Annotated in this window: 52 protein-coding genes (1 of these 52 only partly in view); 35 read left to right on the top strand and 17 right to left on the bottom strand. The window is 68.2% G+C overall.

The genetic code is table 11. The features are described 5' to 3' along the window. Positions 1–1,361, bottom strand: the 5' portion of a protein-coding gene (locus AB0O71_RS09750; RefSeq protein WP_363744739.1) for an amidohydrolase. 313 nt of this gene lie to the left of the window's left edge; the window shows 1,361 of its 1,674 coding nt (coding positions 1–1,361); the start codon lies at positions 1,359–1,361; its stop codon lies beyond the left edge, outside the window. A 166-nt stretch (positions 1,362–1,527) separates the two neighbouring features. On the opposite strand from AB0O71_RS09750, the gene AB0O71_RS09745 reads away from it, so the two are divergent. Then, on the top strand, positions 1,528–2,199 hold the full coding sequence (locus AB0O71_RS09745; RefSeq protein WP_363744737.1) for a helix-turn-helix domain-containing protein: 672 nt from the start codon (positions 1,528–1,530) through the stop codon (positions 2,197–2,199). A gap of 74 nt (positions 2,200–2,273) precedes the next feature. Beyond that, a complete protein-coding gene (locus AB0O71_RS09740) occupies positions 2,274–3,647 on the top strand; it encodes a M20/M25/M40 family metallo-hydrolase (protein ID WP_363744735.1) in 1,374 nt (457 codons plus the stop codon). A 6-nt stretch (positions 3,648–3,653) separates the two neighbouring features. On the opposite strand, the gene AB0O71_RS09735 is transcribed toward AB0O71_RS09740, so the two are convergent. After that, on the bottom strand, positions 3,654–4,826 hold the full coding sequence (locus AB0O71_RS09735; RefSeq protein WP_363744733.1) for a helix-turn-helix domain-containing protein: 1,173 nt from the start codon (positions 4,824–4,826) through the stop codon (positions 3,654–3,656). Positions 4,827–4,985: 159 nt separating this feature from the next. On the opposite strand from AB0O71_RS09735, the gene AB0O71_RS09730 reads away from it, so the two are divergent. The 4 genes from AB0O71_RS09730 to AB0O71_RS09715 all read left to right on the top strand — a co-directional run bounded on the left by AB0O71_RS09730 (position 4,986) and on the right by AB0O71_RS09715 (position 11,070). After that, the gene (locus tag AB0O71_RS09730; RefSeq protein ID WP_363744731.1) at positions 4,986–6,317 is read left to right on the top strand and encodes an MFS transporter; all 1,332 of its coding nucleotides are present in this window, start codon (positions 4,986–4,988) and stop codon (positions 6,315–6,317) included. 88 nt (positions 6,318–6,405) lie between these two features. After that, positions 6,406–8,088, top strand: a complete 1,683-nt coding sequence (locus AB0O71_RS09725; RefSeq protein ID WP_363744729.1) for a thiamine pyrophosphate-dependent enzyme — start codon at positions 6,406–6,408, stop codon at positions 8,086–8,088. 11 nt (positions 8,089–8,099) lie between these two features. Next, positions 8,100–9,749 carry an amidohydrolase gene (locus AB0O71_RS09720; protein WP_363744727.1) on the top strand — a complete coding sequence of 550 codons (1,650 nt, stop codon included), beginning with the start codon at positions 8,100–8,102 and terminating at the stop codon, positions 9,747–9,749. Between the two features lie 55 nt (positions 9,750–9,804). Beyond that, positions 9,805–11,070, top strand: coding sequence for a M20 family metallo-hydrolase (locus AB0O71_RS09715; protein ID WP_363744725.1), 1,266 nt, complete (start codon positions 9,805–9,807; stop codon positions 11,068–11,070). A 51-nt stretch (positions 11,071–11,121) separates the two neighbouring features. Here the strand turns inward: AB0O71_RS09715 and AB0O71_RS09710 are convergent, their stop codons facing one another. Further along, the gene (locus AB0O71_RS09710) at positions 11,122–12,396 is read right to left on the bottom strand and encodes a hypothetical protein (RefSeq protein WP_363744723.1); all 1,275 of its coding nucleotides are present in this window, start codon (positions 12,394–12,396) and stop codon (positions 11,122–11,124) included. 194 nt (positions 12,397–12,590) lie between these two features. Further along, positions 12,591–14,174: a DUF222 domain-containing protein gene (locus tag AB0O71_RS09705; protein WP_363744721.1), complete on the bottom strand. Its 1,584-nt coding sequence runs from the start codon at positions 14,172–14,174 to the stop codon at positions 12,591–12,593. 246 nt (positions 14,175–14,420) lie between these two features. On the opposite strand from AB0O71_RS09705, the gene AB0O71_RS09700 reads away from it, so the two are divergent. The 3 genes from AB0O71_RS09700 to AB0O71_RS09690 all read left to right on the top strand — a co-directional run bounded on the left by AB0O71_RS09700 (position 14,421) and on the right by AB0O71_RS09690 (position 17,620). Further along, positions 14,421–15,593 (top strand): acetyl-CoA C-acyltransferase, encoded by a 1,173-nt coding sequence (locus AB0O71_RS09700; RefSeq protein WP_363744719.1) that lies wholly within the window; start codon positions 14,421–14,423, stop codon positions 15,591–15,593. A gap of 34 nt (positions 15,594–15,627) precedes the next feature. Further along, a complete protein-coding gene (gene ppgK, locus AB0O71_RS09695) occupies positions 15,628–16,440 on the top strand; it encodes a polyphosphate--glucose phosphotransferase (RefSeq protein WP_363744717.1) in 813 nt (270 codons plus the stop codon). Between the two features lie 73 nt (positions 16,441–16,513). Next, positions 16,514–17,620 carry an FUSC family protein gene (locus tag AB0O71_RS09690; RefSeq protein WP_363744715.1) on the top strand — a complete coding sequence of 369 codons (1,107 nt, stop codon included), beginning with the start codon at positions 16,514–16,516 and terminating at the stop codon, positions 17,618–17,620. 25 nt (positions 17,621–17,645) lie between these two features. Here AB0O71_RS09690 and AB0O71_RS09685 read toward each other — a convergent pair whose 3' ends face one another. The 5 genes from AB0O71_RS09685 to AB0O71_RS09665 form a co-directional block, all read right to left on the bottom strand. Continuing rightward, entirely contained in the window at positions 17,646–18,137 is a 492-nt protein-coding gene (locus AB0O71_RS09685; RefSeq protein ID WP_363744713.1) for a DUF3237 domain-containing protein, read from the bottom strand. Beyond that, positions 18,134–18,622, bottom strand: a complete 489-nt coding sequence (locus AB0O71_RS09680; RefSeq protein WP_363744711.1) for a MarR family transcriptional regulator — start codon at positions 18,620–18,622, stop codon at positions 18,134–18,136. The genes AB0O71_RS09685 and AB0O71_RS09680 overlap by 4 nt, the downstream gene beginning before the upstream one ends. Before the next feature lie 15 nt (positions 18,623–18,637). Beyond that, positions 18,638–19,879, bottom strand: a complete 1,242-nt coding sequence (locus AB0O71_RS09675) for a flavin-dependent oxidoreductase (RefSeq protein ID WP_363744709.1) — start codon at positions 19,877–19,879, stop codon at positions 18,638–18,640. A 120-nt stretch (positions 19,880–19,999) separates the two neighbouring features. Beyond that, positions 20,000–21,013, bottom strand: a complete 1,014-nt coding sequence (locus tag AB0O71_RS09670; protein WP_363744706.1) for an aldo/keto reductase family protein — start codon at positions 21,011–21,013, stop codon at positions 20,000–20,002. Positions 21,014–21,096: 83 nt separating this feature from the next. Beyond that, positions 21,097–21,870, bottom strand: coding sequence for an SDR family oxidoreductase (locus tag AB0O71_RS09665; protein WP_363744704.1), 774 nt, complete (start codon positions 21,868–21,870; stop codon positions 21,097–21,099). A 112-nt stretch (positions 21,871–21,982) separates the two neighbouring features. Here AB0O71_RS09665 and AB0O71_RS09660 point away from each other — a divergent pair, with 112 nt between their 5' ends. Genes AB0O71_RS09660 through AB0O71_RS09645 form a run of 4 tightly spaced genes read left to right on the top strand, consistent with a single transcriptional unit; the run spans position 21,983 to position 25,384 of the window. Next, on the top strand, positions 21,983–22,729 hold the full coding sequence (locus tag AB0O71_RS09660) for a 3-oxoacid CoA-transferase subunit A (protein WP_363744882.1): 747 nt from the start codon (positions 21,983–21,985) through the stop codon (positions 22,727–22,729). Then, positions 22,726–23,385 carry a 3-oxoacid CoA-transferase subunit B gene (locus tag AB0O71_RS09655; protein WP_363744702.1) on the top strand — a complete coding sequence of 220 codons (660 nt, stop codon included), beginning with the start codon at positions 22,726–22,728 and terminating at the stop codon, positions 23,383–23,385. The genes AB0O71_RS09660 and AB0O71_RS09655 overlap by 4 nt, the downstream gene beginning before the upstream one ends. Next, positions 23,382–24,551 (top strand): thiolase family protein, encoded by a 1,170-nt coding sequence (locus tag AB0O71_RS09650; protein WP_363744700.1) that lies wholly within the window; start codon positions 23,382–23,384, stop codon positions 24,549–24,551. The genes AB0O71_RS09655 and AB0O71_RS09650 overlap by 4 nt, the downstream gene beginning before the upstream one ends. A gap of 41 nt (positions 24,552–24,592) precedes the next feature. Then, entirely contained in the window at positions 24,593–25,384 is a 792-nt protein-coding gene (locus AB0O71_RS09645) for an IclR family transcriptional regulator C-terminal domain-containing protein (RefSeq protein WP_363744698.1), read from the top strand. Positions 25,385–25,411: 27 nt separating this feature from the next. On the opposite strand, the gene AB0O71_RS09640 is transcribed toward AB0O71_RS09645, so the two are convergent. After that, a complete protein-coding gene (locus AB0O71_RS09640) occupies positions 25,412–25,849 on the bottom strand; it encodes a hypothetical protein (RefSeq protein WP_363744696.1) in 438 nt (145 codons plus the stop codon). A gap of 34 nt (positions 25,850–25,883) precedes the next feature. Continuing rightward, positions 25,884–26,654 (bottom strand): dimethylargininase, encoded by a 771-nt coding sequence (ddaH, locus tag AB0O71_RS09635; RefSeq protein ID WP_363744694.1) that lies wholly within the window; start codon positions 26,652–26,654, stop codon positions 25,884–25,886. 101 nt (positions 26,655–26,755) lie between these two features. Here ddaH and AB0O71_RS09630 point away from each other — a divergent pair, with 101 nt between their 5' ends. Both AB0O71_RS09630 and AB0O71_RS09625 read left to right on the top strand, forming a co-directional pair. Then, positions 26,756–27,397 carry a TMEM175 family protein gene (locus AB0O71_RS09630; protein WP_363744692.1) on the top strand — a complete coding sequence of 214 codons (642 nt, stop codon included), beginning with the start codon at positions 26,756–26,758 and terminating at the stop codon, positions 27,395–27,397. Between the two features lie 116 nt (positions 27,398–27,513). Further along, complete coding sequence (locus AB0O71_RS09625; RefSeq protein WP_363744690.1) at positions 27,514–29,685, top strand: AAA family ATPase; 2,172 nt, start codon at positions 27,514–27,516, stop codon at positions 29,683–29,685. A 24-nt stretch (positions 29,686–29,709) separates the two neighbouring features. On the opposite strand, the gene AB0O71_RS09620 is transcribed toward AB0O71_RS09625, so the two are convergent. Continuing rightward, positions 29,710–30,597, bottom strand: a complete 888-nt coding sequence (locus tag AB0O71_RS09620; protein ID WP_363744688.1) for a MurR/RpiR family transcriptional regulator — start codon at positions 30,595–30,597, stop codon at positions 29,710–29,712. A gap of 121 nt (positions 30,598–30,718) precedes the next feature. Between AB0O71_RS09620 and AB0O71_RS09615 the strand changes: the two genes are divergently transcribed. From AB0O71_RS09615 to AB0O71_RS09590, 6 genes are read left to right on the top strand one after another with little or no spacing between them, the layout of a single operon-like run. Continuing rightward, complete coding sequence (locus tag AB0O71_RS09615) at positions 30,719–31,933, top strand: C45 family peptidase (RefSeq protein ID WP_363744686.1); 1,215 nt, start codon at positions 30,719–30,721, stop codon at positions 31,931–31,933. Between the two features lie 21 nt (positions 31,934–31,954). Beyond that, positions 31,955–33,601, top strand: a complete 1,647-nt coding sequence (locus tag AB0O71_RS09610) for an ABC transporter substrate-binding protein (RefSeq protein ID WP_363744684.1) — start codon at positions 31,955–31,957, stop codon at positions 33,599–33,601. 5 nt (positions 33,602–33,606) lie between these two features. Next, complete coding sequence (locus AB0O71_RS09605) at positions 33,607–34,557, top strand: ABC transporter permease (RefSeq protein WP_363744682.1); 951 nt, start codon at positions 33,607–33,609, stop codon at positions 34,555–34,557. Continuing rightward, positions 34,554–35,402 (top strand): ABC transporter permease, encoded by an 849-nt coding sequence (locus AB0O71_RS09600; RefSeq protein WP_090146305.1) that lies wholly within the window; start codon positions 34,554–34,556, stop codon positions 35,400–35,402. Before AB0O71_RS09605 ends, AB0O71_RS09600 begins: the two co-directional genes overlap by 4 nt. Positions 35,403–35,407: 5 nt before the next feature. Continuing rightward, complete coding sequence (locus tag AB0O71_RS09595; protein WP_363744680.1) at positions 35,408–36,202, top strand: ABC transporter ATP-binding protein; 795 nt, start codon at positions 35,408–35,410, stop codon at positions 36,200–36,202. Further along, positions 36,199–37,047, top strand: coding sequence for an ATP-binding cassette domain-containing protein (locus AB0O71_RS09590; RefSeq protein ID WP_363744677.1), 849 nt, complete (start codon positions 36,199–36,201; stop codon positions 37,045–37,047). The genes AB0O71_RS09595 and AB0O71_RS09590 overlap by 4 nt, the downstream gene beginning before the upstream one ends. Positions 37,048–37,072: 25 nt before the next feature. On the opposite strand, the gene AB0O71_RS09585 is transcribed toward AB0O71_RS09590, so the two are convergent. Genes AB0O71_RS09585 through AB0O71_RS09575 form a run of 3 tightly spaced genes read right to left on the bottom strand, consistent with a single transcriptional unit; the run spans position 37,073 to position 39,311 of the window. Next, the gene (locus AB0O71_RS09585; RefSeq protein ID WP_363744675.1) at positions 37,073–37,645 is read right to left on the bottom strand and encodes a hypothetical protein; all 573 of its coding nucleotides are present in this window, start codon (positions 37,643–37,645) and stop codon (positions 37,073–37,075) included. After that, positions 37,642–38,514 (bottom strand): endonuclease/exonuclease/phosphatase family protein, encoded by an 873-nt coding sequence (locus AB0O71_RS09580; RefSeq protein ID WP_363744673.1) that lies wholly within the window; start codon positions 38,512–38,514, stop codon positions 37,642–37,644. Before AB0O71_RS09580 ends, AB0O71_RS09585 begins: the two co-directional genes overlap by 4 nt. Beyond that, on the bottom strand, positions 38,511–39,311 hold the full coding sequence (locus AB0O71_RS09575; protein ID WP_363744671.1) for a glycosyltransferase family 2 protein: 801 nt from the start codon (positions 39,309–39,311) through the stop codon (positions 38,511–38,513). Before AB0O71_RS09575 ends, AB0O71_RS09580 begins: the two co-directional genes overlap by 4 nt. A 119-nt stretch (positions 39,312–39,430) precedes the next feature. Here AB0O71_RS09575 and AB0O71_RS09570 point away from each other — a divergent pair, with 119 nt between their 5' ends. The 4 genes from AB0O71_RS09570 to AB0O71_RS09555 are packed head-to-tail and all read left to right on the top strand — an operon-like array spanning position 39,431 to position 43,080. Next, a complete protein-coding gene (locus tag AB0O71_RS09570; protein ID WP_363744669.1) occupies positions 39,431–40,354 on the top strand; it encodes a PfkB family carbohydrate kinase in 924 nt (307 codons plus the stop codon). After that, positions 40,347–41,570: a D-arabinono-1,4-lactone oxidase gene (locus AB0O71_RS09565; RefSeq protein WP_363744667.1), complete on the top strand. Its 1,224-nt coding sequence runs from the start codon at positions 40,347–40,349 to the stop codon at positions 41,568–41,570. The genes AB0O71_RS09570 and AB0O71_RS09565 overlap by 8 nt, the downstream gene beginning before the upstream one ends. Beyond that, positions 41,567–41,944, top strand: a complete 378-nt coding sequence (locus AB0O71_RS09560; RefSeq protein ID WP_363744665.1) for a sensory rhodopsin transducer — start codon at positions 41,567–41,569, stop codon at positions 41,942–41,944. The genes AB0O71_RS09565 and AB0O71_RS09560 overlap by 4 nt, the downstream gene beginning before the upstream one ends. A gap of 50 nt (positions 41,945–41,994) precedes the next feature. Next, positions 41,995–43,080: an FUSC family protein gene (locus tag AB0O71_RS09555; protein WP_363744663.1), complete on the top strand. Its 1,086-nt coding sequence runs from the start codon at positions 41,995–41,997 to the stop codon at positions 43,078–43,080. A gap of 44 nt (positions 43,081–43,124) precedes the next feature. On the opposite strand, the gene AB0O71_RS09550 is transcribed toward AB0O71_RS09555, so the two are convergent. Further along, the gene (locus tag AB0O71_RS09550; RefSeq protein ID WP_363744661.1) at positions 43,125–43,400 is read right to left on the bottom strand and encodes a hypothetical protein; all 276 of its coding nucleotides are present in this window, start codon (positions 43,398–43,400) and stop codon (positions 43,125–43,127) included. 318 nt (positions 43,401–43,718) lie between these two features. Here AB0O71_RS09550 and AB0O71_RS09545 point away from each other — a divergent pair, with 318 nt between their 5' ends. The 3 genes from AB0O71_RS09545 to AB0O71_RS09535 all read left to right on the top strand — a co-directional run bounded on the left by AB0O71_RS09545 (position 43,719) and on the right by AB0O71_RS09535 (position 46,367). Next, positions 43,719–44,324 carry an excalibur calcium-binding domain-containing protein gene (locus AB0O71_RS09545; protein ID WP_363744659.1) on the top strand — a complete coding sequence of 202 codons (606 nt, stop codon included), beginning with the start codon at positions 43,719–43,721 and terminating at the stop codon, positions 44,322–44,324. A gap of 97 nt (positions 44,325–44,421) precedes the next feature. Beyond that, positions 44,422–45,390 carry an aldo/keto reductase gene (locus tag AB0O71_RS09540; protein ID WP_363744657.1) on the top strand — a complete coding sequence of 323 codons (969 nt, stop codon included), beginning with the start codon at positions 44,422–44,424 and terminating at the stop codon, positions 45,388–45,390. 44 nt (positions 45,391–45,434) lie between these two features. Further along, a complete protein-coding gene (locus AB0O71_RS09535; RefSeq protein ID WP_363744655.1) occupies positions 45,435–46,367 on the top strand; it encodes an aldo/keto reductase in 933 nt (310 codons plus the stop codon). A gap of 9 nt (positions 46,368–46,376) precedes the next feature. Here AB0O71_RS09535 and AB0O71_RS09530 read toward each other — a convergent pair whose 3' ends face one another. Further along, a complete protein-coding gene (locus tag AB0O71_RS09530) occupies positions 46,377–47,558 on the bottom strand; it encodes an ROK family transcriptional regulator (RefSeq protein ID WP_363744653.1) in 1,182 nt (393 codons plus the stop codon). A gap of 101 nt (positions 47,559–47,659) precedes the next feature. Between AB0O71_RS09530 and AB0O71_RS09525 the strand changes: the two genes are divergently transcribed. The 7 genes from AB0O71_RS09525 to AB0O71_RS09495 all read left to right on the top strand — a co-directional run bounded on the left by AB0O71_RS09525 (position 47,660) and on the right by AB0O71_RS09495 (position 55,677). Further along, a complete protein-coding gene (locus AB0O71_RS09525; protein WP_363744651.1) occupies positions 47,660–48,760 on the top strand; it encodes a Gfo/Idh/MocA family oxidoreductase in 1,101 nt (366 codons plus the stop codon). Beyond that, complete coding sequence (locus tag AB0O71_RS09520; protein ID WP_363744649.1) at positions 48,757–50,262, top strand: sugar ABC transporter ATP-binding protein; 1,506 nt, start codon at positions 48,757–48,759, stop codon at positions 50,260–50,262. The genes AB0O71_RS09525 and AB0O71_RS09520 overlap by 4 nt, the downstream gene beginning before the upstream one ends. Continuing rightward, positions 50,259–51,302, top strand: coding sequence for an ABC transporter permease (locus tag AB0O71_RS09515; protein WP_363744647.1), 1,044 nt, complete (start codon positions 50,259–50,261; stop codon positions 51,300–51,302). Before AB0O71_RS09520 ends, AB0O71_RS09515 begins: the two co-directional genes overlap by 4 nt. Next, positions 51,299–52,495, top strand: coding sequence for an ABC transporter permease (locus AB0O71_RS09510; protein WP_363744645.1), 1,197 nt, complete (start codon positions 51,299–51,301; stop codon positions 52,493–52,495). Before AB0O71_RS09515 ends, AB0O71_RS09510 begins: the two co-directional genes overlap by 4 nt. After that, on the top strand, positions 52,492–53,709 hold the full coding sequence (locus AB0O71_RS09505; RefSeq protein ID WP_363744643.1) for a substrate-binding domain-containing protein: 1,218 nt from the start codon (positions 52,492–52,494) through the stop codon (positions 53,707–53,709). The genes AB0O71_RS09510 and AB0O71_RS09505 overlap by 4 nt, the downstream gene beginning before the upstream one ends. Before the next feature lie 79 nt (positions 53,710–53,788). Continuing rightward, entirely contained in the window at positions 53,789–54,664 is an 876-nt protein-coding gene (locus tag AB0O71_RS09500) for a sugar phosphate isomerase/epimerase (protein ID WP_363744641.1), read from the top strand. Then, a complete protein-coding gene (locus tag AB0O71_RS09495) occupies positions 54,661–55,677 on the top strand; it encodes a sugar phosphate isomerase/epimerase family protein (RefSeq protein ID WP_363744639.1) in 1,017 nt (338 codons plus the stop codon). The genes AB0O71_RS09500 and AB0O71_RS09495 overlap by 4 nt, the downstream gene beginning before the upstream one ends. Positions 55,678–55,782: the final 105 nt, after the last annotated feature.

Raw genomic sequence — 55,782 nt, 5'->3', positions numbered from 1 at the left:
GAGACCGACCAGTCGCTTCCCGCAGCGAGACGGGCGCCCGATGCGATGAGCTCACCGAAGGGGTAGTGGTGCTCCTCGGCGTCGTCGGCCAGGAAGGGCAGCGTGAGCGTGTCGAGCTGATCCTCATGGCACGCCCACAGCGCCTGAATATTCGCGGTCGCCTCGAGCGGGGCGAAGCGGGCCACGTCCTCCGAGCGCACCACCTGCAGGTGCGCGAGATGGTGGCGGTTGCCGCTCGCGCCGTTCTCCTGTCTGGCGTGCTCGACGGCGTCGAGCGCGTCGGTCACGGCGCGGTCGCCGAGCGCGTGGAAGTGCACCTGCATGCCCTCACGGTCGAGTGCGGCCACGAAGCGCGCCATCTCGCGCGGATCGAAGAACGAGATGCCGCGATTCTCGGTTGCGTTGCCGTGGTGATCCCGGTAGCACTCGTGCATGGCCGCGGTGAAGTTCTCGGCGACGCCGTCGACCATGACCTTCACGGAGGCGAGCGACAACTGGTCGGCGTGGCACTGGCTCGCGATCTCGTCGCGGCGGGCGAGGATCGGTCCGAGCTGGGCATCGCCGTCCTCCCGGTTCCACCACTGCGCACCGCGCACGCGCACCTTGAGCGCTCCATCGCGCGCCGCGCGCAGGTAGACCGGCACGGTGTCGGGGCTGCCCATGAACTCGCCGACTGCGGCGTCCTGCCACGCGGTGATGCCGAACGAGACGAGGTGCCGCTGCGCGGCGAGGAGCCCGGCGTACGCCTGATCGAACGTCGGCCGCGGTCGCACGGCTCCGAAGAGGCTCATCGCGCCCTCGTGGGCGGTGCCCGCGGGGGTGCCGTCGGTTTCGCGCTCGAAGCGCCCGTCGGCGGGGTCGGGCGTATTTGCGGTGATCTCTGCGAGCTCGAACGCGCGGGTGTTCGCCCACGCGCCGTGGTGGTCGCGGTTCTCGAGCAGCACCGGCCGGTCGGGCACGATCTCGTCGAGCATCTGGCGGGTGGGGGTGCCGCCCGGGAAGGCGTCCATCGACCAGCCCGCCCCCTGAATCCACTCGAGATCGGGGTGCTCGGCGGCGTACGTCGCGACTGCGGCGAGCGTGTCTGCTGCGGTTTCGCAGCCCGAGAGGTCGCAGCTCAGCAGTTCGATGCCGGCCATCACGGGGTGCACGTGCGCGTCTTGGAACCCGGCGATCAGCAGGCGGCCGGCCAGATCGATGCGGGTCTTCGCCGTCTCTGCGAGACCCGCCACCTCGTCGGCGTCAGTGGAGATGATGCGTCCGTCGGCGACGGCGACGCCTCCGTAGACGGGGGAGCTCTCGGTTCCGGTGTAGATCCATCCGTGTTCGAACACGGTGTCAGCGGTCGGGGTGTGCGTCACCGCAGCCTCCTTCGGCGTATCTTCTTCGATGCGTAGGAGTTCAAGGTATGCGCAATCGAGCGCCGAGTCAACGTCAATGACATGAGCGTTGACGTTTCGTGATCTGCGCTGGATACACTGAGTGCACGGCGAAACCGAACCGAAACACAGCTGATGATGGAGGCCGATGGTGGCGAGTGGTCCCGGTGCGAAGCGCGTGCGGCTCGATCAGTGCACCATCGTCGACGGAGTGCTCGAGCTCGCCCGCACCGAACCGACCTCGCGGGTCACGTTCAAGCGTCTCGGCGAGCATCTTGGCGTCGATGCCTCCGCGATGTACCGCCATTTCCGCAACAAGGACGAACTGGTGCGGGCCTCGCTCGACCGCATCAGCGGCTGGGCGGCGGAGGCCGGCCGCGCATCAGTCGGTACCTGGCGGGAGCGACTCGAAGTCGTGGTGACGCGCACCGCCGAGCTGAGTCTCGAGCATCCCGCGATCGGTAAAGAGGGTGCAGTCACCGACCCGGCCGGCCCTGGAGATGCATCGGCCGTCGAGTTCCTGCTCGAGATGCTCGTCGAAGCCGGGTTGAGCGGTGACGCGCTCATCCGGTTCTACGCGGCGATCTCGGGGTTCATGCTGGCGCACTCCTCGGCTATGGCGAACGAGGCCTTCCAGCGCGGCCACGCCGCCCGCGATGGATCGATTCCCTGGATCAGTACCTTCGGGCCCATCACCCTCAGCGATTATCCGCTCGTGGACGCCCACCGTGATGCGCTGCTCGCGGTCGACGGCATGGCGGTGTACCGCGCCGGCGTCTCCGCGATCCTCGATTCCGTCGAACGCGCGGTTACGGCCTGATCCTCGCCGTTCCCCGCCCGAGTAGGGTGGTAATGGTGAAGCGGGCCTGGCCCGGGAAGAGGAGGTGGCAGCCGGTGTCTGAACACGGCGAGGAATCGAGTGCTCTGATCTCGAGTGCCCCGGCGAGCGGTTCTGCTGCAGACACGATCGCGCTGCTGCGATCGCTCATCCGCGAGGCGTGCGTCAACGACGGCAGCGTCGCGTCGGGGCAGGAGATTCGCAGCGTGCGGGTGCTGCAGCGCTTCCTCGCCGACGCCGTCGCCACGGGACGCGTCGAGACGCACGTGCTCGAATCGGCTCCCGGCCGGGCCTCGCTCGTCGCTCGGCTGCGCGGAACCGACCCGGATGCCCCGTCGCTCGGGCTGCTCGGGCACCTCGATGTGGTGCCCGTCGACCCCGACGGATGGACCCGCAACCCATTCGGCGGCGATCTCATCGGCGGCGAGATCTGGGGCAGAGGCGCCGTCGACATGCTCTACCTCACCGCGGCATTCGCCTGCGTGCTGCGCGATGCCGCGCTCGCACCGGAGCCGCCGCGCGGCGACCTCGTGCTGATCGCGGTCGCCGATGAAGAGGGCGGCGGCGAGTACGGCATCCACTGGCTCGTACGGCAGCACCCAGAGACGGTGCGCGTCACCGAAGCGCTCTCCGAGTCGGGTGGCATGCGCATGGGGCGTCACGTGGCGATCGAGGTGGCCGAGAAGGGGTCTGCCGGTCGGCGTCTCATCATCCACGGCAAGCCCGGCCATGCATCGATCCCGTACGGAGCGAAGAGCGCGTCGTATCGCCTGGGAGAGGTGCTGCAGCGTCTGGGCGAGGTGATGCCCGCCGCGCAGCTCGGTCCGCTGTGGAACGCATTCGTCGGCGCGCGCATTCAGGATCCCGCGCTGGCCGAGCGACTGCGCGACCCCGTGCGCCTCGACGCCGCGCTTCCGCACCTCGGCGGCATCGCCGGATACGCCCACGCGGTTTCGCGCATCACCATGTCGCCGACGGTGTTGCGCGCTGGAATGACGCACAACGTGATTCCCGCGATGGGCACCATCGATCTCGACATCCGCACTCTTCCGGGCACCACAGACGAAGAGGTCGATCACCTGCTGCGCGTGCTGCTCGGTGAACTCGCCGACGACATCGAGATCGAGCATCTGCGGGGCTGGGCCGCCACAACCTCGCCCTCGGACACGCCGCTCTTCGCCGCGATCGAGCGCGCCGTCGAGGCGGTCGCCGATGCTCCGGTAGTGCCGATCATGGCGGCCGGTGGTTCAGACGCCCGCGTGCTGCGCGAACTCGGCATTCCCGCGTACGGCTTCGGTCTGCTGGGCCCCGACTGGAGCTACGAGCGGTATCGCGAGGGCGTGCACGGCAACGACGAGCGCATCGACGTCGAGTCGGTCACGCTGTCACTCGAGGCCTTGCAGCGGATCGTGGCCGACCGCCTCAGCTGAGCACGCTCACCCCCACCCCACGACGAGGCGCGCAGCGTGCGCCGGCACGAGAGGGTCGACGCCCGTGAGATCGGCGAAGCGGCGCAGCCGGTTGGCGAGCGTATTGCGGTGGCAGTACAGGGCTTCGGCGGCGGCTCCGATGCTGCCCGCCTCGAGGTAGGTGCGGGCGGCCTCCTCGAGTCGAGCCCGCTCAGCCGGCGTGCAGCGACCGAGCGCGTCGTTCACATCGGCGAGGATCGGCTGGCCCGAGTCGAGCAGGCTGCGGGCGGCCAGTCGCGCCCATCCGCGACTCCAGGTCATCGCCCCGGTCTCATCGGCCGTGAGCGCTCGCGCCAGCGCTGCCGCGGTGGTGGCCGCGCGACGCAGGTCGGCGACGCCCGCCTGCGCCAGGGCGACACCGACGCGCAGGTCGAGTACGCGCGCGTTGACCTCTGCCAAGCGTGATCCGGGAAGGGCGACCTGGCGCATGAACGCGATGAGGGTCTCGCCCAGGTGATGCGTGAAGACCTTGCCGCCCGCCCGCTCGAGTTCGGAGATGTGCACGCGCAGCGCGGCGATGTCGTCTCCGTCGGCGGCCACGACCTGCAGGGGAGCGGCGTCGGCGAGCCCGAGATCCGCTGCGATCGTCTGCATGCGCGCGGATCCCGGTTGCACGTCTTGGAAGAGCGCCGCGATGAGGCCCTGCCGCACCGACGCCCGCTCCTCGTTCATGCGCTGCAATTCGGCGAGATACGCCGCTTCGGTCTGGTGCACGTAGTCATCGACGGTGCGCAGCACGATGTTGGTGTGCCGCACGATGAGCTCGGCGTCTTCGACGGTCGCCGCCCGAGTGAGCGCCTCCCAGAGCACGGTGAAGTCGTGCCGAATGGCCGTCATCAGCGATGTGAGCGGAATACCGGCTCGTGCGCGAGAGACGCCGACGTCGGTCGCAACGGCCACAGGCGCGGTGAACCCGCCAGCGCGCAGACCCTCGATCAGGGAGACGAACGAGAGCGTGCCGGTGCGCCGCAGTTCCGAGATGGGAATGGGCGCCGGGTCGTAGCCTGGTACCGTCCCCACCTGCGCGAGGAACCGATCGGTGAGCGACTCAGGGTCGAGCTCTGCGAGCAGTTCGAGCCATCGATCCCGGTCGTCTGGAGTCGGGGTGTCGCTGAGTGCGTCGGCCGATCGAGCATCCATTCCTTCAGTGTATGTGCACATGCACTGAAATCTTGCCGTGTTCGGGGGCGATATGGCACTCATGGTGTGCGGATTCCCTGCGATGATCGAGTACCGACGCCCGCGCAAACGCGCGCGAGCTGCACCTCACGGATCCCGCATCCTCGACGGAGAGAACGCATGAGCGAGACAACCCACACGGCATCGATCGAATACGGTGCCACGCAAGAACTGAGCGTCAAAGACGCGAACAAGGTCGCAGTCGGAGCCCTGATCGGCACCGCGCTCGAATGGTACGACTTCTTCCTGTTCAGCGCCGCTGCCGCGCTGGTCTTCAACGTCCAGTACTTCACGAGCGAGAACGCCACGGCAGCGGCGCTCGCATCGTTCGCCACCTTCGGCGTCGGCTTGGCCGCCCGCCCCATCGGCGGCATCATCTTCGGCCGCATGGGCGACAGCATCGGCCGCCGCAAGGTGCTGATGATCACGATCGTCGGCATCGGCATCGTCACCGGCCTCATCGGCCTGCTGCCGACCTACGCCGCCATCGGCATCGCCGCCCCGATCCTGCTCGTGCTGCTGCGCGTGCTCCAGGGCCTCTTCGTCGGCGGCGAGTGGTCGGGCGCCATGACCATCGTGGTCGAGAACGCCCCGCTGCACCTCCGTGCCCGGTACGCGGCCATTCCGCAGATCGGTTCGCCCATCGGCACGATCCTCTCCTCAGGCGGCTTCTTCGTGATGACGCTCATCCTGTCGCAGGAGAGCTTCAGCTCCTGGGGCTGGCGCATCCCGTTCCTCATCGCGTTCCCGCTGCTGATCGTCGCGGTCTACATTCGCTCGAAGCTCGAGGAATCGCCGGTGTTCCGTCAGCTCGAAGAGTCGGGCGAGATCGACAAGACGCCCGTCGCCAGCACGTTCAAGCACAGCTGGAGGCAAATCATCGTCGGCATGGCCGCCGCTCTGCTCGGCGTCGGCGGGTTCTACCTCGTCACCGCATTCTGCGTGTACTACGGCGTGAACGTGCTCGGCTATGAATCGTCGCTGATGCTGCTCGGCAGCATGGTCGCGGCCTTCGTCGAGATTTTCGTGCTGCTCTGGGGCGGTGCCCTCGGTGCGAAGTACGGCGCGAGCAAGGTGATTCTCTGGGGCGGTGTCACGTCGGCCATCGTCGCGATTCCGGCGTTCCTGATGCTCACCTCGGGCAACCCGGTGCTCGTGGTCCTCTCGATGACGCTCGCCGTCGCCGCCCTGTCGCTGCCGTATGCGGCCTCCGGCACCGTGCTCACCGGGCTGTTCCCGGCGAAGACGCGCTACACCGGCGTGGGCTTGGCGCAGAACACCGCAGGCATGCTCTCGGGCTTCATCCCGCTGCTCGCAACCGGCTTCGTCGCCGCTGCCGCCGATCACTGGTGGCCCGCCGCCGCAATGCTCATCTTCCTGAGCCTCTTCTCGGCATTCGCTGGTGCTGTTGCGCCTCGCCTGAGTGTGAACCTGCCCGGTTTCAAGCACTGATCGATCGGGCCGGTGCGGATCCTCGTTTCGGGGATCCGCACCGGCCCTTCTCGTTTCATCCCGTCGTTCCCCGGAAGGATCGCACCACATGTCACAGTCTGCCGGCCATCTCATCGTCCGCACCCTCGAAGCGCACGGCGTGCAGCGCGTGTACGCCGTGCCCGGCGAGAGCTATCTCGATGTGCTCGACGGACTGCACGATTCGTCGATCGACACGGTCGTCTGCAGGCAGGAGGGCGGCGCGGGCTTCATGGCCCTCACCGAGGGGCGCCTCACCGGGCGTCCCGGCATCGCGATGGTGACGCGCGGCCCGGGCGCTGCAAACGCGATGATCGCGATTCATACGGCCTGGCAGGATGCGACGGCGCTGGTGCTCTTCGTGGGTCTCATCCCGGTCGCCGACCGCGAGCGCGACTCCTTCCAGGAGTTCAGCCTGACGGGGTGGTTCGGGTCGACGGCGAAGCGGGTGATGACGATCGACGATGCGGATCGCGCCGGCGAACTCGTGGCAGAGGCCATGCGCACGGCGGCTGCGGGTCGCCCCGGCCCCGTCGTCATCGGTCTGCCCGAGGACGTGCTGGTGGAGCTGACCGATGCGGCACCGAGCGCCCCCACCCCGGTGCCCGACCCGCAGCCCTCCGCCGCGGAGATCACGGCGCTCACCGAACGACTGGCCCGTGCCGAGCGCCCCGCGATCGTCGCCGGCGGCGACGGCTGGCACGGCGGCGCGGGGCGCGCGCTGCTCGAGTTCGCCGTCGGAGCGGGCGTTCCCGTTTTCACCGACTGGCGCGCCTACGATGCGGTGCCGCACGAGGGCCCGGCCTGGGCGGGTTGGCTCGGATACGGCCGCGCCGACGCGGTCGCCGAAGGGTATGCGGCGGCAGACCTGCTCGTGCTGGTCGGGTGCGGCCGATCCGACGTGATGAGCGATGGGTACCGCCTCGGGTTCGAAGCCGAGACCGTGCTCGTGACGATGGACCCGGAGGCCACGATGCACGCCGGTCGCATCGACCAGCAGGTGCTGGCGGCCCCGGCCGCGTTCGTCGGTGCGCTCGAGACCGTCGACGTCGCGGCGGCGCGCGGATCCCGTGACGCCGAGTGGATGCGCGGGCGCGCCGAGGCGCAGCAGCGATTCGCGGCGCACCGCCCGGATGCGTCGGTGCCCGGTGTCGCCGGCGCCTCCGGGATTCCGGCGGAGACGGAGCACCCCGGCGTCGACCTCGGAGTCGCGTTTGGCGAGCTCGACGACCGCCTCGAGGGCCAGGCAGTCTTGACGTTCGGCGCGGGCAATGCGACGATCTGGGCGCACCGTTTCGTCAGGCACCTCACCCCCGCGAGTCTGGTCGGCGCGCGCAACGGGGCCATGGGCCTCGCGGTGCCCGCGGCCGTTGCGGCATCGCTCGCGTTTCCCGATCGACGCGCGGTCGCGGTCTGCGGCGACGGCGACTTCATGATGAACGGGCAGGAACTCGCCACCGCCTTCGCGCACGGCGGCAAGCCGCTGGTGATCGTGGTCGACAACGGCGTCTACGGCACGATCGTGCAGCACCAGGAGAAGCACTACCCCGGGCGCCCATCGGGCACGCGTATGGCCAACCCCGACTTCGCCGAGTGGATGCGCGCCTTCGGCGGGCACGGCGAGCGCGTCGAGCGCACTGAAGACTTCACCGAAGCGCTCGATCGTGCGCTCGCAGCCGACGGCCCCGCGCTGATCCACGTACTCATCGACGACACCGTCATGCCACCCGCCGCCAGCGAGATCTCAGCCTGAGGAGAAACACCATGCAACTCGACCTGATCCTCACCGCCCGCGAGATCCTCACGATGGATCCCGCACGCCCCTCGGCCACCTCCGTCGGCGTCATCAACGGTCGCATCGTCGGCTTCGACGATGAGATCGCCGGTCTCGATGCCGACGTGATGCACGACTTCGGCGACGCGTGCGTCACCCCCGGGCTGATCGATGCGCACTGCCACACCGCGTGGTGGGGCCTCGGGCTCGCGTCGATCGATCTCAGCACCACCCGCGGGCTCGACGCGCTGTACGCCCAGATCTCGGCCGAGGTGAAGCGCCTCGACGCACTCGGCGATGCCGACGCCTGGGTGCACGGCACGGGCTTCAACCAGGCGCACCACGGCGGGGCGTTCCCGGATATCGCGCGTCTCGACGAGATCACGGGCGATCGCCCGCTCTACCTGCGCCACACGTCAGGCCATGCGTCGATCACGAACAGCGCCACGCTCCGCCTCGTCGGCGCGCTCGGGTCCGACTTCGAGAACCCGACCGGCGGCGTCGTCGTGCGAGACCCGCAGGGCGCGCCCACCGGTCTGCTCGAAGAAGCCGCGCAGGGGCTCGTCCAGGCGCTGCTGCTGCCCTACTCGACCGAGCGCCTCGTCGAGGCTCTCGAAGCGGCGACCAGCCGGTACGCCGCGCAGGGGATCACGAGCTTCACCGAAGCCGGGATCGGCGGGGGATGGATCGGCCACAGCCCCATCGAAGTCGCGGCCTACCAGGCGGCGTCCGAGCGGGGCCGGTTGCACGCGCGCGCGCAGCTGATGCCCGCGATCGACGCGCTCCGGCCGCTCACCGGGCACGCCTCCGACTTCGCCCGCGAAGGTGCAGGGGCGGGGCTCGACCTCGGCATCCGCACAGGTTTCGGCGATGACGTCGTGCGCTTCGGGCACGTCAAGGTCTTCCTCGATGGCTCACTGCTCGGCGCCACCGCGGCCGTGACCGAGGACTACTGCGGGCACGAGCACAACACCGGCTACCTGCTCGACGAGCCGGAGGTCTACCGCGAGCGGGCTCTCGGGGCCTACCGCGCGGGGTGGCCGCTCGCGCTGCACGCCATCGGCGACGCAGCGATCGATCTCGCGCTCGATCTCATCGAGGAGGCGCAGGATCGCTACGGCCGTCGCGACGTTCCGTGCCGCATCGAGCACTTCGGCATCGCCCGGCCCGATCAGGTGGAGCGCGCCGGACGACTTCGGGTTGCGGTCACGCCACAGGCCGGGTTCATCAGCGCCTTCGGCGATCAGATGGCGGATCGCGTGGGCCGCGACCGCGCGGACTGGCTGTACCGCGGGCGCTCGGTGATCGACGCCGGCATCATCCTCACCGGCTCCTCAGACCTGCCCGTCGCCGATAACAATCTGCGTCGCGGCATGCAGGCGGCCGTTGATCGTCGCACGGAGAACGACACCGTACTCGGCGCGGCTGAGGCCATCTCTCCGGAGGAAGCTCTGCGCACGCACACCGAGTGGGCGGCACGCGCGACGGGGCAGCTCGCCGACAAGGGCACGCTCGAGCGCGGCAAGCTCGCCGACTTCACCGTGTTCTCCGCTTCGCCGCTGTCGGCCCCCAGTATCGCCGACCTCGACATCGTCGCGACCGTGCTCGGCGGCTCGCTGAGCTACGACTCGCGATCCTGAGTTCTCGCCCCCGGCTCCCCAGCACTCGCACTCGCACTCGCACGTAAGGACGAACATGACGCAGCACCTCGATGACGCATTCCTCGCCGACTGGGCCGTGCACTCGCGCTTCGGCGCCGTGCCCGGCACGAACGGCGTCGACCGGCAGGCCGCGACCGCAGCGGACGGCGAGCAGCGCGCCTGGTTCGCGCAGTTGCTCGAGCAGCACGGGTTCACGGTTGAGCGCGACTCAGCCGGGAATCAGTTCGGGCTGTTGGAGCTGGTGCCCGGCGCGCCCTACGTGCTGACCGGATCGCACCTCGACTCCCAGCCGACCGCCGGCCGCTTTGACGGCGCGTTCGGAGTGATGGCGTCGGCGCACGCCTGCTTCCGCGTTGCTGACGAGCTCCGAGCCGATCCTGCGGCCGCCCGCGTGAACCTCGCGGTCGTCAACTGGTTCAACGAGGAGGGGTCGCGCTTCAAGCCCTCAATGATGGGCAGTTCGGTATTCACGGGCAAGATGCCGCTCGACGCAGCACTCGCGACGACCGATCCGCGCGGGGTGACGGTCGGCGACGCCCTCGATGCGATCGGTGAACGGGGCGCCGGTGACGTATTCGGAGGCGACTCGGGCCGCGAGGTCGCCTCGTACGCTGAGATTCACGTGCAGCAGGGTCGGAGCATGGAGGAGGACGGCGTCACGATCGGTCTCGTGAACGCGACGTGGGCGGCGCACAAGTTCGAATTCACCGTGACCGGGGCGCAGGCGCACAGCGGGTCGACGCTGATGGTCGACCGGCGCGACGCCCTGCTCGGTGCGGCCAGGCTCGTCGTGGCCGCGCGCGAGCTCGTCGACGAGTTCGAGCCGGGCGCGCTGCACACCGCCTGCGGCGAGCTGAACGTGTACCCGAATTCCCCCGTGGTCGTCGCGAGCGAGGTGCAGCTGCTCCTCGACCTGCGCTCGCCGAGCGCCGACGTGATTCGCGCGGCGCACGCATCGCTGCAGCGCACGATCGAGCGGGTGCAGCGGGAGGATCGCGTTGAGATCACGGTTACGGCCGAGCACAGTTGGGATCAGAACCCGTACCCCGAGGCCGGCGTCGAGCTCGCCCGCGAGGTCGCCGAGGAGCTCGGTCTCACCCACGATCGCGTCATGACGGTCGCCGGGCACGACTCGACGAACATGAAGGACACGGTACCGACCGTCATGCTCTTCGTGCCGAGCGTCGCGGGCATCTCCCACAGCCTCGACGAGTTCACGGAGGAGGCCGACCTCGTTGCGGGCGTCGACCATCTCACCGGCGTCGTGCGTCGGCTCGCCGGTGGCGCGCTGCTCGATTGAGGTCGTTGGGGTCGATTCCCCGTTCTGCAATGGCCCGGATCTGGGCCCGGCTCAGCTCCAGGTGAAGAGCTCGCGGGGGTGCGTGAGGCGCCAGCCGTAGTCGGGCGTGGTGATCGCGGCACCCGTGACGACGTCGAAGGCGCGCTCGTCGGATTCAGTGGGGCCCGAGAGGTGCAGCACGCCCACCACCCGACCGGCTTCGGCATCGGCCCCCGTGAGTCCGGCATCCGGCGCGCCCGCCTCGGAGAACCCGCCCGTCTCCAGGGTGACCGTTCGCTCTGCGGCTTCGCCGGGGAGGAGCACGACTTCGGCGCCGTCGCCCGATATCAGGATCGGGATCTCGACGCCGTCAACTGTTCTGACCGTGCCGACCCGCTCGTCGTGCGCGACGATCTGTGTGCGGGCGGGCGCGGCGTCCAGAGCAGAGAACATGCTGAGGCTCGCGCTCAGGCGATCCTCGGCCGTCGCCCGGCCCAGTACCACCGAGAGCTGCACGACCTCGCGACCCAGTGCATCGCTCGTGCGCGCCGCAGCAAGATTGTAGCCCGCGACGTTCGTGAGCCCGGTCTTCAGGCCGATCACGCCATCGATCGCGCTGTGGAGCGGATTCGTGCTTTCAACGATGCCGATGCCCCACGGGAGTGTGACCTGCGGCAACGCGACGATCTCCGCGACCGTCTCGTTTTCGAGTGCGATGCGCGCGATGCGCAGCACGTCGGCTGCGGAGGCCGCATTGCGCTCGTCCATGCCGGTCGGCTCGAAGAGTGAGAGCGAAGCGAGACCTTCGCGATCCTGCCAAGCGCGGACTGCCGTGAGAAAGGCATCGTTGTCGTCAAACACCGAGTAGGCGTATGCCGCAGTGAAGTCGTTCGCAGACGGTACGAGAGCGAGTTGCAGCATCTCGCGCGTGGTCACTTCGGTGCCGACCGGAATGGGGAACGCCACCCCATCATCGGCGATGTACGCTGCTTGTCGCGCTGCGTCTTCGGCCGTCCACACATGCAGCGGTCCGTCGGCGCCCGCGTTCACGGGCTGAGCGTCGAGCGCAACGAGTACGGTGACCAGCTTTGAGATGCTCGCGATCGGCGCCGGCGCCTCGGAGTTCGTCCAGAGCTCGTCGTTGTGCAGCCATCCGATCGCGGTCGGCTCGGTCTCGAGGTCGACCGCTCGTTGCACCTCGGCGTCGTCGGCCGAGATGGCGACCGTCACGGGCTCGTCCAGCATCACCACCGGTTCTGGCAGGGGAGCGATGGCGCACAGGATCGCGTAGCTCGCCGCAAGGAGAACGGTGAGAGATCCCGCGCCGACCCCGATGATTCGACCCACGCCGCGGCGGCGTCCGGAAGCGGACCGGGGTGCGGTGTCGGATCGGCGGCCGGAATCGGGCCGGGGCGCGGTGTCGGACCGGGGTGCGAATTCTGGGTCGGGCTCCGAAGGAGTGCTCGGGGCGGTGTGCGGGCTCACTCGATCCACATTAGATGCAGGCTCAGGATATTGGCGCGTTGAACCTCTTCCCGTTGTCAGAACGGATGTCGACCTTCATCGCGCACGTGCTCGCTGCGAGTCTCGCGCTCGCTGCGAGTCTCGCGCTCGCTGCGAGTCTCGCGCTCGCTGCCGACCCTGTGTTCGCCACCATCTGCGTATTCGGTCCGGTGCGGCTGACCCGGTGGCCCGGTTCGTGCAAATCTCACGCGACTCGGTGGTCTGTCGATATACAGCCGCCCGGTCGGACTGGTCCAGTGCAGGTCGCCGTCGTCTCTGTGGCGTACGGTCCAATCGGAGTGATGCTTGAGTACGTGATGGCCACGACACAGGTGTGCCAGATTCGACGTCGAGGTTGGCCCGCCCAGTGCCGCGTCGATGGTGTGGTCGAGATCGCATCGCGAGATTGGCACTCGGCACCCCGGGAAGCGGCAATGCTGATCGCGCGCCCCGAGTTGACGCTTCATCTCTTCGCTCGGACGGTACCGATCGACCGCGAGAACTGCCCCTGACTCGGCGTCTACCGCGACCCGCTCCCACACCTCGGTCGTCTCGGCGATGGCTCGGGCTGAATCGAGCGCGATCGGGCCGGCACCCACCAGTTCTGCCACCGGCGCGTCGCTCGCCTGTGGGTGCAGCGCTCGCGATGTCAGCGCAGTGATGGGAACGATCACTTGCACGCGAGCACGCAGCGCTTCACTGCTGGAGCACGACGCGAGAGCGGTCGCATCGGCTCCGAGCAGGAGCTCCACGAGTGCATCGGCTCGGATCTCATCACGCACGCGACGCACGGGCGCATCACCTGCAATCGGCTCGATCCGCTCAGCCGCTTCAGTGCGCTCAGCCGGTTCAGCGCTTTCATCCGGCTCGAGGCTCTTGGCCGGTTCAGCCCGCTCAGCCCGTTCGACCTCCCGAGCGATCCGCGTGAGCCGGTCGTGTATCGCGTACGCCTCTGCGGTCGGCAGGTAGGCGCGCAGATCGGACATTCCGTCCTCGCGTTCCTGCACGATCACTCGACGCCTGCGCTCCTCTTCCCGATGCTGCTCGTCGAGGGTGTCGGCGGCGTACTGCTCGGCGATCCTGCGAGCGATGGGACGGAGGCGATTCGGCGACTCCCGACGCGCATACGGCAGCACCTCTGCCTGATACGCCTCCCGGCGGGCAACGACTTCGGGCGATGATCCCACCCCGATGCGCCGCCCGGCATCTGCGATGATCCGTGCATGCGCAGCTGAAATCTCCGCAGCGGAGAGCGTCTCGTGGGTGGTCTCGTAGTCGCACCGCAACGACCACGCCGCGTCCATCTGCGCCTCCGCAGCTCGCTCGCTCATATTCAAGGTCGTGGCGAGCTCAGCACGCACCGAGCGGTAGGCGAGCTCGGTATTCCCTGAACTCGCGGAGTCGGTCGCCATCTGCACGGCGATGGCCATGAGCTCGAATCGGAACGCGTCGAGTGCGCGTTGGCGGTACTCCATCTGCTCGATGAGATTGACGACCTGACGGAGTGACAGGCTCGCGTCAGTGCTCGCGTCAGTGCTCGCGTCAGTGCTCGCGTCAAGGCTCGCATCAGCGCGCTCGTCTGGCGACTCCGCCGGGGCGGTGCCGATCGATAGGGAGAACATGAAGCTAGTCAACCAATGACCACCGACATTCATGAGCCCGCGAATGCCAGCACGCGAGGCATCCGCGTATTCTCGAGCTGACCGCGAACCGGCGCACGCGAGCCGGATGATGGAATACATGCACATCGAGGCGCATCGTTCCCGTGCAGGGACGCGCCTCGGATACCGGGCCGCATGCGTCATGATGGGTGCAGTCCGCCGCAGCACCGATGGGTGCAGTCCGCCCCACCACCGAGGAGCCAGCCGATGACCGCACTCATCGCGGGATACGCCCGCACCCCGTTCACTCGTTTCACCGGACAGCTCGCCGCGCAGCCGGCTACCGTGCTGGGCGCCCACGCGGTGCGCGCCGCCCTGCAGCGAGCAGGCGTCGCCCCCGCTGACGTCGACGCGGTCGTGGTCGGCCAGGTGCTGCAGGCGGGCGCCGGCCAGAACCCGGCCCGTCAGACGGCGGTGGGCGCGGGGATTCCCCTCGAGGTGCCTGCCATAACGCTCAACGCCGTGTGCCTCTCCGGGGCCGAGGCCGTCTCGCAGGCTGTGCGCCTCATCAATAGCGGCGAGGCGGAGATCGTCGTCGCAGCCGGCCAGGAATCGATGTCGCTCGCTCCCCACGTGCTGCCGTTGCGCGCGGGAACGAAGTACGGCGACGCCGCCCTCGTCGACACGGTCGACCGCGATGGGCTCTCTGACGCATTCGACCAGGTGGCCATGGGCGCGCTCACCGAGACCGGCAATACGCCGCTCGGGCTGACCCGCGAAGAGCAGGACGCCTTCGCCGCAGCGTCGCATCAGCGCGCAGCCGCATCTGCCGACTTCCTCGCCGGCGAGATTGAGCCGTTCACGGTGACTTCGCGTCGGGGCGAAACAGTGGTCGCCAGCGACGACGGCGTGCGCTCCGAGACCACCGCGGAAACACTGGCGGGTCTGCGGCCGGCCTTCTCGAAGGAGGGCACCATCACCGCGGGCAACGCCTCGCAGATCACCGACGGCGCTGCGGCGCTCGTGATCGTGAGCGAGGCGGCGGCCGAGCGGCTCGGCCTCGCGCCGCTCGCTCGCGTCGAGGCGACCGCCTTCGTCGCCGGCCCCGACACGCATCTGCACTCGCAGCCAGCGCGGGCTATCGAGGCCGCACTGGCGAAGACCGAGGGGATCGCGATCGCCGACCTCTCCATCGTCGAGATCAACGAGGCATTCGCGGCCGTCGGCGTGCAGTCGACGCGCGAGCTCGGCCTCGATCCGAGCGTCGTGAATCCCCACGGCGGGGCGATCGCTCTGGGCCATCCGATCGGGGCCTCCGGTGCTCGCATCATCGGTACGCTCGCGCGGCAGCTCGCTGAGCAGGGCAGCGGATCGCAGGGCGCCATTGGCATCTGCGGCGGCGGCGGGCAGGGCAGCGCCGTCGTGCTCCGCGCCGTGTAGCGGGCGCACCATCGCTGCCGATACACTCGCCGCTATGGGACTGCAGCACGCAGCCATCGGCATCGACGTCGGTGGCACGGGTATCAAGGGCGCCGCGATCGATGTGACGACGGGCGAGAAGATCAGCTCTCGGCACAAGGTTGCGACCCCGGCAGGCGGGGCGCCGGCCGATATCGCTCGCGAGGTCGGGTTGATGGCGGGTGCGATCCGCGAGGAGCTCGCGGCCGACGGATTCGCCCTGCCCGAAGCGCTCCCCGTCGGCGTCACCCTGCCCGGCGTGGTGCGCGACGGCGTGATGCGCACCGCAGCGAACATCGACCTCAGCTGGATCGGCACCGACGCGCATGCGCTGCTCTCGGCCGCCGTCGCAGCGCCGTGCACGGTCGTGAACGACGCGGATGCCGCGGGCATCGCCGAGGTCGCGTTCGGCGAGGTCAGCGGGCTCCCCGGCGTCACGCTCGTGCTCACCTTCGGAACGGGGATCGGCTCGGCGCTCGTGGCCGACGGCGTGCTCGTGCCCAACTTCGAGCTCGGTCACCTCGAACTCGATGGGTTCACCTCGATCGAACGCCACACGGCTGCGAAGGTGATCGAGCGCGAAGGCATCACGCTCGAGGAGTGGGCATCGCGTGTCTCCCGGTACATCGGTTACCTCGAGAAGATTCTGAACCCCGACCGATTCGTACTCGGTGGCAGCATCAGCAAGGCCTCTGACAGTTTTCTTCCGTTCGCCGGTGTCACGGTGCCGGTCGTACCGGCGCGACTGCGCAACAACGCCGGCATCATCGGCGCCGCCCGGCTCGCAGCGGAGGCGATCGATCCCGAATCGAGCAATTCCGCGCCCTGAACGCAACGCCTGAGCGTCCCTCGTACTCCGCACCTGGGAGAATAGGTGCGGCGCGAGCGGACGGAGGGCGAGCATGGCGGAGGCGGTCGGAGACGGTGAGTCCTCTCGACCCGATCGCCGCACGCCGCCCACCGCCGTGATCAAAGCGGTGCGCAGTCTTGTCGAGATGCCCGCCGGCCCGGGCCCGCGGCTCTGGATCGCGCTGCGCGCTGCGCTCTCCATCGGCGTTCCCTTCGGCCTGCTGACGGCGCTGGGGTACGAGGGCATCGGGTTGCAGACCGCCGCCGGAGCGTTCGTCGCGCTCTTCGCCGCGAGTCTCGCCGCTGCGGAGCGCACCAAAGTGCTGCCGTTCGTCGCGCTCGCGCTCATCGGGTCTGCAGCGCTCGGAGCGGCGCTGTCGCCCTGGCCCGTGCTCCTGGGAACTGGGCTCGTCGTCGTCGCCGGAGCGACTGCGGCGCTGTCGTTCGCCTTCCGGCTCGGCCCGCCCGGGCCGGTGTTCTTCGTGCTGAGCTACGGCTTGGCGGGCAACATCACTGCGGTCGTCGACGGAGAGCGGCTGAACTCGCCGCTGGTGCTGATCGCGGCACTCGCGGGCGGCGCGCTGTTCTCGTATCTGCTCGCGCTCGCACCGTTGCTCCGCGACGCCGAGCGGTCACAGCCGGTGCGGCCCCTCGGCGAGCTGCTGCCCGGCCCCTGGTTGGGGCCGGGGGAGCGCCGGCTGATCCTGCGCATTCTCATCGTCGCCGTCGTCGGCACCGTCGTCACCATGCTCTGGATCGACCCGCACCGCGCATACTGGACCGTGTCTGCGGGTGTCGCGGTTATCGGCCTGAGCGCCGTGCGCCGCCACTCGCTCGCCCGCGGGCTGCACCGCACCGTCGGCACTCTCGTCGGCGCGGCCCTGTACCTCGCGATCGCACCGCTCGGCGCTTTCCCCGTCGCGCTCGTGGTGCTGCTCACCGGGCTGCAGTTCATCATCGAACTCGTCGTGGTGCGCAACTACGCCCTCGCCCTCGTGTTCATCACCCCGCTCGTGCTCCTCCTCACGGGGGCCGCGGCGGGTGGAGGCGATCTCATGGGCGCCGCATCGGAGCGCGTGCTCGACACGCTCATCGGTTCGGTTATCGCAGTGGTCACGGCGCTGCTGCACCGACGAGTGGTGAAGGATCGGCCGGAGTGATGGGGCGCTCCGGTGCACCGCACGACTACACGAAGCGGTAGGTCGCGTACCGCACAGCGTTCGCCGTGCGCTCGGCCACGGCGAGGTACAGCGAGCGCTCGAGGTGCGCGAGCGCCGGGGCTGAGGTTTCGATGGTCACCATGGTGCGGAAGTAGTACTCGGAGGGGTCGACCGTCTCGCCCTTGAGCAACGATTCGAGCACGTGCGGCTCTCCGCTGCGCACCCCCGACGCCTGCAGGTAGAGCAGCTCGCCGTCGGCGGTGCGCGCCGAGTAGCGGCCGTCGATCTCGATCGAGCCGTCGGCGCGCACGACTTGCCAGTCGGCGCCCCCTGGCAGGATCTCGGCATCGACCTCACCACTGATGCTGCCCCCGAGAATCGGGATGATCCTCCGGTGGCCGGCCCGGGTGCGGCCGTGATCCTCGATGGCACCGAGCTCGACGGAGACGTCGAACACGTGCTCGAGGCCGGGGGTTGGAAGCTCAGATTCCGACGGGCGCGCTGCGGGAGGGGTCATGAGGTGCTCCGTTCTTCGGTGACGCGGGGGAGTGGCTGTTCGTGTGCGATGAGGAGAGCTCCGAGCAGTCGTTCGAGTGCAGGCAGTGCGGTGGCGATCGACGCCAGGTCGTCGCCGGCGAGTGTTTCGAGCGACTCCCCGAGAATGCGGGTGCTCGCGCGGTCGTAGGCGGTGAAGAGCGCCCGGGCACGTTCCGAGGTCGTCACCAGTACGCGGCGGCCGTCGGCCTCGTCCGGTCGGCGCTCGACGAGCCCGGCTCGCTGCATCGAGGCGAGCAGGTTGCTCACCGTGGAGCGGTCGAGGTGCAGAGCCTCGGCGAGATCGCTGGGTGCGAGCGCCGTGCCGGAGGGGAGTGCGCGGATGACCTGGATCTGGGATTCCGGAATCTCGGGGAGGTCTCCCGCCGCGCGAGCTGCGGTGAGGAGCGCTCGCCGCAGCGGCGAGATTACTCCGGCAAGGCGTGCCGGATCAACCTCGGCTGTCATCGCGTCGCCCACTCCTCAGCGCTCGACGGTCAACGAAGCGCGGGCGTTCAGCATCTCGGGATGGAACCCCGCCGCCTGCTTGTACGCGGTCGCCACCTCCGCTAGCTCGGCCTCGGGAATCACGTCGTGGATGTGCGAGAAACCCTCAGGCGCACGCTCCGCGGCGAGCACCATCACCTTCTCTGGGCCGGCCTGGCGCGTCTGCTCGAGCAGTGCCGCGGTGGCGGGTCGCCGATCGGCTTCGTACGCGCGGAGGCCGTCCCGTGGGGTGGGGGCGTGGGCGAGGTGGAATGCCAGCGTGCGGGCGTCGAGGGTCGCTTGCGAGCCGCCGTTCGAGCCGTTGGGGTACATCGCATGCGCGGCATCTCCGAGGAGCGTGGTGCGCCCGAACGTCCACTGCGGGAGCGCGTCGCGATCCACCATCGGATATTCGAGGATCTCGTCGGCGCTCGCGATGAGGCCGGGAATGTCGATCCAGTCGAACGCCCACTTGCGGAAGAGTTCGACGATGGGCTTCGGGTCGATGGGGTGGTTCCAGTCCACCTGGCCGGATCCTGCTCCCCGCTGCTCAGCGATGAAGTTGATGGGCATGCGTCCGTCGTCTCCGACGGGGCCGAGGGGGTACGCGACGAACTTCTGCTCGCCGTCGCCCACCATCACCATCGTGCTGCCGTCGAGGAACGGTTCGGCGTACGCGACACCGCGCCAGAGGGTGAGCCCATTGGAGGGGGGAGCTCCCTCTTCCGAGTAGCGCTCTGCGCGCACAGCCGAGTGGATGCCGTCGGCGGCGATCACGACGTCGGCCGACACGGTGACCTCGCCGGCCTCCGTCGTGAATCGCGCCAGATCCTGCTCCTCCCCGTGTTCCACGGAGACGACCCGGTGCCCGGTGCGGATGATGTCGCCGACACGCTGCTCGACGAGGTCGCGGAGCGCGATCTGTAGCCGCCCGCGGTGCACGGAGAGCTGGGGCCAGGAGTACCCCGCGGCGGTGCCGCGAGGCTCGCTCCAGATGGGCTGGCCGTGGCGGTTGTAGTAGGCCAGCGTGGTCGGCTCGACCCCGAGTGCGGCGATGTCGTCGACGATGCCGAGTTCGGTGAGCTCGCGCACGGCATGCGGCAGCAGATTGATGCCAACCCCGAGGCCGCGGATCTCCTCAGACCGCTCGTAGACCTCGATGTGCTCGAAGCCCGCGGCGTGCAGGCTGAGGGCGCTGAGGAGCCCGCCGATACCGGCTCCGATGATGACGATCTTCATTGATCACTCCAGTTCGCGGGATCACTCCCCAGTAGTTTTGTCGCAAAACTAACACGGGAGGGCGGGGTGCGCAAGCGCACCGCACTCCCTCCCGTGCTCGGCGAAGAGTGATGTGCCGGATCAGACCAACCGGGTCTTCGGCGACACCTCGTACGTGTCGGCGGCGTCGCGGTTCGGAATGTCGCCGAGTACGGAGTCGATCGCCGCGAGCGTGTCGGCGTCGAGCACGACTCCTGACGCCTTCACCGTGTCGGCGAGCTGCTCGGGGCGCGATGCCCCCACGAGGGCCGCGGCCACGTTCGGGTTCTGCAGCACCCACGCGATCGCGAGCTGCGGCATGGTGAGCCCGGCCTGCTCGGCGATCGGCTTCAGGCCCTGCACCGCCTTGAGAATCTTCTCGTCCAAGAACTTCTGCATGAACTCCGCACCGCTCTTGCCATCGGTCGCGCGCGACCCCGACGGCACGGGCTGGCCCGGCAGGTACTTGCCGGAGAGCACGCCCTGCGCCATGGGCGACCAGACGATCTGCGAGATGCCGAGCTCCTCGGATGCCGGAACGACCTTCCCCTCGATCACGCGGTGCAGCATCGAGTACTGCGGCTGGTTCGAGATGAGCTGCACGCCGAATTCGCGCGCGAGCTGGTGCCCCTCGCGCAGCTGCTCGGCGGTCCATTCCGAGACGCCGATGTAGAGCGCCTTGCCCTGCCGCACGACGTCGGCGAACGCCTGGAACGTCTCTTCGAGCGGCGTCTCGTAGTCGAAGCGGTGAGCCTGGTACAGGTCAACGTAGTCGGTGCCGAGGCGGCGGAGCGAGCCGTTGATCGATTCGAGGATGTGCTTGCGGCTCAGCCCGGTGTCGTTCGGCCCCTTCTGGCCGGTCGGGAAGTACACCTTCGTGAAGATCTCGAGACCCTCGCGGCGCTGACCGTCGAGCGCACGCCCGAGCACGGCCTCGGCGGCGGTGTTCGCGTACGTGTCGGCGGTGTCGAACGTGGTGATGCCGGCGTCGAGCGCCGCGTGCACCGTCTTGATCGCCGCGTCGTCGGCGACCTGAGACGCGTGCGTCACCCAGTTGCCGAAAGTGATTTCCGAGACCTTGAAGCCGCTGTTTCCGAGATACCGATAGTTGACCATTGCCTCAGCCTATGCCCGCTCGGCGTGTGCGGGCAGTGAGTCGGATGAATGTGCGGTGAGGGCCGCGCGAGTATGGATGCGGTCTAGTTCAGAGCGCCGTCGTTCGTCGTCGAGGCGCGTTCGAGCAGTCGGTCGGGCAGCACGTGGATGAGCGGCGCGAGGAGTCGGTAGCGCCAATCGGAGATCAGGACGCTCCGGCCGCGTCGAACTGCGGAGAGTCCCTCCTGCGCGACGCGGGCGGTGCTCGCCCAGGCGATCCGTGGGAGGCGGGGCAGGTGATCCTCTCCCATGCGCGCATGGAATTCGGTGTCGAGCAGGCCCGGGCAGAGAGCGGTCACGCGCACGCCGCGACGGCGGTAGCGCGCGTTGAGGGAGCGCGAGAGCGACACGATCGCCGCCTTCGCGGCTCCGTAGGTGCCCGTCGGCGTGAATGCGGCGACGCTGGCGACGTTCAGGATCCAGCCGTAGCCCCGGTCGAGCATTCCCGGGACGGCGGCGTGCGACAGGTGGAGCGGCACCCATGACAGCAGTTCGTGCAGCCTCCGCTCGTCGTCGAGTTCGCTCGTCTCGAAGCCGTCGGCAACACCGAATCCCGCGTTGTTCACGAGGATGTCGACGGGACGATCCCGCGCGCTGAGCCGGCCCGCCACCCGCTCCAGGTCGGGAGCGCGGGTGAGGTCGGCTGGCAGCGCGGAGGCGTCGATGCCGTGGCGATCCCGCAGCTCGGAGGCCAGGATCTCGAGCCGTTCGCGGTCGCGTGCGACGAGCACGAGGTCGACGCCCGCGGCGGCGAGCTGCCGGGCGAACTCGGCTCCGAGTCCTGTCGATGCGCCGGTGATCAGTGCGGTAAGCGGCATCGGCCCAGTCTGCCAGCACGCGGTGCGGACGACCAGGGGTGTGCCCCACCGCCGCAATCGGGTAGTGTATTCGCATGACGAACTACACTTCGCTGTGCGAAATAACGCGATCATGATCGACAAGACGGTGCCGGATCCCGCGGCCGCGGTGGCGGGCATTCACGACGGCGCTACGGTGATGATCGGCGGTTTCGGCAGAGCCGGGCAGCCCATCGAGTTGATCGACGCACTCATCGCCCACGGCGCGAGCGACCTCACGATCGTGAACAACAACGCGGGAAACGGTGACGACGGCCTCGCCGCGCTGCTCGCCGAGCGTCGCGTACGCAAGATCATCTGCTCGTTCCCCCGACAAGCGGATTCCTGGGTGTTCGACGGGCTCTATCGCGCAGGCGCAATCGAGCTCGAACTCGTGCCGCAGGGCAACCTCGCGGAGCGGATCCGCGCGGCCGGCGCCGGCATCGGCGCCTTCTACACCCCCACGGGCGTCGGCACGGAACTCGCGGCCGGCAAGGAGATTCGCGAGATCGCTGGGCGAGCATACGCGCTCGAGTACCCGATTCGCGCCGACTTCGCGCTGATCAGTGCGTGGAACGCCGACCGCTGGGGCAACCTCGTCTATCGTGAGACCGCGCGCAATTTCGGTCCGATCATGGCGGCGGCCGCGCAGACGACGATCGCGCAGGTCGGCACGGTGGTCCCGCTCGGCGACATCGATCCGGAGGTCGTGGTGACTCCCGGCATCCACGTGGATCGCGTGGTCGCCGTCGGCGAGCGCCGTTGGTTGCGCGACGGCGTCTTCGTGGGAGGCGTGGACCTCGCAGGAGCGCCCGTGCAGACCGAGGGGGACACCGCATGAGCACCCGCATCACCCGCGAGGAGCTCGCGGCACGCATCGCAGCCGACATCGCCGAGGGGTCCGTCGTCAACCTCGGCATCGGTGCGCCGACCCTGGTCGCCGACTACCTGCCGGACGACGCCGAGATCATCCTGCACACCGAGAACGGCATGCTCGGCATGGGTCGAGCACCTGCCGCCGGACGCGTCGATCCCGATCTCATCAACGCAGGCAAACAGGCGGTGACCGCCGTCGCCGGCGCCGCCTACTTCCACCACGCGGACTCCTTCGGCATGATGCGCGGGGGTCACCTCGACGTGTGCGTGCTCGGGGCGTTCCAGGTCGCGGCGAACGGCGACCTGGCCAACTGGTCGACCGGGGCGCCGGGCGCGATTCCGGCGGTGGGCGGCGCAATGGACCTCGCGATCGGCGCGAAGCACGTGTACGTGATGACCGATCTGCTGACGAAGCAGGGGGAGTCGAAGCTCGTCGCGGCCTGCTCGTACCCACTGACGGGCGCTGCCTGCGTGTCGCGGGTGTACACGGATCACGCGGTGTTCGATGTCACGGCGGAGGGCTTTGCCGTGCGCGAGCTGTTCGGCGACACCACACTCGACGACCTGAGCGCGGCCACGGGCCTGCGCTTGATCGATGCGACCTCGGAGGTTCGGCCATGACCGGAGCATTCATCTACGACGCTGTGCGCACGCCGTTCGGCCGAGCCGGGGGAGCCCTTTCCGGTGTGCGCCCCGACGATCTCGCCGCGACCGTCATGCGAGCGAGCGCGGAACGCGCGGGCATCGATCCCGCGAGCATCGACGACGTGATCTTCGGCGATGCGAATCAGGCCGGCGAAGACAACCGCAACGTCGCGCGCTTCGGCGCCCTGCTCGCAGGCTTCCCCACCACCGTCACGGGAACGACCGTCAATCGGCTCTGCGCATCGTCGGTCGAAGCGGTGATCCAGGCCGCGCGATCGGTCGAGTCTGGCGACGCTCAGATCGTGCTGGCCGGCGGCGTCGAATCGATGAGCCGGGCTCCCTTCGTCGTGGAGAAATCGGCGAAACCGTGGCCGTCGGTCGGCAACCAGACGATGTGGAACACCTCCATCGGGTGGCGCATGGTGAACCCGGCGTTCCCCGCGCCGTGGAGCATCTCGAACGGCGAGTCCGCCGAGAGGATCGCACGCGAGTGGAGCATTTCGCGCGAGCGCCAGGACGCGTTCGCGGTGCGCTCGCATCAGCGGGCGGCGGCGGCGTGGGCGGACGGAGTGTTCGACGACGAGATCGTGCAGGTGCCGGGAGCGGAGCTCGCTCGAGACGAGGGGATACGCGACGGTTCGACCGTCGAGAAGCTCGCCGCCCTACGACCGCTGTTCGCGGCCGACGGGACCGTCACCGCGGGGAACGCCTCGTCGATCAACGACGGCGCATCGGCGGTCCTCATCGGCGGCGAGGGGGCGATCACCGCAGAGCCGCTCGCCCGCATCGCGGGACGCGCGACGCACGGCGTGGATCCCGACCTCTTCCCCATCGCCCCGATCGAGGCGGCGAATCGGGCGCTCGCGCGATCCGGGCGCAGCTGGGCCGACGTCGACTTCGTCGAACTGAACGAAGCCTTCGCGTCGCAGTCGCTCGCCTGCCTGGCCGGGTGGCCGGAGCTCGACCCGGAACGGCTGAACGTGCACGGTGGCGCGCTGGCGATCGGGCACCCGCTCGGAGCATCAGGGGGGCGCATCATCGGGCGGGCGGCTCACGGGTTGCGGCGTCTCGGCGGGGGTGTTGCCGTGGTCGCGATCTGCATCGGAGTGGGGCAGGGGCTCGCTGTCGTGCTCGAACGATGACACGTGCGGAGGCCATCGGGTCGGGCCGGTAAGGTGGGCGCGTGAATGTGCATTCAGAACCCGCGGGCGAGGCGGCGAGCGGCGACTTCGTGCAGTCGCTCGCGCGCGGGCTCGCCGTGATCCGGGCCTTCGACGCGGAGCATCCGGAGCTCAGTCTCAGCGACGTTTCACGGCGGGCCGGAATTCCTGCGGCGGCTGCGCGGCGGTTTCTGCGCACGCTCGAGACGCTCGGGTACGTGCGCTCCGACGGACGCGCCTTCGCCCTGACCCCGCGAGTGCTCGAACTGGGGTTCAGCTACCTCTCCGCCCTTTCGCTTCCCGAGGTGATGCAGCCGCACCTCGAGCGGCTCTCACGTGAGACCGGCGAATCGGTGTCGGCCGCGGTGCTCGCGGGCAGCGACATCGTCTACGTCGCCCGGGTGCCGACGCGGCGCATCATGACCGTCGGCATCACCATCGGCACCAGCTTCCCCGCGTACGCGACGAGCATGGGGCGGGTGCTGCTCGCCGCGTTGCCCGAATCGGAAGCCGAGACCGTGCTCGCGCATGCTCCGGCGCCCGCGCTCACGCAACGGACCCTCACCGACCCCGAGCGGCTCCGCGCTGAGCTCCAGCGCGTGCGCGAGCAGGGGTGGGCGATCGTAGATGGCGAGCTCGAGGTGGGGTTGCGGTCTGCTGCAGCCCCCATTCGTCGTCGCGATGGGTCAGTCGCCGCGGCGGTGAACGTGTCGACGAGTGCGAGCAGAGACTCGCTCGCTCGGCTCCGCGACGAGCATGTTCCGCGTCTGCTGGAGACGACCGCCGCGATCACGGAGGATCTGCGGCACGTGTAATCGCCGATTCTCGACCGCCGCCGCCGCTCAGTGCCCGCGCCCGCGGCGCATCGCCTGGAGTGCTCCGCACGACCACAGAGCCCACAGCACGAGGAGTGGCTGAAACACCAGCCGGATCCCGCGCGCGGCATCGCTCTCGAGCCCGAACGCGTCTGAGCGGGTCACGAACTGCGAGATGTTGCCGGGGAACACTGCGACGAAGAACGCGGCGACCACCCATCCGATCGGCACGCGCAGTCGGCCGAGCACCGCGACCGCACCGCCGAGGGTGATCTCGACGATGCCAGAGGCGACCACCACGAAGTCCTTGTCGGCAGGCACCCAGTCGGGCACCTGCGCCTGGAACTCCCGCCGCGCGAAGGTCAGGTGCGCGATCCCCGCGAACAGGAGCGCCAGTCCCAGGAGCACGCGAGCGACGTGCTGCAGGGGCGTCGCCCGCGGCGGTGCGGTGGTGAGTGCGCTCATGATTGGGCCTCCCGGGTTGCGGTGAACGGACGTGTCAGTGGGCGTTGCGCACCCGCACCGAGAGGCAGGTGGGGCAGCCTTCGAGCTTCTCGTACTCCGCGAGCGCGACCTCGGTCACCGTGTAGCCCAGGTCGCGAAGCATCTCTGCGGTTCGGGGAGCCGAAGCTGAGATGATGAGCTCGGACTCGCTGAGGCAAACCACCGCGGTGCCGTGCGGTTCGGGTACGGGGAGGAAGCGGTCGAAGATGTCGGAGTTGTCGACGAACTCCGGGTAGCCGATGACCGTGCCGTCAGGGAGCGCGGTCACCGCGGTCTTGAGGTGCAGCACTTTCGTGACCGGGACGCCGACGACCTTCGCGCCCAGCGGGGCCAGGATGCGACGCAGCTGCGCGACGCCCTCGGCGTTCGTGCGGCCGCCGCGGCCGACGTAGACGGTGTCGCCGATCTTGAGCACATCGCCGCCGTCGAGGGTGCCGGGTTCGCGAATGTCGGCGATCGGGAGGCCGAGCTCTTCGAGCGCCTTCCGAGTGCCGGCCGTCTCGGGCTTGCGGCTGTCGGCGCCCGGGCGCGAGATCACGGCGACGTTGCGGAACATCACGACCGTGTCTTCGACGAACACGGAATCCGGGCAGTCATCGGCGGCGTCGACCTCGATCGTCTCCCAGCCATGCGAGCGCAGTGCCGCAACGTACCCGTGCCACTCCTCCAGCGCGCGCTCGAGATCCACGGCCACCTTCTCGATGTGGTCGACGATCCCGTTGTCGAGCAGGGGGCTGGGCTTGCGCACGAGGGCGATCTTGGACATGGGTGGAGTTCCTCCGAAGTCGGGTACGAGTCGAGACCAGGCTATCGGCACCGGTACAGAGCCGGCTGCGCAAGCGAGGCGCCCGCGCCTACACTGACCCCATGGCAGCTGAGGCGGATCCCCACGGGCACATGGGCTACGCAGTCGATCGCGTCCGGGCGTTCGTCGATGGTGTCGTCGCCATCGCGCTCACGCTCCTGATCCTGCCGCTCATGGAAAGTGTGGGAGAAGTCGCCGGCGCGGGTGAAGACGCTGTGACGTGGCTCCGCGAGCACGACGGGCAATTGCTGAGTTTCGTACTGAGCTTCGTGCTGATCGCGATGTTCTGGATGATCCACCATCGCCTCTTCGTCACCGTCGAGCGAGTCACATCGACACTCATCTGGTTGCTCATCGCGTGGATGCTGACGATCGTCTGGTTGCCGGTGGCCACGGCGATCGCCGGGCGCATGGACGACGACGATGGCGTCGCACGGGCGCTGTACATCGGCAGCCTGCTCCTCGCCGCGCTCGCGTCGCTGCTCGTGCGGCTCTTTCTCCGCGCGCATCCGGCGCTGCACACGGCCAGTCGAGGTCAGCTGGTCGACGGGGTCATCGTTGACCTGGCACTCGCGCTGCTCTTCGGCGTCGCGCTCGTGCTGACGCTCGTGGTTCCCGGTATCGGGTACTCGGCGATGTTCGTGATGCTGCTCTCCACTCCGGTGCAATGGCTGCTGCGCCGCGTGATCGGAGTCCGGGCCTAGCGGAACCGCGGGCAAGGCGCTAAACTTGAGTCATACACACTCAAGTTTGTGAGAATGCCTGATCAACGGGGCGCTTCAAGCGTCCGCACACCGTCAGTCATCGCGAAAGGACCCACATGCAGGCCAATTGGACGCCCGCCCAGGGCGAAGGAGAGCAGCAGTCGGCGCTGGAGCAGTTCGGCGTCAACCTGACCGAGGTGGCCCGTTCGGGCAAGCTCGACCCGGTCATCGGCCGCGACTCCGAGATTCGGCGAGTCAGCCAGGTGCTCACCCGTCGTACGAAGAACAACCCCGTGCTCATCGGCGACCCCGGCGTCGGCAAGACTGCCGTGGTCGAGGGGCTCGCGCAGCGCATCGTCGCCGGCGACGTCGCCGAGTCGCTGAAGAACAAAGAGCTCATCTCGCTCGACATCTCCGCGCTCATCGCGGGCGCCAAGTACCGCGGCGAGTTCGAGGAGCGCATGAAGGCGGTGCTGCAGGAGATCAAAGACTCTGACGGCAAGTTCATCACGTTCATCGACGAGCTGCACACCCTCATGGGGGCTGGCGGTGGTGAGTCCTCGGTCGCGGCGTCGCAGATGCTCAAGCCGATGCTCGCCCGGGGCGAGTTGCGGCTCATCGGCGCCACCACCCTCGACGAGTACCGCGAGTACATCGAGAAGGACGCCGCGCTCGAGCGTCGCTTCCAGCAGGTCTACGTCGGCGAGCCGTCGGTGACGGACACGGTGGCGATCCTCCGCGGGCTGAAGGAGCGGTACGAGGCGCACCACAAGGTGACGATCGCCGATTCCGCGCTCGTCGCAGCAGCGGCTCTCTCCGACCGGTACATCACGGCGCGACAGCTGCCCGATAAGGCCATCGATCTGATCGACGAGGCGGCAAGTCGCCTGCGCATGGAGATCGATTCCGCCCCGGTCGAGATCGACGAACTGCGACGAGCGGTGGATCGACTGAAACTCGAAGAGCTCGCGCTCAAGAAGGAGAAGGACGACGCCTCGAAGGAGCGTCTCGCCAAGCTGCGCGAAGATCTCGGGGCGAAGCGCACTGAGCTCGACGCGCTCGAGGCTCGATGGGAGCGCGAGCGCGACTCCCTGAACCGCGTAGGTGCGCTGCGTGAGAAGCTCGACCAGTTGCGCATGGAGGCCGAGGTCGCCCAGCGCGAGGGCAAGCTCGAGAAGGCGTCCAAACTGCTGTACGGCGAGATCCCGGTCATTCAGAAACAGCTCACGGAGGCCGAGGACGCCGAGGCGCAGGGGGCGGCCGGTGATGAGGATCGCATGGTCAACGATCAGGTCACCGATGAAGACATCGCCGGCGTCGTCGCGGCGTGGACGGGGATTCCCGTCGGGCGTCTGCTGCAGGGCGAAACCGAGAAGTTGCTCGCACTCGAGCACGAGCTGGCGAAGCGGCTCATCGGTCAGAACGATGCCGTACGCGCGGTCGCGGACGCGGTGCGCCGTACGCGGGCCGGGATCGCCGACCCCAATCGGCCGACCGGATCCTTCCTCTTCCTCGGGCCCACCGGTGTCGGCAAGACCGAGCTCGCCAAGGCGCTCGCCGAGTTCCTCTTCGATGACGAGCACGCCATGGTGCGCATCGACATGTCGGAATACGGCGAAAAGCACTCGGTCTCGCGGCTCGTCGGCGCTCCTCCGGGATACGTCGGGTACGAGCAGGGCGGTCAGCTCACCGAGACGGTGCGGCGCCGGCCGTACTCGGTCGTACTGCTCGACGAGGTGGAGAAGGCGCACCCCGAGGTCTTCGACGTGCTGCTGCAGGTGCTTGACGATGGGCGCCTGACCGACGGGCAGGGCCGCACGGTCGACTTCCGCAACGTCATCCTGATCCTCACGTCGAACCTCGGCAGCCAGTACCTGATCGATCCCGACATGGTGTGGAGCGACAAGGAGAGCGCGGTGCGCGAGACGGTGCGGCGCGCGTTCAAGCCCGAGTTCATCAATCGTCTCGACGAGATGGTGATCTTCCACCCGCTGAGCGTCGCCGACCTCGCGCAGATCGTCGAACTGTCGATCGACCGGTTGCAACTGCGATTGGCGGATCGGCGCCTTACGCTCGCGGTGACCCCCGACGCACGCAGCTGGCTCGCATCGCGCGGATACGATCCGATCTACGGCGCCAGGCCGTTGCGCCGTCTCATGCAGAAGGAGATCGACGACCGCCTCGCGCGGGCCATCCTGTCGGGAGAGGTGCGCGACGGCTCTGCGGTACGCGTCGACGTGGCGGCCGACGGAGACGGGCTTGAGCTCTCGGTGATGCCAGCGGTTTAGGAAACGGCTCGGTGCGGGGGTGCCTCAGTATCCGAGGCGCCCCCGCAGGTCGTTGAGGGCCTGGGATGAGCGCAACGCTGTATCCGGGCCGACGGCGGAAACGCCCTGCACCAGCACATCGCCCGTAAGAACGCCGGCGATGCCCTCCGCGGTGAGGCCAGTCGGAGTGTGCGGTGCGGTGAGCGATGCGGTGACACGTGCCCCGAGCTGCTCGTGCAGCTCGTCCGTGATGAGCAGCACGCTGGCGCCCACGAGCTGAGCCTGGTCGAGCAAGGCCTCGATGTCGCGCGTGACGCGTCCCGGTGCGAAGATCACCAGCAGATCGCGCGCGCCGAGGCTCATCACCTCGTCGGCGAGCCTGAAGCCGTCGGTCGTCAGCCGCCGCGTGCCGACGCCGATGCGGCGGAGGCGCAGCGCGAGGTGATCGGCTGCGATTCCCGACGCGCCCAATCCGTAGCAGAACACGGTGTCGGCGTGCACGATGAGATTGACGGCGGTCGAGTACTGGGCGTCGCTGTTGGCGCGGCTTGCGAGGGCCACCAGATCCTGCGCCTCGCTCCAGATCTCGCGCTGGATCTGACCGAGGTCTTGCCCCAGATGCTCAAGGCGGCTGCGGAGCCTGACCTCGGGCGCGACGCTGGAGCTGAAGGGTGCCGCGACCTCCTGCTTGAGTTCCGAGAGGCCGGCGTAGCCGAGCGTCTGCAGGGTGCGTACCACCGATGCGTTGGAAGTCTTGCTCTGCGCGCCGAGCTCGGCGGCGCTCGCATACAGCAGCCGCTCTGCCGACATCGCGGTGAGCACGCGACTCACCGCCCGCTCCGATTTGGCAAGACCATCCCAGCGCTCCGCAATGCGTTCCCTCAGGCGTGTAAGCGCACGGTTGTCCGTATCACTTGTTACAAACGGTTCCATTGCTGTATCGTTCTGTCCTAATGATGGTAATTCCGTAATGGATGTTCCACTCATCATTCTCCCGGGAGCGGGAGAGCGCAAGCGGGATCGCCGGAGAACGGTGATCGGATAAGGGGTCAGGATGGGCGCAGCAACCGGCATTCGAGTGCTCGAGGTGAGCGGGACGCCGCGTGAACGTGGACGTCAGTACGGTGCGGGCGCGAGTGACCTCATCGCAGCAGCCATTGGCTACTACTCGGAAGCACTCACGCAGCAGACCGGAATGTCCTGGGCCGAGATCACCGAGTCTGCGGCTCAGTGGTTGCCGGTATCGGAGCGGCTGGCGCCCCACCTGGTCGAGGAGATGCGCGGCATCGCGGAAGGAGCGGGCGTCTCGTTCCTCGAGATCGTGACGCTCAATGTGCGCGGCGAGTTCGTCTACAACTACCAGGCGCGCAGCGCGGATGCCGCAGCGGCCGAAGACGAGCGTGACGCCGTTGACGGCTGCACATCGTTCTTCCTCACCGGTCAGGCGAGTGGAACCGGGCACACACTCGTCGGCCAGAACTGGGACTGGCGCACCCTGACCGCTGGCACCACCCTCGTGCTCCGCATCGTGCAGGATCCCTTGCCCACCGTCGTCATGCAGCTCGAAGCCGGCCAAGTCGGTCGGCACGGTGCGAACTCCGCAGGGATCGCATTGAACGCCAACGGTCTCGGTGGCAGTTTCGGCAGTGAGATCGGTCTGCCGCAGACGATCATCCGCCGCCTCGTGCTCGACCGGCACGACCTCGCAGGCGCTTTGAAGACACTGGTGAAGACGCGCCCCCACATCGCGAGCAACGCCCTGCTCGCGCACCGGAGCGGATACGGGATCGACCTCGAGACCACGCCGCACGGCGTCGACTGGATCTTCCCCGACGCGCAGGGCGTGATCGCGCACACCAACCATTTCCAGGCCTCGGTGCCGCCCCAGCTCGCCGGGCACTACCGGCCCGTTTCTGCGGATTCACTGCTGCGCCTGCCGCGCGTGAGAGCGGGGCTCGATCGAGTGGCCGCGGCGCGGGACGCCGACGAGAGCCTGGCACTCGTGCGCACGGCGATGTCGGATCACCTCGGATTCCCAGAGGGAGTCTGCACGCACCCCGACTCGAACTCCCCGGGCCTGAAGCAGTGGTCGACGCTGCTGTCGAGTTGCGTCGACCTCACCACCGGCGAGTACCGTGTGGCGCCCGGCTTCCCGTGCGAGACCGAGTACGAACTGCTCCCCTGGAACCTGTACGACGGGCCCGGTGGCTCGGAGCACGACGAGATCCCCGAATTCCGCACGCAACACATCGCTGTAGACCAGCACTGAAGCTGAGAAGGAGACATTTCAATGAAGAAATCACTGCAGACGGGAGCCCGCGTGGCCCTCGGGCTGAGCGCGGCCGCCGCGCTCGCGCTGACCGGATGCTCGGGCTCGGGCGGATCCTCCGCTGAATCGGCTCCGCTCGAAGCGCCTTTCGGCGACATGACGCCCGCCGCAGCGGGCCCGATCGATTCCGTCACCTGGATGCTGGGCAGCGAGCCCACCACCATGGATTCCGACATCGATGCCACCACCGCCGACGACACCGTGCTCGCGAATGTCTGCGACCGGCTCATGCAGGTGCAGCCCGATCTGACGCTCGGCAACGGCATCGCGTCCGAAGCCGAGTGGGTCGATGAGACGCACGTCGTGTTCACGATCCGACAGGACGCGACGTTCCACGACGGGAGCCCGGTCTCGACGGGTGACGTTCTCTGGAGCATGCAGCGCCATGCCGCAGAGGGCGCCGCGGAATCGGACGAATATCAGAACGTCGTCTCGATGGACCAGACCGGTGACGATCAGATCACGGTGACGATGACGCAGCCCGACGCCATCTTCCTGCAAGCGATGGCAGGCGACGGCGGAATCGTGTGGAACCCCCGGGTGATCGAAGCCGAGGGCGACGACTTCGGCGGGCCCGGCTCCGCTTCGGCGTGCAGCGGCCCGTACCAGATCACCGCGTGGGAGCCGGGATCCCAGCTTACGATCGAGAAGTTCGACGGATACTGGAACACCGACATCGATGCGAGCGCCGAACAGGTCGTCTTCCGCTGGGCAGACGAATCGGCGATCGCCAACAGCCTCACGGCAGGAGAAGCGCAGGGCGCGTATCTGGAGAACGCCGGATCGGCTGCTGCCTTCGCGCAGAGCGCCGACGTTTCAGTCTTCCAGGGGCCCTCGACGAACGCGTGGGTGCTCGAGACGACGGATCGAGGGATCCTGACCGACACCGATGTGCGACGCGCCCTCTCCCTCGCCCTCGACCGCGAAGGTGTCGCAGCCGCGGCATTCAGCGGGCTGGCGCAACCGTGGAAGACGCCGGTGGGTGCAGGTGCCTGGGGCTACGAGGTCGAGGCGTTCGAAGCCGCGTTCGACGAGCTCGACGGAGCGCCCGCCACACCCAGCGAAGACGATCTCGCGCAGGCCGGGCAGCTCATCGCCGACGCCGGTGTCACAGGTGAACAGCTCGTCGTCGCATCGAACGGGTCGTCATCGCATAACGTGATCGCCAACGCTCTGGTCGCCGCTGCGAAGGGCATTGGGCTCGAGGCGGAGATCCTCGTGGTGCCGCAGGCGCAGTACGGCGACTTCTACTCCGACGCGGAACTCCGAGGTCAAGCAGATCTCTGGCCCGACGAGTACTACATCTCGAAGAACGACCCGCTCGGCTTCTACAAGAACGGGAAGTCGGATGCGAGCGTGAACTTCGGCGTCTTCCAGGATCCCGAGTACGACCGGATCGTCGACGAGGCGTACGCCGCTACCGACGATACCGAGCGCGCCGAGCTCACCATCGACCTGCAGCAACGATGGGTCGAGAACGCCGTCTGGATTCCGGTCGTCGCCACGCCGTCCACGCTGGTCATGTCGGACGCGGTGACCGGAGTGCCGTCCTCGGCGGCCTTCATCTACTACCCGTGGGCCGCCGACCTCGGAACGGCGGAGGGCTGATCCCGATGGTCCGCGCCCTGCGACGGGTCGGCGGCATGCTGCTGACCCTCGTGATCGCCTCCTTCATCATCTTCGCCGCGATGTACGCGGCGCCGGGCGATCCCGTCACCTTCCTCATCGGCAATCCTGAGAACCTCACACCCGAACGCATCGCGAGCGTTCGCGCGCAGTACCACCTCGACGAGCCGCTGCTCGCGCAGTACTGGCACTGGGCGTCGGGCGTCGTCACCGGCGACTTCGGCCGCTCGTTCCAATACCACCAGCCGGTCGGCGACATCCTCGCCGCACGCGTGCCGATCACGCTCTCGCTCGTCGCGTACGCGTCGATCCTGTTCGCCATCGGCGGTATCGGGCTCGGCGTGCTCGCCGCGGTGCGCCGCGGAAAGCCCACCGATACCGCGATCGTCGGCGGTACGACCCTCGCCGCGAGCATCCCATCGTTCGTGCTCGGCATCGCGCTGGTGGCGCTCTTCGCCGTGCAACTGCGCTGGTTCCCGGTCGCGGGAGCGGGATCGGGCGGTGCCGAACGCGTCTGGGCGCTCACGCTGCCCGCCCTCACGCTCGCGATCGGCGCACTCGCCATCGTGAGCCGCGTCACCCGCCAGTCGATGATCGAGCAGTTCTCGTCGGAGCACGTCGAGGCCGCACGGGCGACGGGACTCGCGGAGCGCTTCGTTGTGCGAGACCACGTGCTGCGCGGCTCGTGGGGGCCGATCATCACGATGGTCGCGCTCGTCATCGCCAGCATGATCGCGGGCACGGTCGCGGTGGAGACCGTCTTCGGCATCTCAGGCGTCGGCTCGCTGCTCGTCGACGCGATCAACACCCACGACTTCCCGGTCGTGCAGTCCGTGCTGCTCTTCATGGTCATCGCGTACATGGTCGTGACGACGGTCGTCGACCTGCTGCTGCCCGTGCTCGACCCTCGCATCAACCGAACGGCGGTGTCCGCATGACCGCACTGATCCTTCCGCGACTCCAGAGCAAACGCCGGCGCAGCACTGCGCTCGGCACGTGGGTCTCCGCAGCTTTTCTCGCGCTCGTGACAGGGGCCGCACTGCTCGGCCCCGTACTCGCTCCCTACGACGCCGACGAGATCGACTTCGCCGCGATCTGGGCCGGGCCAGGCGGCGGTCATCTGCTCGGCACCGACCAACTCGGGCGCGACCTGTTCTCCCGTCTGCTCATCGGGGCCGGCGAGACGCTCATCGGGCCAGTACTCCTCTTGGTGCTGGCCACGGTGCTCGGCGTCACCATCGGCGTCGTCGCCGCGTGGCGGGGCGGCTGGGTCGACACGCTCCTCGCCCGCATCACCGATGTCATGTTCGCCTTCCCCGGCTTGCTCTTCGTCGTGCTGGTCATTGCCGTCTTCGGCAAAGGGCCGGTGACGGCGATCGTCGCCCTCGCCCTCGCGTACGCTCCTGTGATCGCGAAGTACACTCGCAGCCTCGCCCTGAGCGAGATCGCGCGCCCGTACGTCGACGCCTACCGGGTGCAGGGCATCGGCGGGCTCGGCATCTGCCTCCGCGCCATCGTGCCGAATCTGCTCCCAGCGCTCGTCGGGTACCTCGTCGTGCTCTTCGGGGAAGCGCTCATGAGCCTCGCGACGCTCAGCTTCCTCGGATTCGGTGCGCAGCCGCCCAGCTCCGAGTGGGGGCTGATGGTCCAAGAAGGGCAGGCGGGCATCATCCAGGGGCACTTTCTGCCCACGCTCATTCCCGGCGCCGCCATCGCCCTCGTGGTGATCGCCGTCAACATCATCGGCGTGCGCGTCGCCGACCGACTGCTCGCGAAAGGGTGAGCCGCATGCTCTTGGAAATCGAACAGCTGCACCTCTCGTTCGTCGCGGGCGACACTCCAGCTCATATTCTCACCGGCATCGACGTGGACGTAGCACCCGGCGAGCTCATCGGCCTCGTCGGCGAATCCGGGTCGGGCAAGTCGACGACGGTACGCGCCGCGCTCCGGCTCTACGGCGACGAGGCGGAGATCTCCGGCCGCATTCTGCTGGACGGCGTCGACATGGTGCAGGCGGATGCGACGGAGCAACGCCGAGTGCGGGCCTCATCGGTGGCGCTCGTGCAGCAGGATCCGCGAGCGGCGCTCAACCCGGTGCGCCGCATCGGGGATTCGCTCGCCGAGCGACTGGTCAAGGTGCACGGGATGCGTCGGGCCGAAGCCGACGAGCGCATCCTGACGCTACTCACCGAGGTGGGACTCACGCACCCTGAACGTCGGATGCGGCAGTACCCGCACGAACTCTCGGGCGGCATGCTGCAGCGCGTCGTCATCGCGGGGGCGCTGAGCACGGACCCCAAGCTCATCCTCGCCGACGAGGCAACGAGCGCGCTCGATGTAACGACGCAGGCCGAGATCATCGCGATGTTCCAGCGCCAGATCCGCGAACGCGGGCTCGGCATGCTCTTCATCACGCACGACCTGCATCTCGCAGGAGCGATCTGCGACCGGATCCACGTGCTGCAGCGCGGAGAGATCGTCGAAACGCTGCAGCGTCCCGGTCTCTTCGACGCTGCATCGCACCCGTACACGCGCACGCTCATCGAGTCTGCGCCCGCTCTCGCTCGGAAGGGGCGCTCATGAGTCTCGTCGAAGTCGATGCCCTGCATCGGGTATTCCGCATGGCCCGCCGCACCGAGGGCGTGACGGCCGTGAACCGGGTCTCGTTCAGCATCGGCGCCGGAGAAGCGGTGGGGCTCGTGGGCGAGTCGGGATCGGGCAAGTCGACGATCGCGCGGATTCTCGTGGGGCTGGAACGCGCCGATTCCGGCACGGCCACCATCGAGGGTCTCGACTGCCTCACCCCCGCTCGCGGCCGAGCCGCGCGCCTGCGTCGAGCACGGGCGGTGCAGATGGTCTTCCAGGATCCGAACGGGTCGCTGGATCGGCGGCTGCCGATCGGTGAGATGCTGCAGCGCACGCTCCGGCTGCACGGCCGCTCAGCGTCGACGGCCGCCGCGCGTGCCGAGGCGCTGCGGCTCCTCGATCAGGTGCGGTTGAGCGAACGGCATGCGGCCGCGAAGCCGCATGAACTCTCGGGCGGTCAGCGCCAGCGTGCGGCGATCGCCCGCGCGCTCGCCGTCCAGCCGAAACTGGTCGTACTCGATGAGGCGGTCTCCGCTCTCGACGTCTCGGTCCAGGCTCAGGTGCTCGACCTGCTGGCCGAGATTCAGCGGGATTCCGGGGTCAGCTACCTCTTCGTGAGCCACGATCTCGCCGTGGTGCAGCAGCTGTGCCAGCGCACGCTCGTGCTGTTTCGCGGGGCGATCGTGGAGCAGGGCGCAACCGAGCGAGTGCTCGACACCCCGCAGCACCCCTATACGCAACTCCTCATTGCGTCGACTCCCGGTGCCGATTGGGACCCGGAGCGCGTGGTGCGCGATCGCATGACGTTCACACAGCGCATGGCGGTGCTGTCGGAGGAGTGACGCGTCGTGCGGGGGTGCGCCTCGATCAGTCCCGAGCGAGGCGCACCCCCGCGAGCACGATGCCCGCGGCGAGCGCGCCGAGTGCCCCGACGGCCATGTCGCTGATCGTGTCGTGGTACTCCACGAAGATGTCGTCGCTGACGAAGACGAATCCTGCCCACTCGATCATCTCCCACACCGCGCCGAGCGCCAGCCCGAGCACGGGGTAGAGCACGATCGGCACGCGCTTGCGAAACGTCGGAGACGACGTGGCCGGCACGATGCTCCAGTGCGCGAGCAGCAGGTACGCGATCGGCACGAGCACGCCCATGCAGACGATGTGCATCACGATGTCCCAGCCATCGACGGTGCGGTAGAGATCGATGACGTTGCTCCATGCGGCGAGCAGCACGATGACCGAGAACGGGATGTCGAATGCCGCCCGCGCCCCGAGAAAGCGCGGCGCGACGAGCGCCGGGAGGGTGAGCGCCAGAATGCCGGCATCCGTGGGCTCGAGCCCGATCGCGGCGAACACGACGCCGAGCAGACCGATGATGCGCAGCGCATCGGCGAGGTACTCGGCGACGCCCTGCGGGGCGCGTAAGAAGTTCGCTTTCATGCTGTGGGAGTGCCTCTCGGGAGGCGCATCTGGGCGAGCACGGGGAGATGATCCGACGGCCATCCGCCCAGAACGGGTTCGGCGAGTATCCCCACGCGATCCACCCCAATATCTGGCGTCGCCACGATCCAGTCGAGTCGACGACCGGGGCGCGGTGCTCGGTAGTTCGCGTACGTGGCGTACTCGGGGGTGAGCCGCTCGCGCGCGCTGCGCCAGGAGTCTCGGAGGGCGCCATCGTCGAGCAGTGAGGTGAGGGCGGGCGAGCCCGGGCCGGTGTTGAAATCACCGGTCAGGATCGCGGGGCCCGATTCCGCGGTGATCGTGTCGCGCAGGTGCGCGAGCGAGCGCAGCCGAGAGTGCGCACTCAGGGGGTCGAGGTGCGTGTTGATGATGCGAAACGCGGCACGCGTGCGGCGGTCTCGAAAGCGTGCCGTCACGGCGATGCGCGGGAACAGGTTGCCCCAGCTGCGGGAGCCCGCGCGGTTCGGCGTATCGGAGAGCGCGGTCTGTCGCCAATCGAGCAGTTCGAGCCGGGAGGCGTCATAGAACACGGGGCAGCCCTCACCGCTGCCATCCGCGTTGCGACCATGTCCGACGAAGCTGTATCGCTCGCCGAGCGACTCGTGCACCCACCGGGCTTGGCTTGGCAGCGCTTCTTGCACACCGAGCACGTGCGGCGGGACGGTGCGCAACTGCGCCCGAAGGCGGGCTCGCCGAAGATGCCAGCGGTCGGACCGTCGCCAGGCCCAGCATCCCAGGCGGCGGCGGATATTGGCGGTCATCACGAGCAGGGGGGAATCTGAGGAGACCGGCGCGGGCGCTGCCGCCGCTGCCTCTTCAGGGTTCACGCCGGGCTCCACGGTGTTCATACAGGCCTCCGCCGTGATCGTGCTGCAGTCGGGGTCGGCACGCCCGCGAGATGCAGCACCCGACGCAACGCGAGGCGGATCCAGCGCACCGACGGAAAATCGGCCGGCCAGTGCACGAACACCGTTCGAAACCCCCAGGCCGTGCGCCGAGCGAACCCGCGTGCCGACGTGAGCGGCCGCATCGACATGCCCATGACCGCGGCGCGAACGCGACGAATGCGATGCCGCTCGCCGAAGTGGAAGGCGAGGTCGAGGTCGTCGTGGATGTTGTGATTCAGATGCACCTCGTCGCGCACGGCGAGCCAGGCCGTGCGGCGGAAACCGAGATTCGAGCCGAACACCGGAGTGTGTCCGAGCGCGGGTGCCGTCGCCGCGACATACACGCCGAGATAGACCGCGGCCGCGATACGGCGCAGCGGCTTCGGTCCGTCGATGAAGTGGGCGCTCCCCGTCACTACGGCGACTTCGGGCCGGGTGTCGAGCGTCTCGCCGAACGCCGCGATCCACGCCGGGTCGGGCACGCAGTCCGCGTCGAGTCGCATCACGTAGCGGCTCTGCGCGGCGTCGTAGCCGGTCGCGCTCGCCGCCGGAATACCCGGAGTTGTGCAGCGGACGACGGTCGCCCCGGCAGCGCGGGCGACGCGAGCGGAATCGTCGCCGGAGTCGTTGTCGACGACGATGATCTCGTCTGGTGCACGGGTCTGCTGCGCGAGCGCACGGAGACAGCGCTGCAGCAGTACGGCATCGTCTTTCACTGGGATCACGACCGAGACGGTCGAGTGCTGATCCCCGTTCACGCGCCACCCCCAGGCCTCTTGCTCGTCACTTCAGCGTAGCGGGGGAGCCCGCCTACCTCCGCCCACGGGCCGCGGCAACCCCGTGTTGCGGCGCACGCGTGCGCTCTACGATCTTCCGTATGGTCGCTGGGAAGTCGCAACGCGTGGTCGTGGTCGGTTCCGCTGGAAGGGATCTCGCAATCGGCATGACGAGCCTGCCCGAGGCGAATGCGTCGGCGCCCATCGAGCGCACGATGGAGCGACTCGGCGGGAAGGGCGCGAACATCGCAGCCGGCATTCGGCAATTGAATCCCGAGTGCTCTGTGTCCCTGATCGCTGTTCTCGGGGTCGATCGCGCGGGCGAGGCGGTGCTCGAGGACGCACTCGACCTCGGCATCGATACCGCATGTGTGGCGCGGCGCGGCGAGACGTCGCTGCTCGTCGACCTCGTCGACGACTCGGCTGAGCGCCGCATCCTGGAGCAGGTTTCCCCCGAGGCCTCCGTGCGGGAGGAGGATGTTCGCAGCGCAGCAATGGTGCTCGGAGAGGCGCGCGTGGTGGTGCTCCAGCTGCGGCAGCCGGTCGCGGTGCTCACGCGAGCTGCCGAACTCGCTCCCGGAGCCGTTGTCGTGCTCGATGGGGGATTCGACGGCGCCGTCGACAGCGAACTCGCGGAGCGACTGCTCACCCGCGCGGATATCGTCCGCGCCAACGGCGAGGAAGCCGAGATGCTCGCCGGGCACTCGATCTCGAGCGTGAGCGATGCTGAACGGGCAGCCGCCGACCTGCTGAACCGTGGCCCCTCAATCGTCTCCCTGACCGTTTCGGGATCGGGAGACTTGGTGGCGTGGGAGGGCGACTCGCACTTCTTCCCATTCGGCGATGAGCCCGTAGTCGACCGCACTGGCGCGGGCGACGCCTATGTCGCCGGCCTCGTCACGGGTCTTCTCCGCGCCGAGCCGCCGAGAGAGCTCGGTCGCCGTGCCTCTGCGGCGGCAACCACCGCGGTGCAGCAGTTCGGAGGATTCACCCGCTTTGCGGAGCGGAGCCGGGTCGATGGGTGAGAGATTTCGCAACTGGTCGGGCAGTCTCAGCTTCGAGCACGACCGGCGCGCACGACCGAGCACTGAGAGCGACCTGCGGGCCATCGTCGACGACGCCAGGGCCAATGGGCGCACCGTGCGGCCTGTCGGTTCTGGGCACTCCTCCGTGCCGCTCGTGCAGACGAGCGATGTGCTCGTCGATTTCGAGCACCTCAGCGGCCTCCGCGAGGCCAGCACGCACTCGATGACCGCGTCGTTGCTCCCGGGAACCCCGCTCGAAGCAGCAGGCGAGATATTGGCGGATCATGGCCTCGGGATGGAGAATCTCGGCGACGTGGCCTATCAAACCGTAGCGGGAGCTGTGAGCACCGGCACCCACGGCACCGGGCGCACGCTCGGCAACATGTCGTCGACACTGGTCGGAGGCCGACTCGTCATCGGCACCGGTGAGGTGGTCCCGTTCGGCACCGAAGCGGGTACCGACGGTACGGACGACCTGACACGCGCAGCCCAAGTTGCACTCGGCTCACTCGGCATGTTCAGTTCACTGACCCTGCGAGTGCTCGACCGATATCAGCTGCACCGGCGCAATGTCATCGCGGGCGCCGACTGGACGATCGACCACTTCACCGAGTTGCTGAATCGCCACCGGCACGTGGATTTCTACTGGTATCCGCGTCGCGACGAGGTCAAACTGAGGATCATGGATCGCCCCGACGAGGCGGTCGAGTTGCTGGCTCCCGTGCGAGAGGTCAAAGAGCGTGAAACGGGCCAGAGTCACCAGATCATCACCAACGCGCGGGACCTGCGATTCGAAGAGATGGAATACATGTTTCCGCTCGAGCGCGGCATGGAGATCTTCGAGCAGGTGCGACAACGCATCTTGGATCGGCATCGGCACTACGTCGGGTGGCGCGTGCTCGTGCGCAGTATCGCGCCGGACAACGCGATGTTGAGCAACTGCAACGGAGGGCCCACAATGACGATCGCGCTGCTTCAGAACCACAACCTCGAGTACGCACCGTACTTTGACGATCTGGAGCCCCTTTTCCTCGAGTATGGCGGGCGCCCGCACTGGGGGAAGAAGCACTCGCAGTCGGCCGCGAGTCTGCGCACGATGTACCCGGAGTGGGACGCGTTTCACGAGATTCGCCGCCGCCTCGATCCCGATGCGGTCTTCATGAACGACTACTTGCGCACTCTCTTCGACGGAGAAGACGGGGGTGCCGGCCTATGACGGCACTGGGCAAGACCACGTGGGTGTTCTCGGGCGGCAACATCCCGCGAACGTCGACGGGGGTCGAGCCCGAGTTCACGAGCCGTGATGAGTTGTGCCTGCTGAACACGGGCGGGCGCCGTGCCGAGCTCGAGATGATCGTGTACTTCGAAGACGCTGATCCGTCGCTTCCGTTTCGTGTGGTGGTCGAGCCACGGCGCGTGTTTCACGTGCGAATCAACGACCTGATCGATCCGCATGCGATTCCGCTCGGCGTTCCCTACGGTCTCGTGGTGACGAGCGACGAGCCGATCGTGGCGCAGCTCACACGAGTCGACACGCGGCAATCGGCATTGGCGACGACCGTGATGCCCGGTTATTCGGTCGGAGACTGAGGATCGGTGACGGGGCGGTGAGGGGAGCGCGCGGCCTCTGGAATGGGGCGGTGGAGCGGCTGTTTCGATACGGAGCATCGGTGCTGCTCGCGGCCGTCGCTGCAGCACTGGCGTACTTGCTTGCCGCTGCCGTGTTCGGAGCTCACAACGCCTTCTTCGCACCCATCGCAGCGGTGATCATTGTGGGATTGAGCGGCGGCGAGCGGTTTCGCCGCTCCATCGAAGTGGCGGGAGGGGTGCTGGTCGGGGTTCTGGCGGGAGAGCTCGTCTCTCTGCTCGCCCTGCCGGTCGGCGCCGCTTTGGCGATCACGGTGCTGCTGGGAATGGGAGCGGCAGCCATGCTCAGGCCCACATCGTTGTTCACGAATCAGGCAGCCGTCGCTGGAGTGGTCACGATGATCCTCACTCCGGTGACACAGGCTCCGCCCATGCTCCGCCTGGGCGATGCGCTCATCGGCGGCGTGGTGGCAATCAGCGTCGCGGTGCCCGCACTGTTTCGGCCCGAGGTGACGCTGCGCAGCGCCGTTCTCGCGGCCACGGATGATCTCGCGCACGTGCTCGACGACGTTCATCGTGGTCTGGCAGACGGAGTGGGCGACCCCGATGTTCCGGTCCGCGAGGCGGTGCACGCCGCGCGACACGCAGACGCACTCGGCGACGCGTATCGGCAGGCCCGCGAAAGCGTGCGATTCGGTCGGCGCGCCCGTCGCGTCGCCAGCACCCTACGTCGAGCCGCACTGATGCGGGACGAGTGGCTCGCTACGACCGCGACAGCAGTGTGGCTTGCGCGTGCGGCCCGCGGCTTGCGCCGTACTGAAACGCTCGGCGCCGCACGGGTATCGGTGCCGCTTGACCGGTTGGCGGACGCTGTGCGCGAGGTCGGCGAGTGGGCCGGCGGCATTGAAGGTGCGCCCGTGGCTCGCGGCGAAACCGGTACGAGTGCTGATGCAGAAGCGGTGGGTCTGCACGTTCGGCGTGACCTGCTTGCGCTCGCCGCAGAGGTCAGCGCGCAGTTGCGTTCTCAGACGGAAACATCAGAACGCGTGCTCCTCATTGCTGTCCGCACCCTCTGCGTCGATCTCCTTCGCGTGACAGGTATGCCGCACGAGGCGGCAGTTCGCGCCGCGCTGCCGTAGCGCTGCGGGGGCGAACACATCGCCACGGCAGAGTACATCGGACCTCACCCGTGCATGAGCGGGATGCACCCGTCACCGGTGGGGCGAGCCATGTCGGCGTAGCGACGAGCGGACGCGTCGGGGGTGCGCTGCGCGCTGCGGCCGGCCGCGCGCATCGTCGCCTCCCACCGCTCTTGGCGCTCTCGTGCCATCCTCGCCAAGACCTCTCGTTGTTCGTCCGACGGCAACTCGGAGAACGGGTGTTCTGCGTACTCGATAGCCATGCGCTTGTTCAGCCTTTCCTGCAGTTCGATCAGAGCGATATGTGGAGCGTGCGTCATAAGGTTCATCCCTGGTCTCACTTTTCCTCCCTGTGGTGGATTCAATGGTCGCCGTACTTCACTGAATCCGAGGAGTACTGTCATAAAACCGATTCGTGACGTATAATCCCGCTGCTCTTTTGGCGTGAGGTGGCCGCGCATGGGTGAGTCAAGGTGCGCTTGGGATGCGCAGTGACTGCAGTTGAATGCATATGCCGTGCGGCATTCTCAGGGTGAAAACGCGGGTTAATTGACATTCGATGCGCGGAGTTCGACCGTCCACGGCCATATCCTGAACCTTTGTTTCCCCTACGAATGCCTCAGGAATGAGAACCAGCAATGACGCAATGGGCCCCGACCCCACCTTTTGATCACCAGCAGGAGGATCAGTCGTCGTCGGCTGCGCCTCGCAAACGCAGCAAATGGCTCTCCATCGGCGTTCCCGTGATCTGCTCGCTCCTCGCATTTGGTTTGGGCTCGGCGGCGGGCGGGTCAGGCAGTGCCGCGGAACGCAGTTCGCTCGCCAGCGCTGAACAAGAACTGAAGTCGGAACTCGTCAGTGCAAACCTTGAGATCGAAGACGCCGAGAGCGTGGTAGCCGAAGCAGAACAGGAAGCGACTGAAGCTCGCGACGAGCTCGATCAAAGACTTGAACTCACAGCGAGTCTTGAAGCTGAAGTGCAGGAGCATGCGACACAAGTCAGTGAACTGACGAGCAACAACGAAGCTTTGGCGGCCCAAGTGGCAGAGCTCGAAGCCGCGACGCAGGCGGTGCAGTTCGTGGATACTCCTGTGGCGGAGGAAGTACCGCCACCGACGGCGGCGGCAACGTACTACGAGAACTGTTCGGCAGTGCGTGCTGCAGGGGCGTCTCCGCTCTTCGCGAGTTCGCCGGGCTACGCCTCGCATCTCGACCGTGATGGTGACGGCGTCGCATGTGAATGACCTGTCGCGCTTCGTCACATCGGAATGCGGGAGGAGGGCGCGCTGTTAGCGTCCAGTGGAAGCACCGCAGGGTGGAATGAATCGCGAAGGAGACCTTATGAGCCAGGCTGAACAGATCGCACGAACCCGCATCGGAACCTCCGACCTCGATATCGCGCCGCTCGCTCTCGGCGGTAACGTGTTCGGGTGGACGGCGGATCGCGCCGCATCGTTCGACGTGCTCGACGCGTTCGTGGCGGGTGGCGGCGATTTCATCGACACCGCTGACGGATACTCAGCCTGGGCGCCGGGCAACTCGGGCGGCGAATCTGAAACCATCATCGGCGAGTGGCTGGCCGAGCGCGGCAACCGCGATTCCGTGGTGCTTGCGACGAAGGTGTCGACGCACCCCGATTTCTCGGGCCTCGCCCCTGCGAATGTGCGCGCCGCGGCCGACGCGTCGTTGCAGCGCCTGCAGACGGACCGCATCGACCTGTACTACGCGCACTTCGATGATGCCGAGACGCCGCTCGAGCAGACCGTGGCTGCCTTCTCCGAGCTCGTCGATGCCGGCAAGGTGCGAGCGATTGGCGTATCGAACTACACGGCCGAGCGAGTCGCCGAGTGGTTCCGGATCGCGAGAGACGGTGGCTACCACCTGCCCGTGGCGCTGCAGCCCCATTACAACCTGGTCGAGCGCGACTTCGAGACGAACGGTCTGCGCGCGGTCGCCGAGGACGAGCGGCTCTCGGTGTTCCCGTACTTCTCATTGGCCAAGGGATTCCTCGCGGGCAAGTACCGCGACGCCGACGATGCGACCGCGACCGGTGCGAGCCCCCGCGCAGGCGAGGCCGCGAAATACCTCGACGATCGCGGTCGCGCTGTGCTGGCTGCACTCGACGCCGCAGCCGATGCCCACGACGTGCCGGTCGCCGCGGTCTCGCTCGCCTGGCTGCGGCAGCAGCCCACCGTCGCCGCCCCGATCGCGAGCGCGCGCAACCTCGAGCAGCTGCCGGCGCTTCTCGCCTCGCTCACGCTCGACCTGTCGGCCGACGAGGTCGCAAGCATCACCGCTGCCTCGGCCTAGCCGAAGCCGAGCGCGGAGTCGCAGTGCCCGGTAGTGTGAGCCGCATGCGGACTTTCACACTGCCGGGCACCGACCTCATCGTTTCCGACGTCGTGCTGGGGCTGATGCGCATCCAAGACAAGTCCGATGACGAGGTGCGCACGCTCGTGAGTGCTGCGCGCGACGCGGGCATCACCTTCCTCGACCACGCCGACATCTACGGCGACCCGTTGCACGGGTGCGAGCGCCGTTTCGCCGAGGCGCTGCGGCTGACGCCCTCCGAGCGCGAGCAGTGGGTGATCCAATCGAAGGCGGGCATCGTGAAAGACGGCCCCTACTTCGATTTCTCGTACGAGCACATCATGGAGTCGGTGCACGGCTCGCTCGAGGCGCTGGGAACCGACTACCTCGACATCCTGCTGCTGCACCGCCCCGACGCGCTCGTCGAGCCCGAAGAAGTCGCGCGGGCCTTCGACGAGCTCTCGGCGTCAGGCAAGGTGCGCGCCTTTGGCGTGTCGAACCATACGCCCCGGCAGATCGACTTGCTGCGCAAGTACGTGACCCAGCCGCTCGTCGCGAACCAGCTGCAGCTGTCGATCACGCACTCGCCGATCATCGCGCAGGGGATCGCCGCCAACATGCAGGGTCTGCCGCAGTCGGTGACGCGCGACGACGGCGTGCTCGACTACTGCCGGCTCCACGACATCACGGTGCAGGCCTGGTCGCCGTTCCAGGCGAACTTCTTCGACGGGCCGTTCCTGGGGTCGGATCGCTACCCCGAACTCAACGCGGTCATCGACCGCCTGTCCGCGCAGTACGGGGTGCCGCCCGAGGCGGTCGCCGTCGCGTGGATCACACGCCATCCCGCGCGCATGCAGGTGGTGCTCGGCACGACGTCACCCGACCGTGTCGCCGCTGCCGCGCAGGGCTCCGACATCACGCTGACTCGCGCTGAGTGGTACGAACTCTTCCGTGCAGCGGGATACACGGTCCCGTAACGGGAGCGGCTACCCGCCGAGCGCGGCCGCGATGCGCTCCGGCGCGAGTGCCGCGTCGATCGCGAGTTGCGCGGCGCCGTAGATGGCGGCGTTGCCCGCGGCGAGCGACGGAGCGATGGTGAGCTGCTCCGTGGAGAGCGGGATCGACCGCGCGTAGACGACCTCGCGCACGCCCGCGACAAGGTGCTCTGCCGCCTGCGCCATGGTGCCGCCGATGACGATCGCGGACGGGTTCATGATCGAGACGCACGCGGTCAGCACCTCGCCGACGTCTCGCCCCGCTTGCCGAATCAGCTGAATAGCGTGCACGTCGCCGGCTTTCGCGAGCGCGACCACCTCGCTCGGGCGGTGCAGGGGCGTCTCGTCGGTGCTCAGAGCTCGGGCGAGCGCGCGCCCCGACGCGACCGCCTCCAGGCAGCCCCGGTTGCCGCACGGGCACGGCGTGTCTGCAGCCCGCGCAAGCGCGATGTGCCCGATGTCGCCGGCGGCGCCGTTTGCCCCTCGGCGGAGGGAGCCGCCTGAGATGATTCCCGCCCCGATACCGCTCGCGACCTTTACGAAGATGAGGTCGGTGACGCCGCTCCACGAGGTCGCGAGTTCGCCGAGGGCCATGATGTTCACGTCGTTGTCGACGAGCACGGGCGCATCGATGCGGGCGCGAATGGCGGAGGGGATGTCGAAGCGATCCCAGCCCGGCATGATCGGCGGATTGATCGGTCGGCCCGTTGAGAACTCGACCGGACCTGGCACGCCGATGCCGACGCCGGCGACGTGCGAGACGTCGTAGCCGAGACCGGGCAGGAGTTCTTCGGCCGAGTCGAGGATCCACGAGATCGCCGCATCCGGGCCGGAGGAGATCTCCCGAGGCGTCGAGATCTCGGCGAGCAGTTCGCCGCGCAGGTCGGTGACCGCGACGCGCGCGTGCAGTGCACCGAGGTCGGCGGCGAGCACGACGCGCGCGCGGGGGTTGAAGGCGAGCTGCGCTGAGGGGCGCCCACCGGTCGAAGCGGCATCCGCGACGGGAGCGATGAGTCCGAGATCGATGAGCTGGTCGATGCGCTGTGCGACGGTCGGGCGAGACAGCCCGGTGAGCTGGGCGAGTCTCGCTCGCGTGCGCGGTTCGCCATCGCGAAACAGCTGGAGCAGTCCGCCCGCGGTGGAGGCCCCGGGGTCTGAAGGGGCAGTTGACACGATCACACTTTCAGTAAAGCACAGGTCGAACTTCGGTAACGGTTTGGTTACTTATGAAGAATACTTGACAAAAGTGGGGAGGTGGGAAACACAATGGACACATGTCCCCGCAGACGATGGAGTCTCGCCGGTCGCCGAACGCAGCAATGCTCGGCGCCGGGTTCATGGCTCGCACACACACCCACGCCGCCCGGCTCGCCGGCGCGCGCCTCACGGCTCTCGCCGCCTCGAGCCAGCAGAGCTCCGAGCGCGCTGCGGCCGCGCTCGGGTACGAGCGGGCGACCAGCCCGGAGCAGCTGCTCGCCGATGCCCACGACGTGGTGCACATCTGCACTCCGAACACCAGCCACGTCGCATTCGCACGCGCGGCGCTCCTCGCCGGATCGAACGTGATCTGCGAGAAGCCGCTCGCGACGTCGGCTGCCGACGCCCGCGAACTCGTCGAACTCGCCGAGGCCGAGCGCCTGGTCGGCGCGGTGCCGTTCGTGTACCGCTATCACTCGATGGTGCGCGAGGCGCGGGCTCGGATCGCCAGCGGCGCGCCGGGCGCCGTGGTCACCATCGCGGGTCAGTACCTGCAGGATTGGCTGCTCGGCGCCCAGGACGATAACTGGCGGGTGGCGGCGGAAGCCGGCGGGCCGTCGCGGGCCTTCGCCGACATCGGATCGCATCTGGTCGACCTCGTGGAGTTCGTGAGCGGCGATCGCATCTCGCGGCTCGTCGCCACGACGCGCACCGTGCACGCGGAGCGCAACGGCCAGCGGGTGAGCACGGAAGACGCGGTGGCGCTCACACTCGAGCTCGTCGGCGGCGGCATCGGGTCGCTGCTCGTCTCCCAGGTCGCGCCCGGGCGCAAGAACGGCCTCGTACTCGAGATCGCCGGCGCCGAGGAGAGCGTGCGCTTCGAGCAGGAGGATCCGGAGCGGCTCTGGGTGGGGCGGCGCGATCAGTCGCTGCTGCTGCGCCGTGACCCCGATACGCTCTCGCCCGACGCCGCGCGGCTCTCGAACGTGCCAGCGGGTCACGCGCAGGGCTACCAGGACGCCTTCAACGCGTTCGTCGCCGACGCCTACGCGGCCGTCGCCGGGGAGCAGCCCGAGGGCCTTCCGACGTTCGCCGACGGGTACCGTGCCGCGCAGATCACCGACGCGGTGCTCGAGTCTGCGCGAGCAGGTCGCTGGGTGGAGGTGGACGACGCATGAGCGTGAACGACGCACCGATCCTCTCGGTTACCGACATCCGCAAGCAGTTCTTCGGCAATGAGGTGCTGCACGGCATCTCGCTCGATCTCGTTCCGGGCACCGTGCACGGACTCGTTGGCGAGAACGGCGCGGGCAAGTCGACCCTCATGAAGATCGTCGCCGGCGTCTATCGGCGCGACGGAGGCGACGTGCGACTCGACGGAGCGAGCGTCGACTTCGGCCATCCCGTCGAGGCTGCGGCCGCAGGGGTCGCCACCGTCTTTCAGGAGTTCAACCTCCTCTCCGACCGGTCGGTCGCGCAGAACGTCTTCCTCGGCCGCGAGCCCCGTCGCCGCGGCCTCATCGACACCGCGGCCATGCGACGCGCCACGACAGAATTGCTCGACGATCTCGGCATCGCCGGCATCGACCCGAACTCGCAGGTGGGCAGTCTGACGGTAGCCGAGCAGCAGATCGTCGAGATCGTCAAAGCGCTCTCGGTCGACGCGCGGGTCATCTCGATGGACGAGCCGACGGCGGCGCTCGCCGATCACGAAGTCGCGATCCTCTACCGAGTCATTCGGCGCCTGCGCGATCGGGGCGTCGCGATCCTGTATGTCTCGCACCGTCTCAAGGAGATCTTCGACCTCTGCGACACCATCACGGTGATGAAGGACGGCTCGCTCGTCTCGAGTGATCCGGTGGACGCGCTGGATCAGCCGACGCTCGTGCGGCGGATGGTCGGCCGGCCCATCAGCGCCTATTTTCCTGACCCCGTGCCGGGCACCGAGACAGGCGAAGTGGTCGTTCAGGTGCGCGGCGGTGGCAACACGCAGCTCGACGGCATCGACCTCGACGTGCGCGCAGGCGAGGTCGTGGGGCTCTCTGGCCTGCAGGGCGCCGGGCGCACGGAACTGGTCGAGGCGATCTTCGGCGCCGCACCGTTCACTCGCGGCACCCTCAAGATCGCAGGTGCGACGCGCACCGTTCGCAGTCCGCGGCAAGCGGTGCGTCTGGGCATCGCCCTTGTGACGGAGGATCGCAAGCGCACCGGACTGGCGTTGAACCAGTCGATCTTCGACAACGCACTGCTCGCGATCCGCAGCGTCTTCCCGCGGCGCACTCGCGCGGAGCGCGCGAATGTTCCCGGCATGTTCGAGGCGCTCGAACTCGTGAGCCGGGGGCCGAAGCAGGAGGTGCAGGCGCTGTCGGGAGGCAATCAGCAGAAGGTGGTGCTCGCCAAATGGCTGGCGACCGAGCCCCGCGTGGTGCTGCTCGACGAACCGACCCGCGGCATCGACGTCGGCGCGAAGGTTGCCGTGTACCGCCTCATCCGCGACCTGGCGAAGCGAGGCGTTGCGATCCTGCTCATTTCGAGTGAACTCCCGGAGGTGATCGGCATGGCCGATCGAATTCTCGTGATGCGCGACGGCCGCATCGCCGGCGAGGTGCCCGCCGGCTCATCAGAGGAGACGGTGCTCGCGCTTGCGACCGGCGCCGTCGCAGAACGGGGAGCGGCATGAGTATCGCACTGCCCGCGCGCCTCAAGCGCCTCGATACGACCGCGATCGTCTTCATCGCGCTGATCGTCGTGCTCGTGCTGAGCGCGATTCTCGTCGCCACCGTCGGCCGCAATCTCTTCAGCCCCGGCAGCATTCGCGACATCCTCACCGGCATGAGCGTGCTCGGGTTCGTCGCGATCGGGCAGACGCTCGTGATCCTCGGCGGATCCCTCGACCTCTCCGTGCCCTACGTGGTGAGCCTCACCAGCCTCATCGCAGCGCAGACGATGAACGGCGAGGCCGGCATGGTGCTGCCGGGCGTGCTGCTCGCGCTCGCCGTCGCTGCGCTCGTCGGGCTCGCCAACGGCATGATCGTCACGTTCTTGAACGTGCACGGCTTCGTCACGACGCTCGGCGTCGGCCTCATGCTCAAGGGGTATCTCGACACCAACTACCAGGGCACAGCCGGTGAAGTGCCGTGGGCCTTCCAGCTCTTCGGCGCCACGGGAGTCGGCCCCGTGCCCGTCTCCACCATCGTGATGCTCGCACTCGCCGGCCTCGTCGCCTTCATGCTCGCGCGCAGCACCTTCGGGCACCACCTGTTCGCCGTGGGCGGCAATACCGAGGTGGCACGGCTCTCTGGCGTGCGCACCCGCCGACCGCTCATCTGGGCGCACGTGCTGTGCTCGGTCTTCGCGGGGATTGCGGGCCTGCTGCTCGCCAGTCGTCTCGGCGTCGGCAGCCCGACCGTGGGCGTTCAGGGCGGCTACGACCTGCTCTCCATCGCGGCCGTGGTCCTGGGCGGCACGCTGCTGGCCGGCGGTCGCGGTTCGATCTGGGGCACCATCGGCGGCGTCGCGATCTTCGCGGTGCTCGACAACCTCATGAGCGTGCTGCAGGTGAACCCGTTCCTGAAAGACGTCGTGCGCGGCGCAGTCATCGTTGTTGCGGTCGCGATCTACTCGCGACGCCGGCTCGTCGCCCGCCGCGAACGCTTCACGCGTTCCGGAGAGGCCGCCCCGGTGCCTGCAGATGTCACGAGCGAAGGGGGATCGCGATGAGCGCCACTGATCCGAGCCTGACCCGTCCGGTCGACACACCGGCCGCAGCTGCCGGCCCCGGCGGTGTCGCGCGCTTCCTCCGCGCAGCGATCAGCCCGCGCGGCGCGGTCTACCTGCTGCTGCTGGTGCTGCTCGTCGCCGTGGCGATCCTGAACCCCTCGTTCGCCGAGCCCGGCCAGCTGGTGCGCTACATCCAGCGCGTCGCACCCATCGCGCTCGTCGCGATCGGGCAGTACTTCGTCATCGTGAGCGGCGAGTTCGATCTCTCGCAGGGATCGCTCGTCACCACCCAGGTCGTGCTCGCCGGCACCCTCATCGGGCAGGACGACTCGAAGGCGATCCCCGTCTTGATTCTGCTGCTCGTGCTCGGCACGGTTGTCGGCATCGTGAACGGCCTCGTCACCACGTTCTTGAAGGTGCCGTCGTTCATCGTCACGCTCGGCATGATGCTCGTGCTCTACGGCGGCGTGATGTGGTGGACCGGCGGGGCCGCGACAGGCAACCCGGCGGATTCGTTCCGCCAGGTGGGCCGCGGCGGCATCGAGGGGCTTCCCATCATCGGGCTGCTGCCGTGGGCGGTGCTCGTGCTCGCGGGCGTCGTCGCAGTCGCTGCGTGGCTCTCCCGACGCCCGTTCGGGCGCACCCTCGTTGCGATCGGCGACAATCCGTCGGCCGGTGTCTTCGCCGGTGCGTCGGTCTGGCGCACCAAGACCGCGGCGTTCGTGATCTCGTCGCTCTGCGCCACCATCGCCGGCGTGCTGCTCGTGGGGTACGCCGGAGTGCACCCCTCGGTGGGCCGCGGCTACGAGTTCATCGCGATCACCGCGGTCGTGCTCGGCGGCGTCGTGCTCGGCGGCGGGCGCGGATCGGTGTGGGGAGCGCTCGCCGGAGCGTTCGCTCTCGAGACGCTGTTCACGCTGCTCAACTTCACCTCGGTGCCGTCGACGATGCGCGACGCGATTCAGGGCGCCATCATCATCGCCGCCGTCGCGTACTCGGGGGCAGCGTTCCGCGCCCGGCGCAAGCGGCCGACGACCGGACTGGGGGCGGTCGCCGATGCCGGCGCGCGCGGCCCCAGCACTCATGAACCTCCCGGAACCTCCGGGATAGATCCGACGGGGAGCACCCCGTCACCCGATCCCGCGGGCACTGCTGCCGTGCGGGGCGAACAGAAAAAGGAGAACCGATCATGAAACGATCGCTGAGCATTACGGCGAGCCTCGTCGGTGCAGCATCGCTGATCCTGCTCGCGGGGTGCACCACCGATCCGTCGGTGGAGACCCCCGCTGAAGAAGCGCCGGCGGAGACCTCAGAATCGACCGACTCGACTGAGTGGTTCGACCAGGAGCTCTTCGACAAGCAGGATGCGGAGCGCGGCGTCACCCCGGAAGGGCCAGAGGGCCAGCCCTACCTGCAGATGATCAATGCGGAGATGAAGGATACGTCGGAGTTCGCTTCTGACGGAGCCAAGAAGGTCTGCTTCGCCAACGCGTCGATCTCGAACCCGTGGCGTCAGACCGGCTGGATCACGATGAACGAACAGCTGAAGGCGCTGCAGGAGTCGGGCGCGATCTCCGAGATGGAGACCCGCGACGCCAAGGACAGCGATGACACGCAGATCGCTGACATCGACTACTTCATCGCTGAGGGCAACTGTGACGGCTTCGTCATCTCGCCCAACTCGACGGCGGCGATGACGCCAGCCGTGGAGCGCGCGTGCGAGACGGGCAAGCCGGTCGTCGTGTTCGACCGCGGGGTTGAGACCGACTGCGCCGTCACGTTCATCCACCCCATCGGCGGCTTCGCCTGGGGCATCGACACCGCCGAGTTCTTGATCGACAACCTCGAAGAGGGCGACAAGGTGATCGCGCTCCGCATTCTGCCGGGCGTCGACGTGCTCGAGCAGCGCTGGGCGGGCGCCGAGGTGCTCTTCGAGGAGGCCGGCATCGAAGCGGTCGACTACTTCTCGGGCGGCGATCCGGCCGAGATCAAGAAGATCATCTCCGATGAGTTAGCGAAGGGCGACGTGCAGGGCGTCTGGATGGACGCCGGCGACGGCGCGGTCGCCGCGATCGAGGCGTTCGAGGACGCGGGCAAGGACTACCCCGTGATGACGGGTGAGGACGAGCTGAGCTTCTTGCGCAAGTGGGAGGAGACGGGCCTCACCGGTCTCGCGCCGGTGTACTCGAACTTCCAGTGGCGCACGCCGCTGCTCGCGCTCGAGAAGATCTTCGACGGCGAAGAGGTGCCGGCCGAGTGGGTGCTGCCGCAGAGCCCCATCACCGAGGAGGATCGCGGTGAGTTCCTCGAGCTCAACGATGGCATGCCCGACGGCCACTACGCGAAGTTCGGCGGCGAAGACCTGCCGGGCTACCCGCAGGTCTGGCAGGAGCGCCAAATCCCGTAAGTCGTTATCGGTGCCGGGGAGAGCGGATCGCGCGCTCCCCGGCACTTCCGATTGCGGCACCTCGCTGGAAAGGAACATCATGCGGAGACCTCTCGGCGTGAACACGTGGGTGTGGACCTCGCCGCTCGACGACGCGTCGCTGCTGCGGATCGCGGAGCGCGCCCGGGGCATCGGGTACGAGCTGCTCGAGCTGCCCGTCGAGACGCCGGGGGACTGGTCGCCGGAGCTCGCAGCGGAGCGCCTCGGCGGGCTGGGCATGGGCGCCCGCGTGGTGGGGGCGATGGGGGAGGGGCGCGATCTGCTCGACGATACGTTTCGGGCGTCGACTCAGGCATACCTGCGGCACTGCGTCGACGTCGCCGTCGCGGTCGGATCGCCCACGGTCGCAGGCCCCTTCTCCGCCCGCACGGGCCGCGTCTGGCGGATGGACGCCGACGAGCGCGCGGCAGCGATCCGAGTGCTCCGCGAGGCGCTGCGGCCGGTGGCCGCGTATGCAGCAGAGCGCGGCGTGACGCTGGCGATCGAACCGCTCAACCGCTACGAGACGAGCCTCATCAACACGGTGACGCAGGCGCTCGATGCGCTCGATCCGCTGCTCGGTGCCGGCGGGTCCGGCGTCGGGCTTGCTCTTGATGCGTACCACTTGAACATCGAGGAGCGCTCGCCGGCGTCGGCCATTCGCGCGGCCGGCGCACACCTCGCCGTCGTGCAGGTGTGCGGCAACGACCGCGGCCCGGCCGGCCCCGACCACACCGATTGGAGCGCGTTCTTCGATGCGCTCGACGACGTCGGCTACACCGGCCCACTGACGCTTGAGAGCTTCACCGGGGACAACGACACCATCGCGACCGCGGCGTCGATCTGGCGCCCGCTCGCCGAGTCGCAGGACGCACTCGCGCGCATCACCTACGATTTTCTCACCGACCATCAGCTGCAAAGGAGCGGCCGTCTATGAGCCACGAAGCATCGCACCCCGTCACTCTGTTCACCGGTCAATGGGCGGATATGCCGTTCGAGGAGGTCGCGCGTCTCGCCGCGAAGTGGGGGTACGACGGGCTCGAGATCGCCGCCTCCGGTGATCACCTCGACCTTGCCCGCGCCGATGAGGACGACGCCTATCTGCAGTCGCGTCTCGACACACTCGACCGGTACGGCCTCAAGGTCTGGGCGATCTCGAACCACCTGGCAGGGCAGGCCGTCTGCGACGACCCCATCGACTTCCGGCACGAGGCCATCGTGCGTCCCTACGTGTGGGGCGACGGTGACCCCGAGGGTGTGCGGCAGCGCGCCGCCGCCGACATGCAGCGTGCCGCGCGGGTGGCCCGCAAGCTCGGCGCCGACGTGGTCACGGGGTTCACCGGGTCGAAGATCTGGCCGTACGTCGCCATGTTCCCACCCGTGCCCGCGTCGGTCATCGACGAGGGGTACGAGGACTTCGCCCGGCGCTGGACTCCGATCCTCGACGTATTCGACAGGGAGGGCGTGCGGTACGCGCACGAGGTGCACCCCTCGGAGATCGCGTACGACTACTGGACGACGGTGCGTGCGCTCGAGGCGATCGACCACCACCAGTCCTTTGGAATCAACTGGGATCCCAGTCACCTGGTGTGGCAGGGCGTCGACCCGATCGGGTTCATCGTCGATTTCGCGGATCGCATCTGCCACGTGGACTGCAAAGATACGCGGGTGCGCCCGCAGACCGGGCGATCCGGCATTCTCGGATCGCACCTGCCCTGGGGAGATCCGCGCCGGGGCTGGGACTTCGTGTCGACCGGGCACGGCGACACTCACTGGGAAGACGGGTTCCGCGCACTCGCCAGCATCGGCTACGCCGGGCCGATCTCGATCGAGTGGGAAGACGCGGGCATGGACCGCCTGCATGGCGCGGCCGAGGCGGTCGAGCGGATCCGCTCGCTCCTCTGGAAGCGCCCGTCGGCGTCCTTCGACGCCGCCTTCTCCCACCAGTAGGCGCCGCGCAGCGCCGCGTTGCGTGGCGCTGCGCTACCTTGCGAGCGGGGTCACTGTTGGTGCGTGTCGCGCGCCCGACACGCACCCGCAAGGGAGGGCGTCGGG

The organism is Leucobacter sp. NPDC077196, assembly GCF_040687075.1.
Lineage (GTDB): Bacteria > Actinomycetota > Actinomycetes > Actinomycetales > Microbacteriaceae > Leucobacter.
The sequence above is the reverse complement of the archived record's forward strand: the minus strand, read 5'-3'. Positions and strand labels throughout refer to the sequence as shown.

Bases quoted from the DNA above. Each gene is read 5' to 3' on its own strand.
- AB0O71_RS09745 (WP_363744737.1), top strand. From the start codon at position 1,528: ATGGTGGCGAGTGGTCCCGGTGCGAAGCGCGTGCGGCTCGATCAGTGC.
- AB0O71_RS09735 (WP_363744733.1), bottom strand. From the start codon at position 4,826: ATGGATGCTCGATCGGCCGACGCACTCAGCGACACCCCGACTCCAGAC.
- AB0O71_RS09730 (WP_363744731.1), top strand. From the start codon at position 4,986: ATGAGCGAGACAACCCACACGGCATCGATCGAATACGGTGCCACGCAA.
- AB0O71_RS09725 (WP_363744729.1), top strand. From the start codon at position 6,406: ATGTCACAGTCTGCCGGCCATCTCATCGTCCGCACCCTCGAAGCGCAC.
- AB0O71_RS09720 (WP_363744727.1), top strand. From the start codon at position 8,100: ATGCAACTCGACCTGATCCTCACCGCCCGCGAGATCCTCACGATGGAT.
- AB0O71_RS09715 (WP_363744725.1), top strand. From the start codon at position 9,805: ATGACGCAGCACCTCGATGACGCATTCCTCGCCGACTGGGCCGTGCAC.
- AB0O71_RS09705 (WP_363744721.1), bottom strand. From the start codon at position 14,174: ATGTTCTCCCTATCGATCGGCACCGCCCCGGCGGAGTCGCCAGACGAG.
- AB0O71_RS09700 (WP_363744719.1), top strand. From the start codon at position 14,421: ATGACCGCACTCATCGCGGGATACGCCCGCACCCCGTTCACTCGTTTC.
- ppgK (WP_363744717.1), top strand. From the start codon at position 15,628: ATGGGACTGCAGCACGCAGCCATCGGCATCGACGTCGGTGGCACGGGT.
- AB0O71_RS09690 (WP_363744715.1), top strand. From the start codon at position 16,514: ATGGCGGAGGCGGTCGGAGACGGTGAGTCCTCTCGACCCGATCGCCGC.
- AB0O71_RS09685 (WP_363744713.1), bottom strand. From the start codon at position 18,137: ATGACCCCTCCCGCAGCGCGCCCGTCGGAATCTGAGCTTCCAACCCCC.
- AB0O71_RS09680 (WP_363744711.1), bottom strand. From the start codon at position 18,622: ATGACAGCCGAGGTTGATCCGGCACGCCTTGCCGGAGTAATCTCGCCG.
- AB0O71_RS09675 (WP_363744709.1), bottom strand. From the start codon at position 19,879: ATGAAGATCGTCATCATCGGAGCCGGTATCGGCGGGCTCCTCAGCGCC.
- AB0O71_RS09670 (WP_363744706.1), bottom strand. From the start codon at position 21,013: ATGGTCAACTATCGGTATCTCGGAAACAGCGGCTTCAAGGTCTCGGAA.
- AB0O71_RS09665 (WP_363744704.1), bottom strand. From the start codon at position 21,870: ATGCCGCTTACCGCACTGATCACCGGCGCATCGACAGGACTCGGAGCC.
- AB0O71_RS09660 (WP_363744882.1), top strand. From the start codon at position 21,983: ATGATCGACAAGACGGTGCCGGATCCCGCGGCCGCGGTGGCGGGCATT.
- AB0O71_RS09655 (WP_363744702.1), top strand. From the start codon at position 22,726: ATGAGCACCCGCATCACCCGCGAGGAGCTCGCGGCACGCATCGCAGCC.
- AB0O71_RS09650 (WP_363744700.1), top strand. From the start codon at position 23,382: ATGACCGGAGCATTCATCTACGACGCTGTGCGCACGCCGTTCGGCCGA.
- AB0O71_RS09640 (WP_363744696.1), bottom strand. From the start codon at position 25,849: ATGAGCGCACTCACCACCGCACCGCCGCGGGCGACGCCCCTGCAGCAC.
- ddaH (WP_363744694.1), bottom strand. From the start codon at position 26,654: ATGTCCAAGATCGCCCTCGTGCGCAAGCCCAGCCCCCTGCTCGACAAC.
- AB0O71_RS09630 (WP_363744692.1), top strand. From the start codon at position 26,756: ATGGCAGCTGAGGCGGATCCCCACGGGCACATGGGCTACGCAGTCGAT.
- AB0O71_RS09625 (WP_363744690.1), top strand. From the start codon at position 27,514: ATGCAGGCCAATTGGACGCCCGCCCAGGGCGAAGGAGAGCAGCAGTCG.
- AB0O71_RS09620 (WP_363744688.1), bottom strand. From the start codon at position 30,597: ATGGAACCGTTTGTAACAAGTGATACGGACAACCGTGCGCTTACACGC.
- AB0O71_RS09615 (WP_363744686.1), top strand. From the start codon at position 30,719: ATGGGCGCAGCAACCGGCATTCGAGTGCTCGAGGTGAGCGGGACGCCG.
- AB0O71_RS09610 (WP_363744684.1), top strand. From the start codon at position 31,955: ATGAAGAAATCACTGCAGACGGGAGCCCGCGTGGCCCTCGGGCTGAGC.
- AB0O71_RS09605 (WP_363744682.1), top strand. From the start codon at position 33,607: ATGGTCCGCGCCCTGCGACGGGTCGGCGGCATGCTGCTGACCCTCGTG.
- AB0O71_RS09600 (WP_090146305.1), top strand. From the start codon at position 34,554: ATGACCGCACTGATCCTTCCGCGACTCCAGAGCAAACGCCGGCGCAGC.
- AB0O71_RS09595 (WP_363744680.1), top strand. From the start codon at position 35,408: ATGCTCTTGGAAATCGAACAGCTGCACCTCTCGTTCGTCGCGGGCGAC.
- AB0O71_RS09590 (WP_363744677.1), top strand. From the start codon at position 36,199: ATGAGTCTCGTCGAAGTCGATGCCCTGCATCGGGTATTCCGCATGGCC.
- AB0O71_RS09585 (WP_363744675.1), bottom strand. From the start codon at position 37,645: ATGAAAGCGAACTTCTTACGCGCCCCGCAGGGCGTCGCCGAGTACCTC.
- AB0O71_RS09580 (WP_363744673.1), bottom strand. From the start codon at position 38,514: ATGAACACCGTGGAGCCCGGCGTGAACCCTGAAGAGGCAGCGGCGGCA.
- AB0O71_RS09570 (WP_363744669.1), top strand. From the start codon at position 39,431: ATGGTCGCTGGGAAGTCGCAACGCGTGGTCGTGGTCGGTTCCGCTGGA.
- AB0O71_RS09565 (WP_363744667.1), top strand. From the start codon at position 40,347: ATGGGTGAGAGATTTCGCAACTGGTCGGGCAGTCTCAGCTTCGAGCAC.
- AB0O71_RS09560 (WP_363744665.1), top strand. From the start codon at position 41,567: ATGACGGCACTGGGCAAGACCACGTGGGTGTTCTCGGGCGGCAACATC.
- AB0O71_RS09550 (WP_363744661.1), bottom strand. From the start codon at position 43,400: ATGACGCACGCTCCACATATCGCTCTGATCGAACTGCAGGAAAGGCTG.
- AB0O71_RS09545 (WP_363744659.1), top strand. From the start codon at position 43,719: ATGACGCAATGGGCCCCGACCCCACCTTTTGATCACCAGCAGGAGGAT.
- AB0O71_RS09540 (WP_363744657.1), top strand. From the start codon at position 44,422: ATGAGCCAGGCTGAACAGATCGCACGAACCCGCATCGGAACCTCCGAC.
- AB0O71_RS09535 (WP_363744655.1), top strand. From the start codon at position 45,435: ATGCGGACTTTCACACTGCCGGGCACCGACCTCATCGTTTCCGACGTC.
- AB0O71_RS09525 (WP_363744651.1), top strand. From the start codon at position 47,660: ATGTCCCCGCAGACGATGGAGTCTCGCCGGTCGCCGAACGCAGCAATG.
- AB0O71_RS09520 (WP_363744649.1), top strand. From the start codon at position 48,757: ATGAGCGTGAACGACGCACCGATCCTCTCGGTTACCGACATCCGCAAG.
- AB0O71_RS09515 (WP_363744647.1), top strand. From the start codon at position 50,259: ATGAGTATCGCACTGCCCGCGCGCCTCAAGCGCCTCGATACGACCGCG.
- AB0O71_RS09510 (WP_363744645.1), top strand. From the start codon at position 51,299: ATGAGCGCCACTGATCCGAGCCTGACCCGTCCGGTCGACACACCGGCC.
- AB0O71_RS09505 (WP_363744643.1), top strand. From the start codon at position 52,492: ATGAAACGATCGCTGAGCATTACGGCGAGCCTCGTCGGTGCAGCATCG.
- AB0O71_RS09500 (WP_363744641.1), top strand. From the start codon at position 53,789: ATGCGGAGACCTCTCGGCGTGAACACGTGGGTGTGGACCTCGCCGCTC.
- AB0O71_RS09495 (WP_363744639.1), top strand. From the start codon at position 54,661: ATGAGCCACGAAGCATCGCACCCCGTCACTCTGTTCACCGGTCAATGG.